Consider the following 56,723-nt stretch of genomic DNA (forward strand, 5'->3'; position numbering starts at 1 on the left):
GTTCGTCGACAGGGTCACGGCCTCCACCGGGGCGTCCAAGGTCGACATCGTCGGGCACTCGCAGGGCGGCATGATGCCGCGGTACTACATGAAGTTCCTCGGCGGCGCCGCGAAGGTGAACAAGCTGGTCGGCGTCGTGCCGTCCAACCACGGCACCAACATGTCCGGGCTGGTGGAGCTGGGCGGCCTGCTCGGCATCACGCAGGCGGTCGTGAAGGCCGCGCCGGCGGCGGGCCAGCAGATCGTGGGCTCGGACTTCCTGAAGAAGCTGAACGAGGGCGGCGACACCGTGCCCGGCCCCACCTACGTCGTGCTGTCCACCAAGTACGACGAGGTCGTCACGCCCTACACCTCGGAGTTCCTCAACGGCTCCAACGCGCAGAACGTCCTGCTCCAGGACAAGTGCCCGAACGACGCCAACGCGCACGTCGGCATCGCCTTCGACCCGGTGATGGTCGAGTTCGTGCTGAACTCGCTCGACGTCTGGGGCCCGTACTGGCCCATCGACTGCGCCAAGCCCCTCGGCTGACCCGTGGACGGCGGCGCCCGGCGGCCTCCCCTTTCACCGCCGGGCGCCGCGTCAGAGCCCGAGGCGCTTGGCGGCGATCTCGTTCATGATCTCGTTGGTGCCGCCGCCGATGCCGAGGATGCGGGCGTCGCGGTAGTGGCGCTCCACCTCCGACTCGCGCATGTAGCCCATCCCGCCGTGCAGCTGGACGGCCTCGTGCACGACGTGCTCGCAGGCGAGGACGGCGGTGTTCTTGGCGTAGGCGGTCTCGGTGAGGACGTCCTCCCCGGCGGCGTGCCGTTCGGCGACCGCGCGGGTGTAGGCGCGGGCGACGTCGGTCCGCCGCGCCATCTCGACGATCTTGTGCCGGACGAGCTGCCGGGAGGCCAGGGGCCGCCCGAACGTCTCCCGGTCCCTGACCCAGGCCAGGGTGAGGTCCAGGCAGCGCTGCGCCGTCGCGTAGGCCTGGACCGCGAGGGAGAGCCGCTCGGTCACGAAGTTCTGGACGATCTGCACGAACCCGCTGTTCTCCGCGCCGACCAGGTTCTCCGCGGGGACGCGGACGCCGTCGAACGACAGCTCGGCGGTGTCGGAGCAGAGCCAGCCCATCTTGCGCAGCGGCCGCGACACGGTGAAGCCGGGGGCGCCCTTCTCCACGACCAGCAGGGAGATGCCCTCGAAGCCGGGCCCGCCCGTCCGCACCGCCGCGGTGACGAAGTCGGCCCGCACGCCCGAGGTGATGAACATCTTGGCGCCGTCGACGACGTAGTGCCCGCCGTCGCGGACGGCGGTGGTGCGGATGCCCGCGACGTCCGACCCGGTGCCGGGCTCGGTGACGCCGAGCGCGCCGATCAGCTCGCCGGCGAGGGCCGGCCGCGCGAACCGGTCGATGAGCGCCGCGTCGCCGGAGGCGATGATGTGGGGGAGCGCGATCCCGTGCGTGAACAGGGAGGCGACCACGCCGCCCGACCCGCCGGACTGGATGATCTCCTCCGCGACGATCAGCGCGTCGAACAGCTCCCCGCCGGACCCGCCCGCCTCCTCCGGGAACCCGGCGCCGAGCAGCCCCGCCTCGGCGGCGCGGACGTGCAGGGAGCGGGGCAGCTCGCCCGCGTCCTCCCAGCCGGCGAGGAACGGCGTGATCTCCCGCGCGGTGAAGTCGCGGACCAGGGCGCGCAGCGCCGCGCGCTCCGGGGTCTGCCAGGGGTCCAACGCGCCTCCTCGTGTAGAACGAGGTTCGGAATCTAGCAGGCGGCGCGTCACTCCCCGGCGCGCAGGTCGTCCAGGTCGGGCGCCGCGGGCAGGTCGCCCGCGGGCACGCCGGTCAGCTCGCTGACGTGCCGTCGCAGCACGGCCCGCAGGTCCGCCGGGCCGGTGCTCTCGGGCCGCAGGACGGCATGCGCGGACAGGCCGTCCACCAGCGCGTGCGCCCGCGCGGCCTCCAGTTCGACGTCCAGCCCGGGGCGCAGGGCGCCGGCGTGGCGGGCCGCCCGCCCTGCACTACCTCGACCGGGCCGGGCACCGCCGGACGGGGGGCGACCGGTGACCCTGGCCGCCGACGAGGGTGACGTCCTCATCGACCTGCTGCTGGACCGGCTGATCAAGGGAGGGATCGTCCTGGCGGCCCTGATCGTGGTCGTGGTCGCCCTGGTGATCGTCTACCGCAGGACCGGCCCCAAGGACCCGCGCTGAGCCCAGGCCCTTGGCTTGTTCTTTAAGCTGCCTGGCCGAAGCGAGCGGTGAGGGTTGTCTCGCGTCTGATCGTTTTGCCGACGTCGTGGATGGTGGCGGGCTGGCGGTTGGTGGAGCCCGGCGGTCGTCCGGGGCCGGGTGTGGTGGGTTTCGGTGCGCTGGCCGGGCAGGCGAGGGTCGGGCGGATGTTCCGAAACCCGCGGCGGACACGGGCGGGGGTGAGCCGGCCGGGCTCGGCCGGTTTCTCCCAGGGTCGTCGTAGGTCGTCGGCGAGCCGTCGGGCGAGCCGGAGTCGGGTGCGGGCGGCGATGACGATCCAGGTCCAGCGGTCGGCGGCCTGGGGGGTGCGGAGCTTGGGACGGGTCCAGCCCAGCGTCTGTTCGAACAGCCGGAAGGTGTGTTCGAGGTCGAAGCGCCGCAGGAAGGCGTGCCAGAGCCGGTCGGCATGGTCGGCGGTCGCGCCGGTGGCCGAGGACCACAGCCAGACCGGTTTGGGGTCACCGGTGCCGGGGATGCGCTCGACCTCCAGCCGGATCAGGGTGCCCTCGATGATGGGCAGCCTGCCTTCGTGGTCGAGCCAGGCGGCGCGGTGGGTGAGGCGTGGACGCAGCCGGTCCCACGACATCGCCGTCGCGGTGCCGTACCGCGCCGTCCGGGTCGTGGTGGTGTGCTGCGGCTGCGGCCAGGTCGCCGGGTTGGCCAGGGCGAACTCGCCGCCGTGCCGTGGCGGCCGTCCGATGAAGTGCGGGTCGCGGGGCGGTGCGGGCAGCCGCAGCACCCGGTCGCAACGGATCCTGCCGACCAGTTCGACGGGCAGATCACGCAGGGCGAACGCCGGCCGGGTGACGTCGTGGCCGGCGTCGCAGACGATCAGGATGTCAGGGTCGCCGTCACGCCACCGCCCGGCTGCGAGCAGGCGTTCCACCACCTGGCGCAGCTGGGCGGCGGTGACCGCGGTGGCGTCGTCGGCGGGGCCGAGCCGCACCGCGTCCAGCACCGCCGTCCACGAGGTGCGGCCCGTCTCCAGCGCCGCGACGAACGAGTACGGCCAGCCCGGGATGAACTGGGACTGGCTCTTGGCTCGCCCGTAGACGTGGCAGAACAGCCGGTCGGGCGAGGTCGCCGCGTCCGGCCGCAACCACGGGCTGACGTCGACGGCCAGCACGATCCGCCCGCCCGCCGCCCGAGGCGGCGGCAACGCCGCCAGCGCCCAACGCGGCCGCGCCACGTCGATCCGGCCAGAGTTGAGCCCGTCGTGCAGGGCACCGTGCCCGCGCCGGTGCTCGGGCACCAAGGTCAGATCCACCAGCGTCTTCACCGGCCCGTCCGCGCACAGCACCGTGTCCGTCAGCTCGAACAACACGTCCGCCCGCGCGGTCAAGCACCCGAAGAAACCCGCCCGGAACCGGGACAACACGCTGCGCTCATCGACACCAGCGCGCTCATCCAGCAGACTCAACCCACGGCCTCCACGGTCGATCACATGTCTTCTTGGTCGTTGACACATGATCACGTGGAGGCCGTCCCATGTCCGCCAAACACCGCAGATCACCACCGGGCGGCCAGGCCGCTTAAAGAACAAGCTTGGGGTCTGTCCCGAAAGTCCTCGGCCACGCGCGCGAACGCGTGAACTGCCCGGTGGAGCGAAGCCGGAGGCGAGCGGAACCGGGCAGATCGCGAAGCGATGCCGCGTTCGCCCCAGGCCCGGTCACGTAGCGAGCCGCCAGGCGAGCGAAGTGGGCCGGGACTTTTGAAACACAGCCGCCAGGCGAGCGAAGTGGGCCGGGACTGTGAAAGGTCTACGCGAGGGCCTCGGCGACGGCGTCGGCCCACAGGGCGAGCCCGTCGTCGATCTGCTCCCCGGTGACGATCAGCGGCGGGATCATCCGGACGACGTTGCCGTACGCGCCGCAGGTCAGCAGCAGGAGCCCGCGCTCGGCGGCGGCCCCGTGCGCCCGCGCCGCGGCGGCGGCGTCGGGCTCGCCGTCCGGCGTGGTGAACTCGCTGGCCTGCATCAGCCCGAGCCCGCGCACGTCGCCGATCGCCGGGTGGTCGGCGGCGACCTTGCGGAGCCCGTCGTTCAGCCGGGCGCCCTGCACGGCGGAGTTGCCGACCAGGTCCTCGTCGGCGACGACCTGGAGGGTGGCGAGCGCGGCGGCGCACGCGACCGCGTTGCCCCCGTACGTGCCGCCCTGCGACCCCGGGCGGGCCTTCTCCATCAGCGCCGCGGGCGCCGCGATGGCCGACAGCGGGAACCCGCTCGCCAGGCCCTTGGCCGTGATCAGGACGTCCGGGCGCGCGGCCGAGTGCTCGTGGCCCCAGAACCGGCCGGTCCGCCCGAAGCCGGTCTGCACCTCGTCCACGATCAGCAGGATGCCGTGCCGGTCGGCGCGCTCGCGCAGCCCCTCCAGGAACGCGGGCGGCGCGGGGATGTAGCCGCCCTCGCCGAGGACGGGCTCGACCACGAACGCGGCCGTGTCCGACGCCGGGCTCGCGGTGACGAGGAGGTAGTCGAGCTCGCGCAGCGCGAACCGCGTCGCCTCCTCCTCCGACCACCCGTACCGGTAGGCCTGCGGGAACGGCGCGATCGCGGCGCCCGGCATCAGCGGGCCGATCCCGGCGCGGAACTTCGTGCCCGCCGTGGTGAGCGCGGCGGCGCCCATCGTCCGGCCGTGGAAGGAGCCGTGGAAGACGACGATGTTCTGCCGGCCGGTGGCATGCCGGGCCAGCCGGATGGAGGCCTCGACCGCCTCGCTGCCGCTGTTGAGGAAGAACAGCGAGTCCAGGCCCTCCGGCAGCACCTCGCCGAGCGCCTCGGTCAGCCGCAGCAGCGGCCGGTGCATGACGGTCGTGTACTGGCCGTGGATGAGCGTGCCCGCCTGCCGCTGCGCGGCCTCGACCACGCGCGGGTGGCAGTGGCCGGTGTTGACGACGCCGATGCCCGCGGTGAAGTCCAGGTGCCGGCGGCCCTCGGCGTCGTAGAGGTAGACGCCCTCGCCGCGCTCGGCGAGGACGGGGGTGGCCTGCTTGAGCAGGGGAGACAGCGTCGCCATGACGTCCCTCCGGTAGATTGTCGACAATCTGCAATGTAGGTGGCCCGGGACCGGTTGTCCAGGGGCCCGTGCGGTGCGGCGAGCCGGAGGCCAGGGGGCCTGTCCGGAAGTGGCTTCAGGACTCGCGGAGCCGGTGGATGGAGTCGGTCATGTGCTCCTCGATGAGGGTGAGCAGCCGCTCCTCCTCCCCGTCGCCGATCGCGTCGACGAGCCGCCGGTGCTCCTCGACGAGGTCGGCGGGCTCGGGATAGGTGTCCTGCAGCGCGTTCAGGCACATGCGCGTCTCCACCAGCAGCGTGTGCGCCATCCGCTCCAGCCGCGGGCTGCCCGACGAGCTGACCAGCACCTCGTGGAACGCCTGGTCGGCGTCGCTCATCGCGACCCGGTCGCGCTCGCGGGCGGCGGCCACCAGCGCCTCCAGCGCCTCGGTGAGCCGGACCACCGCCTCGCCCCGGTTCCGGTCCATGATCAGCCGGCAGGCCGACCGCTCGATCGCGAGCCGGGCGAGGTAGACGTCCTCGACGTCCCCCTCGTCCAGCGTGATCACGAACAGCCCGCGGTGCGGCTCGCTGACCAGCAGCCCCTCCTGGACGAGGCGCTGCATGGCCTCGCGCAGCGGCCCGCGGCTGATGCCGAGGCGCGCGGCGAGCTCGGCCTCGCCGAGCTGCGCGCCGGGCTCCAGCGACCCGTACATGATCGCCGAGCGCAGCTCGTCCGAGACGATCTCCACCGTCGACTTGCGGGGAACAGGCTCCAGCTCACCCAGTCGGCCCATGCGCGGTTCCCTTTCGTCTACTCACGGCTGCCAGGCATGTCGCCCGTGCAGGGGGACGGCGGCGGGGACGGAGAACAGCCGGCCCAGCCCGGTGCGCGGCGGGAGCCCCGCGGGGCCGGACGCGAGCCGCAGCCCCTCCCAGACGCTCACCTGGTTGGCGGTCAGCACCGGCTTGCCGACCCGCGCCTCCAGCTCGTCGAGCCAGGACACCGTGTGCAGCGCGGTGTCGGGCACCAGCACCGCCTCGGCGTCCGGATGGTCGTTGGCCGCGACGAACGCCAGCACCTCGTCGCGGCCGAGGGTGCCGACCTCGGCGGCGGTGACGATGCCCCGGCAGGACAGCGCCACCACCTCGATGCCGGCGTGGGCGAGGAACGCCGCGAACCGCTCGGCGACGTCGGCCGGATAGGTCGCGGCGACCGCGACCCGGGTCACGCCGAGGGCCCGCGCCGCGTGCACGAACGCGAACGACGTGCTGGAGGCGGGCACGCCCGCCGCCTCGCGGACGCCCGCGACCTGCTGCGCGGCGCCGTCCCAGCCGAACACGAAGCTCCCGCTGGTGCACGCCCACACCGCGGCCTCCACGCCGAGGCCGCGGAGCGCGCGGGCGCCGTCGCCGAGCACGTCGGCGCCGCCGATGTCCAGCAGCGCGTCGACGCGGTGGGCGTCCTCGCGCATCAGCGTGTGCACGACCGGGAGGCTGACCTCTCCCGTTCCTGATTTCCGCAGGGCGCGCTCGATGGCGGGGTAGTCGTCCTCGGCGCTGTAGCCGGGGTAGAGGAACCCCGCGCGCAACCCGTTCTGTCGCATGTGGTCGTCAATCCTACCTTCGGGGATCATGGCGGCTACGCGGCCGTGCTGGGAGCGAGCCCGACCAGGGACTGCCCGGGACCGGACGCCGACCGGCCCATGGCGCGCAGCGCCGAGCACATCGTCACCTGGTTGGCGGTCAGCACCGGCTTGCCGATCATCTGCTCCAGCGGCGCGATGATGTCGTAGGTCGGGACGTTCGTGCAGCTGATGAAGACGGCCTCGGCCTCGGCGTTGTCCACCGCCGACACCGCCGACACGATCTCGCCGTAGCCGACCTTCCAGATGTGGCTGAGCAGCCCCAGCCCCACGGAGGAGACCACCTCGATCCCGTGCTCGCCGAGGAACGACACGAGCCGCTCGGTGACGGCGTCGATGTAGGGCGTGACGACCGCGATGCGCCGGGCGCCGAGCAGCCGCAGCGACTCCACCAGCGCGCCCGAGGTCGTCGTCGAGACCGGCGCGCCGGCCTGGAGCATCGACTGGTGCAGTTGCAGCTCGCCCGCCTTGCCGCGGATGAAGCTGCCCGACGCGCACGCGTAGGCCACCGCGAGCGGCTCGGGGGCGAGGACGTCGCGGGTCGCCTGCCGGACGATCGACTGGTCCGACAGGGCGGAGGCCATCTCCACCGTGACGGGGACCGGCACGTACGGCAGCCGGGTCATGAACAGCGAGACGTCGTCGGGCGTCCAGCGCCACAGCTCCCGGTCGAGGGCGAAGTCGAACGGCGCGACCACCCCGATGCCGTGCTGGGCGAGCAGCTCGGGGCCGACGACCAGGGAGGGGTCGAATGTCATCTGCGTGGCCGCCACTCTAGGACTCTGCGCGCGCGTAGACGAGGCGCTCGCCGACGCCGCCGGACCGCCACACGTCGTTGCACGCCTCGGCCATGCGGTCCAGGCCGTCGACGATCGTCGCGTAGACGTTGCCGGGGACCCAGCCGACGTCCCCGTTCAGCAGCAGGTTGTTGCGGCCGTAGAAGATCGCGAGATCGATGACGCCCGGCAGCGCGTGGATGTTCTTCTCCTCCTTGAACTTCCGGTCGAGCATCCCGCCGGGGAAGGAGAAGTAGACGACGTCGCCCGGGATGGGAGTGACGGTGGGGTTCTCCAGGCCGACCTCCTCCTCGGAGAACCGTTGGACCATCGTGTAGACCTCGTTGCGGGCGTACTTGGCGTGGTACGCCTCGCCTCCGAGGGGTAGAGCGTTCCAGACCGCCTCGCAGGTTCGCGGCGCGTCCTTCTCCAGAAGCTCGGCGACGCACGACACGCCGCGGCGCTCCAGAGTGATGGTCATGAGCTTGGACATGCTGACCTCCCCGTGAACAGGGGTGGGCGAGAGCGTCGCCACCCGAAGGACTCTCCATGTTCGTGGGGGCCGTCCCCCCACACCCCCGGACGGGGGCTGTTAGAGCGCTCTGGGATCCGTCCTGGCCCTGCTGGGCAGCGGTTGCGACGGTCTTGCAGCACATATCTCAGCGCGGTGCCCGGGGCCGCGGTGCACCGCGTTGATTGTTGACAATCCTACGAACGCTTCCTAGCGTGTCAATGCCTCCCGCCGTTGCCTTCTCGTAAACCACACCCCGGAAGTGACGCCGATGGACCCTGCTCAGCACGCATCCGGTGGCCCGCCCGACGTGGTGGTCCTCGTGGGCGACGTCGATCCGCGCGGCATGGAGGAGGCGGAGCGCCTCGCGCGCGTCCGTTACGTGCGTGAAACAGAGCTGGCGAAGGCGCTTCCCGGCGCCGACGTCCTGTTCGTGTGGGACTTCCTGTCGGACGCCCTGGCCGGCGCGTGGCCGGAGTCCGGCGGCCCGGGGTGGGTCCACATCGCCAGTGCCGGCGTCGACCGGCTCATGTTCCCCGAACTCACTCACAGTGACACTATTGTCACCAATTCGCGCGGCGTCTTCGACGAGCCGATCGCCGAGTACGTCCTCGGGCTGGTGCTGGCCTTCGCCAAGGACCTGCACACCACCCTCCGCCTCCAGGGCGAGCGGCGCTGGCGGCACCGCGAGACCGAGCGGATCACCGGCGCCCGCGCGCTGGTCGTCGGCACCGGTCCGATCGGCCGCGCGATCGGCCGCCGGCTGTCGGCGGCGGGCCTGGCCGTCTCCGGCGCCGGGCGCACCGCCCGCGACGCCGACCCCGACCTCGGCGTCGTCCACCCGATGGAGCGGCTCGGCGAGGCGCTCGCGGACGCCGACTACGTCGTGCTCGCCGCGCCCCTCACCCCGCAGACCCGGGGCATGATCGACGCCGCGGCGCTGAGGCGGATGCGGCCGTCCGCGCGGCTCGTCAACGTCGGCCGCGGCGGCCTGGTGGCCGAGGACGACCTCGTCGAGGCGCTGCGCGCGGGCCGGATCGCCGGCGCCGCGCTCGACGTCTTCGAGGACGAGCCGCTGCCGCCGTCCTCGCCGCTGTGGGACCTGCCCGGCGTCATCGTCTCCCCGCACATGTCCGGCGACGTCGTCGGCTGGCGGGACGAACTGGTCCGCCTGTTCGCCGACAACCTCGGCCGCCACGTGTCCGGCCGCCCGCTGCGCAACGTCGTGGACAAGCGCCTCGGCTACGTGGGCGCGGAGCGGGCGGCATCACACCAGAGGGGGTAGCCATGGCCGATGCGGCCGATCTGACCGCGACCGAACTGCTCGCGGAGTACCGGGCCGGGACGCTGTCCCCGGAGGAGGCCGCCAGGGCCGTCCTCGCCCGGATCGAGCGGGACGACCCGGAGCTGAACGCGTTCTGCCTCCTCGACGAGGAGACCACCCTCGACATGGCGCGCGCCGCGACCGAGCGGTGGCGGCGCGGCGCGACCCTCGGGCCGCTGGACGGCGTCCCGGTCTCCGTCAAGGACGTCCTGCTCACCCGCGGCTGGCCGACGCTGCGCGGCTCCAGGACGATCGACCCCGCCGGCCGGTGGGACGAGGACGCGCCGTCCGTCGCCCGGCTGCGCGAGCAGGGCGCGGTGTTCGTCGGCAAGACGACGACGCCGGAGTTCGCGTGGAAGGGCGTGACCGACAACCCGCTGACCGGCGTCACCCGCAACCCGTGGGACCCCTCCCGCACGCCGGGCGGGTCGAGCGGCGGCGCGGCGGCGGCGGTCGCGGCGGGCATGGCGCCGCTGGCGCTCGGCACCGACGGGGGCGGCTCGGTGCGCATCCCCGCCGCGTTCACCGGCACCTTCACGATCAAGCCGACGTACGGCCGCATCCCGCACTACCCGGCGAGCCCGTTCGGGACGCTCGCGCACATCGGCCCGATGACGGGCACCGTGGCGGACGCGGCCCTGCTGCTCGACGCCGTCTGCGGCGCCGACGGCCGCGACTGGTCGTCGCTGCCGCCGCCGGACATCGCGTTCGCCGAGGCCGGGGCCCCCGGCGCCGGGCGCGACGACCTGACCGGCCTGCGCGTCGCGTTCAGTCCCGACCTCGGGTTCGCGGCGGTCGACCCGGAGGTCGCGGCCCCGGTCGCGGCCGCCGCCGAGGTCTTCGCCGGGCTCGGCGCCAAGGTCGAGCAGGTCGATCCCGGCTTCGGGGACCCGGTCGAGGCGTTCGAGGTCCTGTGGTTCGCGGGGGCCGCCAAGGTCGTCGATCACCTGTCGCCCGAGGAGCGGCGCCTGCTCGACCCGGGCCTGCGGGAGATCTGCGAGCAGGGCGCGCGGTACTCGGCGCTGGACTACCTCACGGCCACGGCCCGCCGCATGGAGCTCGGCCGGCTGATGGGCGTGTTCCACGAGCGCTACGACCTGCTGCTCACCCCGACGACGCCGATCGCCGCGTTCGAGGCCGGCCTGGAGGTCCCGCCGGGGTCGCCGTCCCCGCGCTGGACGAGCTGGACCCCGTTCACCTACCCGTTCAACATGACCCAGCAGCCCGCGGCGAGCCTGCCCTGCGGCTTCACCTCCCGCGGCCTGCCCGTCGGCCTCCAGGTCGTCGGCGCCCGGCACGCCGACGGCCTGGTGATGGCCGCCTGCGCCGCCTACGAGCGGGCGCGGCCGTGGAGGCGGTTCACGCGAAGGTGATCACCGCGCGGCCCCGGTGGGCGCCCTCGTCCATCGCGGCGAGGACGCGCGGCGCCTCGTCCAGCGTGACGGGGGTGACCTCGGGGACGATCCCGTGCGCCACCGCGAACGCCAGGGTGTCGCGCAGGTCGTGCGGGGAGCCCGACGGCACGCCCATCACCCGCAGCCGCCCGCTGACGAGGGCCATCGGCGGCAGGGTCACGTCCTCGGCGCCCATGCCGAGGTAGAGCAGGGTCCCGTCCGGGCGCAGGCCGCCGAACGCGGCGAGCCCGGTCGCGGTGTCGGGCGCGGTGTTGACCACCAGGTCGGCGCCGCCCCACGACCGCAGCGCCTCGGCCGGGTCCCGCTCGTCGGTCGCGACGAACAGGTCGGCGCCGAGGGCCAGGGCCTCCTTCTCGGCGCGGCGCGACCTCGACACCACGGCGACGCGGGCGCCCATCGCGGCGGCGAACCGCTGGGCCATCGTCCCGACGCCGCCGGTGCCGAGCACGGCCACCTTCGACCCGGCGGCGGCCCCGGCCTGCCGGAGTCCGTTGAACGCGGTGAGGCCGGCGCACATCAGCGGCGCGCCCGCGACCGGGTCCAGGCCGTCCGGCAGCGGTGTGGCGAACCCGGCGCGGCCGACGAAGTACTCGGTGTACCCGCCGTCGCGGTTGACGCCGGTGACCTGCTTCGGCGCGCCCGTGCACAGGATCTGGTCGCCGCGGGCGCACTCGTCGCAGTGCCCGCAGGACCCGTACAGCCAGGCGGCGCCGACCGGGGTGCCGGCCGCCGGCCAGTCGACGCCCTCGCCGAGCGCGGCGACGACGCCGCTGATCTCGTGCCCGGGGACGACGGGGAACGTCCCGAACGGGTAGTGCCCCCGCAGGTGGTTGACCTCGGAGAAGCACATCCCGCAGGCGGTCACCCGCACCAGGATCTCGCCGGGGCCGGGCCGGGGCTCCTCGCGCTCGACGATCTCCAGAGGCCCGCCCGGGGCGGTGAGCACGGCGCTGCGCATGGCGGCGCCCCCTCTCGTGTCGTGACGGCCGTCCGGCCGTTCGTAGCATCGGTATAGCAATGACTGTACCCGCGCTATATGACTCGGCATAGCGATGCTCGGAAAGTTTTTGTAACATCGTTGTTGTGACCGCTCAGAAGGACCCCGACACCCGCGACCGCATCCTGCGCGCGGCGGCGCGGCTGCTCGCCGAGGCCGGCGGCGAGCCGGTCTCGACACGGGCCGTGTGCACCGCCGCCGGGGTCGGGGCGCCGACGCTCTACCACCACTTCGGCGACAAGCGCGGCCTGTTCGACGCCGTCGCCGCCCACGGGTTCGAGGAGTACCTGGCGACCAAGCGGGCGCAGGGCGGCGCCGGCGACCCGGTCGAGGACCTGCGCCGCGGCTGGGACCTGCACATCGAGTACGCCGTGACCCATCCCGCGTTCTACACGCTGATGTACGGGACGCCCCGGAGGCCGGCCGCCGCGGAGGAGGCGTACGGCATCCTGCTGGGCCTGGTCGAGGCGGCGGCCCGCGCGGGACGGCTCCGCGTCCCCGTCGCCACCGCCGCCCGCATGATCCACGCCGCCGGGATCGGGGTCGCCCTCACACTGATCGCGGGACCGTCCGGCGGCGCCGCCGACCGGGAGGCGTCGGTCCGCACGCGCGAGGCCGTCCTCGCCGCCGTGACCTCCGGCGGCGGCGGTCCGGCGGGCGCCCCTCGCGGCCCGCGCGGTGGCGCTGAGGGCGGCGCTCGGGTCCGCCCCGCCGACCGGGCTGACCGCCTCGGAGGCGGCGCTGCTCGGCGAGTGGCTGGACCGCCTGGCCGACTAGTCCCGTGTCTTCTTGCTCCCGGGGCGCTTCCGCCGCTTCACGCTGACGCCGCCCCAGAACGCCAGGCCCTTCACCACGACCGTGGGGGAGCCCGGCACGCCGGGCCCGCTCGCCCGCTGGTCGAACCCGCCCATGATCCCGAGCCCGTTGACGTGCACGGTGATGTCGTCTGGCACGATGATCTCGAACCCGCCCATGACCGCGAGCGCCCGGATCACGACCTGGCCCTCAGCGAACCGGGCCTCGCGCAGATCGATCTTGCCGCCGCCCCAGAACGCGAACGCCCGGAACCGGCGGGGCACGTTCCACACGCCCGCGCGGCGGAATCCGCTCATGATCCCGATGCCGCTCCGCCAGGACGGCGCGCCCTCCACCGGCCGCCAGTCCGCCCCGGTCGCCGGGGGCGCCGCCCGGCCCGGCGACGGCAGGTCGCGGGTGATCGGCTCCAGTTCCGCGTAGGTCTTCGCCGCGTACACCGCGTCCAGCCGCTCGTCCAGCTCGGCCAGCGTGAGCCGCCCATCGCCGGCCGCGTCCCGCAGCACCTGCGCGACCTGCTCGCGGTCGGCGTCACCGGCCCGCATCTCCGGCGTTCCGGGCGTCCCGGGATGCTCGGGGAGGTTCGTCATGCCCGCAGCCTAGACCAGGACGCCGCCCCCGCCGTAGGCCCGATCCGCCGCGGGGTCAGGCCCCGGGCGGTTCCAGGCGGACGACGACGGACTTGGACGTGGGGGTGTTGCTGATCTCGGCGGTGCTGTCGAGCGGGATCAGGACGTTCGTCTCGGGGAAGTAGGCCGCCGCGCAGCCCGGCGCGGTCGGGTAGGAGACGGCGCGGAAGGCGGGGGCGCGGCGCTCGGCGCCGTCAGGCCACTCCGAGACGAGGTCGACGGTCGCGCCGTCGCCGACGCCGAGGCGGGCCAGGTCGGCGGGGTTGACGAGCACGACGCGGCGTCCCGCCTTGATGCCCCGGTAGCGGTCGTCCAGGCCGTAGATGGTGGTGTTGTACTGGTCGTGGCTGCGGAGTGTCTGCAGCAGCAGCCGCCCCTCCGGGACCCGCAGGACCTCCAGCTCGTTCACCGTGAGGTTGGCCTTGCCGGTCGCCGTCGGGAACCTGCGCTCGTCGCGGGGCGCGTGGGGGAGCGTGAAGCCGCCGGGCTCGCGGAGGCGGGCGTTGAAGTCCTCGAAGCCGGGGACGACCCGGGAGACGTGGTCGCGGATCACGTCGTAGTCGCGCTCCATCGCCTCCCAGCCGATGTCCGAGCCGGGCAGCGCGGCCCTCGCGAGCCGGCAGACGATCGACACCTCCGGCAGCAGGTGCGCCGACGCCGGGGCGAGGCGGCCGCGGGAGGCGTGCACCATGCCCATGGAGTCCTCGACGGAGACGACCTGCGGCCCCGTCTCCCGCATGTCGCGCTCGGTGCGGCCGAGCGTGGGGAGGATCAGCGCCACCTCGCCCGTGACCGCGTGCGACCGGTTGAGCTTGGTCGACACCTGCGCGGTCAGCCGGCAGCCCCGCAGGGCCGCCTCCGTCACGGCGGAGTCGGGGGTGGCGCGGACGAAGTTGCCGCCCATGCCGAGGAACACCTTCGCCCTGCCGTCGCGCATGGCGCGGATCGCCTCGACGGTGTCCAGGCCGTGCTCGCGGGGCGGCTCGAACCCGAACTCGGCGGCGAGGGCGTCCAGGAAGGCCGGCTTCGGCCGCTCCCAGATGCCCATCGTCCGGTCGCCCTGCACGTTGGAGTGGCCGCGCACCGGGCAGACGCCGGCGCCGGGCCGGCCGATGTTGCCGCGCAGCAGCAGGAAGTTGACGATCTCGCGGATCGTCGGCACGGAGTTGCGGTGCTGGGTGAGGCCCATCGCCCAGCAGACGACGATCCGCTCGGCGGCCAGGACGTCGCCCAGCGTCGCGGCGATCTCCGCGCGGGTGAGGCCGGTCGCCTCCAGCACGTCGTCCCAGTCCAGGCCGAGGGCGTGCTCGCGGAACGCCTCGAAACCGTGCGCGTGGGCGTCGAGGAACTCCCGGTCGAGGGCGCCGGGCGCGTCCGACTCCAGCAGCATCCGGTTGAGCGCCTGGAACAGCGCGAGGTCGCCGTTCAGCCGGATCTGCAGGAACCGGTCGGCGAGCGCCGTGCCCCGCCCGGCCATCCCGGAGGCGCGCTGCGGGTTCTTGAACCGCATCAGCCCCGCCTCGGGCAGCGGGTTGACGGCGATGACGCGGGCGCCCTCCCTCTTCGCCCGCTCCAGCGCCGACAGCATCCGCGGATGGTTCGTCCCCGGGTTCTGGCCGACGACGAAGACGAGGTCGGCCCGGTAGAGGTCCTCCAGGAGCACCGAGCCCTTGCCGATGCCGATCGTCTCGCTCAGCGCGGACCCGGACGACTCGTGGCACATGTTGCTGCAGTCGGGCATGTTGTTCGTGCCGAACGCCCTCGCGAACAGCTGGTAGGCGAACGCGGCCTCGTTGCTCGTCCGCCCGGAGGTGTAGAAGACGGCCTCGTCGGGCGACTCCAGGGCGTTGAGCTCGGACGCCAGCAGGCCGAACGCCTCGTCCCACGACACCGGCTCGTAGTGCCCGGACCCGGCGCGCTTCACCATCGGCTCGGTCAGCCGCCCCTGCTGCCCGAGCCAGTGGTCGGAGCGCCCGGCCAGATCCTCGACGCCGTGCGCGGCGAAGAACTCCCGGGTGACGCGCCGTACCGTGGCCTCCTCCGCGACGGCCTTGGCGCCGTTCTCGCAGAACTCGGCGGTGTGCCGGTGGTCGCCCTCCGGCCAGGCGCAGCCCGGGCAGTCGAACCCCTGCTTCTGGTTGACGCGCAGCAGCGTCAGCGCCGTCCGCCGCACGCCCATCTCCGCCTGGGAGTGGCGCAGCGCGGCCGTCACCCCGGGAACGCCCGCCGCCCAGGTCTTCGGCTCCGTGACCTCCAGGCCGGACTCGTCGAAGTCACCGGTGGGCGCCTTGCGCGTCATAGGGCACATCCTCGTGGTCGTCCGACATCCCCACTGTCGCACGTTAGCGCCGGACCGGGGCGCTACTGGGGCGGGCCCTCCGTCAGGTGGACGGTCCCCGCCACGCGGTCGCCCTGGCTCGTCGTCCACTCGATCCGGACGGCGTCGCCCGGATGGCGGGCCAGCATCAGGGCCGTGAGGGCGGACGGGGTGTCGACCGCGGCGTCGCCGAAGGCGACGATGACGCCGCCGACCGGGACCCCGGCGGCCTCGGCGGGGGAGCCGGGCACGAGCTCGGCGACCAGCGCGCCGGGGGAGCGGCCGTTCGGGCGGACCTTGACGCCGAGCATCGCGGTGCGTCCGATGTGCACGGTCGCGGACGCCTCGCCGCGCTGGATCTGCCGCGCGACCTCCAGCGCCCGGTCGGACGGGATGGCGTAGCCCCGGTGCTCCTTGCGCTCCTTGGCGCCCTTCACCGAGAACCCGGCGGACGCCGCGGTGTTGATGCCGATGACCTTGCCGGAGGTGTCCAGCAGCGGCCCGCCGGAGTCGCCCGGCCGGATCGGCGCGCTCGTCTCGATCAGCCCGGTGAGCCGCTCGGAGGTGCCGTTGCTGTCGTCGCGCGCGGTGACCGACTGCTCCAGCGCGGTGACCTTGCCGGTGACGACCGTGGGCGTGCCGCCCTTGCCGCCCGCGTTGCCGACGGCGGTGACCGTGTCGCCGACCTCGACGCTGCCCGCGGAGGCGAACGCGGCGGCCTTCAGCCGCGCCGCCCCGGACAGCCGGATCACCGCGATGTCGCCGGTCCGGTCGTAGCCGACGACCTCCGCCGTGTAGCCGCGCCGGTTGTCGACGTCCGTTCCCTTGATCGCGGTGGCGCCCTGGATGACGTGGTTGTTGGTCAGCACGAGGCCGGACGCGGTGAGCACGATGCCCGTCCCGGCGGCGCGGGTGCCGTTCAGCGTCTGCTCGGTCTCGATGTTGACCACGCCCGGCCGCCGCCCGCTGGGCTTGGCGTGCTGGTGCCGGGTCGCCGCCGCGGTCGGCGGGGCGTCCCGCGGGGTCTCGCTCTCCACCACCCGGCAGCCGGGGGCGAGGAGGGCCGGGAGCGCCAGCAGCAACGGGATCGCGGCGCGGGCGCGGCGGCGCCTGGAGTCCTCGCTCACCTGGATGCCTCCTCCCGCAGGTTCCTCCCATGATTCCCGATTCCGGGGGATTAGTCCGAAGCAAGGGAGGACATCGCGGCGCCGGCCCCGGCCGGGCCCCGCCGCGGCTCAGCGGGTGAAGTAGCGGCGGGGGTTCTCCACAAGCATCTGGTCGATCCGCGCGTCGGAGACGCCCGCGGCGCGCAGGGCGGGCAGGACGTCCTCGCTGATGTGCCGGTAGTTCCAGTTCGGCTGCATCGCGGGCACCGTCGCGGGGTCGGGCCCGAACCAGTCGATGAAGCAGGCGGCGTCGTGGCTGAGGACCATCCGGTCGGCGTAGCCCCGCTCGCACAGGGCCGCGATCGTGGCGACCCGGTCCGCGGTCGGGTTGATGATGTCGAGGCCGAAGCGGTCCATGCCGAGGATCGCGCCGGTGTCGGCCAGCTCCATCAGGTAGTCGAGGTCGTTGCTGTCGCCCGCGTGGCCCACGACGACCTTGGCGAGGTCCACGCCCTCCCGGCCGAGCAGGTCCACGACAGTCCGGCCCGCGTGGATCGAGCTCTCGGTGTGCACGGTGACCGGGGCGCCCGTCTCGCGGTGCGTCGCGGCGACGGCCCGCAGCACCCGCTCGACGCCGGGCGTGAGGCCCGGGGCGTCCACGGCGCACTTGAGGAAGGCGGCCCGCACCCCCGTCCCGGCGATGCCCTCGGTCAGGTCGCGGGTGAAGTCGGCGATCATGGGGTCGGGGCCCTGGTCCACCAGCGTGCCGGGGCCCCGGTGGTGGAACTGGAACGGCAGGTCGTTGTAGGTGTAGATGCCCGTCGCCACGATGATGTTGAGCTCCGGCACCTGCTCGTTGACCCGCTGGATCCGCGGCAGGTAGCGGCCGAGCCCCCACACCGTGGGGTCGGCGATGGTGGTGACGCCGAGCCCGGCCAGCTCCCGCAGCTTGCCGACCGCGTCGGCGACCTTCTCCTCCTCGTCCCACCAGTCGCCCGCGCCGTAGTTCTGGACGTGCTCGGCGCCGAGCACGAAGACGTGCTCGTGCATCAGCGTGCGTCCGAGGGCGGCGGCGTCGACGGGGCCGCGGACGGTCTCAACTGCGGGCATCGATACTTCCTCTGCGGGTGCGATACTGGCTCTGCGGGGCATACCGACCGGTCGGTTTCTGGCAAGCTATGGTGCGGGGCGCGCCGGAGTCAATGCCCGCGCGCGAAGGAGGTGCCGCAGGTGACGCAGGCCGATCCGGCGCCCGGCCCGGTGCCGGAGTCCGCGGCGCCCGTCCGGCAGAGCGCGGTCGAGCGGCGGATCCTGGACGCCGCACTGCGGCTGTTCGCCGAGCGCGGTTTCGACGGGACGCCCGTGCAGAGCGTCGTGGAGGCGGCCGAGGTCACCAAGGGCGCGCTGTACCACTACTTCGACTCCAAGGACGACCTGCTCTACGAGATCTACCACTCGCTGATCGCCCGCCAGCTCGCCGACCTCGGCGCGGTGCTGGCGCGGGGACTGCCGCCGCGCGAGGCCGTGCACGCGGTGCTGACCGGGCTGATCCGCAGCACCGCCGAGCACATCGACGAGGCGAAGGTGTTCGCCCGCGAGATGCACCGGCTGGACCACGCCCGGATGCGCTCGGTCCGCGCCGACCGCCGCCGCTACCACGTGACGTTCCGGGGCCTCATCGAGCAGGGCCAGCGGGACGGGGTGTTCGGCACCGGGACCCCCGCCGAGACGATCACCATCGTCGCGCTCGGCATGGTCAACCAGATGCCGGCCTGGTACCGCGCGAACGGCCCCAAGCCCGCCGCCCGCCTGGCCGACGAGGTCGCCGGGTTCATCCTCGACGCCCTGGACCGGCCCACGGCCTGACGGTACCGGACGGGACGCGGTCTCAGCGCGGCGCCACGGCCTTCGGGGCCCCGGCGACGGCCGCGGCGACGGCCGCGGCGAGCACCGCCAGCGCGGCGATGGTCACGGCCATCGGGACGGCGGTGCCCGGCCCGGCGACGCCGGCCAGCGGCGCGGCGGCGCCGCCGAGCGCGAACTGGGCCACCCCGAGCAGCGCCGACGCGGTCCCGGCCACCCGCGGCGGGCGTCCCTCCAGCGCCAGGGCCGTGGCGTTCGGCCCGACCAGCCCCTGCCCGGCCGCGACCAGGAACAGCCCTGGCAGGACCCCGTGGAGGCCCCATCCGGCGAGGACGGCGGCCAGCAGGACCGCCCCGCCCGCGGCGACGACCGCGAGCCCGGCGGCCAGCAGGCGGGTCAGCGCGACCCGCCCGGCGAGCAGCGCGCCCGCCTGCCCCGCCGCCACGATGCCGAGGGAGTTGACGCCGAAGGCGATGCTGAACCCCTGCGGCGACATCCCGTAGATGTCCTGCAGCACGAAGGGCGATCCCGAGATGTAGGTGAACATGGCCGCGAACGACAGGCCGATCGCCAGCCCGTACCCGGTGAACGCCCGGTCCCGGACGAGCGCCCGGCAGGCCGCCGCCGTCGCGCGCGGCCCGCCCGTCTCGCGCCGGCCGGGCGGCAGCGTCTCCGCCAGCCCGAGCAGCGACCCGAGGAACAGCGCGACGCCGATCGCGGTGAGGACCGCGAACACGCCCGGCCACGGCACGATCCGCAGCAGCTGCCCGCCGAGGACGGGCGCCAGGATCGGCGCCAGCCCGTTCACCAGCATCAGCACCGAGAAGAACCGGGCCGCGGCGGCGCCGTCGTACAGGTCCCGGACGATCGCCCGCGCGATCACGATCCCGGCCGCCCCGGCGGCGCCCTGCACCAGCCGCAGCGCGATGAGGGTCTCCACGGTCGGCGCCGCGACGCACAGCAGCGACGCGACGGCGTAGGCGGCGAGCCCGGCCAGCAGCGGGCGGCGGCGGCCCAGCCTGTCGCTCAGCGGCCCGGCCACCGCCTGTCCGGCGGCGAGGCCGACGACGCACGCGGTCAGCGTGAGCTGCGCCTGCACGGCGCCCGTGGACAGGTCCGCCGACATCCGGGGCAGCGCCGGCAGGTACATGTCGATCGACAGCGGCGCGAGCGCCGTCAGCGCGCCCAGCAGCAGGACCAGCACCGGCCTCCGGCCGGCCGGAGGGGGCGTGGACAGCTCGGAGCCGGCGGAGGCGGCCGCCTGGGTCATGGGGGTCTCCGGGGGGCGGGGAGGCTCAGACGGTGGTGATGACCTGGGCGGGGTCGAGGCGGGGGTTGCGGGGGCGGAAGGCGTCCGGGGCGGGCCGGCCCGCGTTGATCACGGCGATCGGGCGGACGTTGCCCTCGGGGAAGAACTCCTTCTCCACGGCGTCCGCGTCGAAGCCGGTCATCGGGCCGGCGGCGAGACCGGCGGCGCGGATCCCGAGGATCAGGTAGCCGAGCTGGAGGGAGGCGTTGAGCCGGGCCATCCCCGGCCTGCCGGGGCTGCTCCGCAGGGACTCGCGGACGCCCTCCCGGTGCGGGAACGTGACCGGCAGGTGCTCGTGGAAGTCCTCGTCGGCGGCGGCGATGAGGGTCAGCGGGGCGGTCGCGGTCTTGGCGCGGTTGCCCTCGCTCATCAGCGGGACCAGCCGCTCGCGCGCCTCCCGGCTGCGCACGTCCACGATCCGCAGCGGCTGGCTGTTCATGGCGGTCGGGGCCCACCTGACCAGGTCGTAGATCGCGCGGACCTGCTCCTCGCCGACCGGCTCGCCGGTGAAGGCGTTGGCGGTGCGCGCGTCGCGGAACAGCAGATCCTGGGCGGCGGAGTCCAGGATCAGCGGGGTCGTGGTCGTCGTCATCGGGCGCCTCTCGGACGGGGAAGCCTTCCGACGGGGTCAATGCGATGACGGTCCGTTATCTTCCACGTCAGGAAGTGGGGTGCGTCACAGCCCGGCGGCGACCGGCGGGCGGCCGGTCAGAACGGGAACCGCTCGGCCGCCGCGACGAGCGCGCCCGCGATGGCGGCCACGGTCAGGACCGACACGCCCGCCAGCACGGCCCAGCGCCCCGCCTGGTACCCGGCGGGGACGCGGCCGGCGTCGCGGCCCCGCACCGGCCACGGGGCCCGCAGCGGCGCCGTCCCCGGCGGCTCCGGCGGGACGTCGGCGGGCGCGCGGTCGCCGTCCGGCGCGGCCGCGGCGGGGAGCCCGGTCACCCAGCCGAGCAGGTCGGCGACGGCGGCGGGCTCGGTGCCGAGGCCGGAGGCGAAGTACCGCACCTGGGCGGCGAGCTGGTCGAGCGTGCGCACGGTGTTGCCGAGCCCGACGCCGTCGAGCCATTCGCGCGGGTCGGCGCCCGGGTCCAGGCCGCGGCCGATCTCCGTGCGCAGCAGCAGGTCGGTCTTGGTGACGACGACGGCGACGCGCTTCTGCCGCCCCTGGTCGGGACGCGAGCGCAGCTCGTTCAGCACCCGCTGGAGGGTGTCGGCCGGGTCCTCCTCCGACGACGCGGCGGCCTCGTCGACGAGCTCCCTCTCGTCCCCGGTCAGCGACCGGCGGAGCTGGGGGAGCGCGAACGGGTCCACGACGAACAGCAGCGCCTCGCTGTGCTCCAGGTAGCGCAGCGACTCGACCTCCGTCGCGCCCGTGTAGTGCTCGCCCGCGGGGTCGAACAGGTAGAGGATGCGCCGCGCGCGGCCCGGCAGCTCCACGTCCACCATGGTGGCCAGGGGCAGCTCCGGGCCGGTCTTGGCGAGGCGCCCGCCGCGCTGGAACTCGCGTATCGCGCCCGCGTACGCCTGCGCGTGCCGCTGCTCGACGAACGACAGCCGCCCGTGGACGGCGCGGGTCCGCGCGTGCAGGGCCCGGATGCCGAGGACCATGAACGTGGTCTTGCCGGCGGCCGGCCCGCCCACGAACGGCAGGGGCTCCACGCGGACGCGCCCGATCCGCTCGGGCAGCCGGCCGTCGCAGTGCGGGCAGTACGCGGCCAGCCGGAAGCGCCCGAGCGGGACGGTCGTGGGAAGCCGCGCCCCGCAGCGGCACACGTGCCGGAACGCGCCGCCCGCCCCCGGCGAGAGGCGCCGGTGCCGCGCGCCGCAGTTCGGGCACGCGTACTCCGGAAGCCCGATCCGCTCGTAGCAGAAGGGGTGCGGGCATGTCTGGAGGATGCGGGCGTACCCCATGAAGACGCGTTCGACCGCCGCCAGGACCAGCACGCACGCCAGCCACGACGCCAGCCCCACCGCGGCGACCAGCCCGTACAGGACCGTCAGCGCGAGGACGAACACCGACGCGGGCACGGCGGCGGCGACGATGCCCGCGCACAGCGCCAGCCAGACCGGGAAGACGAAGAACCCCCACGGGCCGCCGAGCAGCGTCCGCGTCAGGCTCAGCACGACGCCGCGGGCCGTCCGGTACACCTGCGGGGCGACCGTGCGGCTGATCGTCCACCAGTCGCGCCACACCTGGCCGAGCAGGTAGTGCCGGTAGGCGACGGCGGGCGCGGCGACCGGCGAGGGCCCCTCCAGCGTGGACGGCGCGAGCGTCCGGCACGCGTGCAGGCAGTACACGCCGAGCGCGGCGGCGCCGGCGACGACCAGCGTCGCCGCGAACAGCACCGGGAACACGTACATGAACCCGAGCCACATGGCGCCCAGCCACACGGCGATCAGCAGCAGCACGATGGCGGGGTTCACGGCGCGCCCTCCGCGAGAAGGGCCCGCAGTTCGTCCCGCAGACCGGGGCGGCGCGCCAGATGGGAGTCGAGCTGCCTGGCCGCCAGCCACCGCCGGGCCGCCGCCCGCGCCCACGCCTCCAGGGACGGCTCGGCCGCGCCGCTCCTGCGCAGCCGCAGCACCACCTCGACCAGCTCGTTGCGCCGCTCGGCCTCGCCGCCGCGCAGCGGTGCGCGCCCGGCGCGGACGCGGCCGGGCAGCCCGCCCGTCCACTCCCGCGCGAGCCGCGCCCTGACGGGTGCGGGCAGGGCCGCCAGCAGCTCCGCCCGGAACCCGGGCGGCCGCGGGGACAGCCGCCGCGCAGCGTCGGCGAACGCCTCGCGGGCGAGGCGCTCGGTGGCGCCGTCCGCGGCGGCGATGAGCTCCAGCGCCCGCGCGGCGCGCGGCGGGCCCGCGGTGATGGCCGTCCCGTACGCCTGGACGAGGGCGGCGTCGCGCCCGGCGCGCGCGTCCGGCATGAGCGCGCGGACCCGCTCGGCGAGCCGCAGTGCCGCCGGGTCCGCGAGGCCGCCGCCGCCCGGCGCCGCGAGCCGGGTGAAGGTCCGGGACGGCAGCTCCGCGAGCGCCGGGGGCGGCGGCGCCGTCCCGCAGGCGTCCAGCAGGTCCAGGCACGCCGAGGCGGACGGGGGCGTCGCCCAGATCTCCCGGAGCGCTCCGCCGACGTCGGCGGTGTCGCCGCCGCCGTCCAGACGCAGCAGTTCGCGCGTCACCGCGATCCGGCGGCCGGGATGCCTCCGCCCGACCGACGCCAGCACGGCGGTCGCCACCCCGGGCGCGGCGCGCAGCCGTCCGGCGTGCTCGTAGAGAAGGTCGCAGGTCCCGGGGTCGAGAGCGGACGCCCGGTCCCCGGATCCGGCGAGGCCGGCGACGAACCCGTCCAGCAGCGCGTCCCGCAGCCCGGCCGGGCAGGCGGCGAGCGCGCCCTCCAGCCCGCCGGGGCCGCGCCGGACGCAGCGCGCCGCCGACGCCGTCACCTCGCCGGGGCCGGCGCCGACACCGGCCCGCTCCGCCACTGCGGCTGCCTCCGCGACCTCCGCCAGGCGGGTCGCCCCGGCGAGCCGCTCGGAGACCAGAGCGCCGATGCGGAGCGCGCACCGGGGGCGAGATCCGCCGCTCCCGCCGCCCGCGCCCGCTCGTGCACGGCGAGCACGAGACGGAGCCCCATGGACGGGACGCCCGGCGCGAGGTCGCGCCACACCCAGGCGGGGACGGCGGTCCCGCGCCGCGCCAGCAGCTCCGCCGCCGCGTCCTGCTCGTCCGGCGCGACGTCCGCGTCGCCCCGGCACAGCGCCAGCAGCGCGGCGGCGCCCTCCCGCGCGGGGTCGTCCGGCGGCGCCAGCTCGGCGAGGGCGTCCAGGCCGCCGAAGTCGCGGGCGCGCCAGCAGCGGGCGACGGTCCTGGCGAAGCGGCCCGCCGGGCCTGCCGGGACGCCGTCGCGGAGGTCGAACGCGGACGCGTGGGAGGCGTGGTTCTGGGCGGTGGCCCAGACGTCGGGCGTCGTGCCGACCAGGCGCTGCGCGGCGCCGTCCGGGTCGGCGGTGTAGGTGACGAACGACAGCCGCGCCGCCGCCGGGACCGGCAGCGAGTACGACACGACCGCGATCCAGCGGGCGATCGCCTCCACGTCGTCGGAGACGAGGACGACCCGCCCGTGGCCCCGCCCCAGCACGTCCGTGACGGCGTCGACCAGGCGGGCGAGCAGCGCGTACGGGTCGCCGGGCCCGGCCGCGGCGAGCCACCCGGCGAGGGCCTCCGGGTCGAGCGCGGAGCCCGGCGTCAGCTCCTCCAGCGGGTCGAGGACGGCCCCGGGTGCGGGCAGCGCCGTCCAGTGCGCGGCCTGCCACAGCTCGGCGGGCCGCAGCCCCTCCAGCTCCTCGGGCTCGGCCACCACCGCGTGCGCGAAGAAGTTGCCGTAGCGGCCGGAGTAGTCGCGGCCCAGGTAGCGGCACCGCAGCAGCAGGGGCCGGCCGTCCACCTCGTCGTACAGCAGCGAGACGGGGAACAGGTCCAGCTCGGCGTCGCCCGGCGACAGCGGCGCGTCCGGCGGCGGGCGGTACGCCAGGTACGGCGTGACCGCGGCCCGCGTCCCGTCGGGCAGGCCGGGCGTCTCGGCGACGAACTGGAACCCCGCCCGGCCGGTGGGCCCGCTCCGGGCGGAGGTGTAGTGCAGCTGCCAGGCCACCTCTACGCCCCTCCCGGACGGACGCCGTCGAGCATCCCGAACCGGTACAGCAGCCACAGCAGCGGGTCCTCCGCCCGGTAGGGCCGGACGCCGCCGGCGCCGACGCGCCCCTCCTCCGGGACGCCGCCGAGCGCCGACAGGCCGAACAGGGCGTGGTCGGCGTACTGCTGCCCGAGGTAGGTGTCGAGCTGCCCGGCCTGCCAGTCGTGCAGAAGCGCGCGGACCTGCTCGTTCACCGCGTCCCTGTCGTCGAGGTCGAGGACGCCCTGCCCGGACCGCGAGCGGTGCAGCGCCGACTGGCGCAGCAGCCCCGGCCGCAGCACGTCGATCTTGGTGAGCGCGACCGCGGCCGGGACGGGCAGCGGCTCGCCCGGCCGGGTGCCGTGCCGCGCCCGCAGCGCCTCGGTGACGCGCGCGATGACGTCCAGCGGCTCCCCTCCCGGATCGGCGCCGCCCGGACCGTCGCCGGCCGCGCGCGGGCCCGGCACCGCGTCCAGGACGCCCGGCCGCGCGCCCGGCAGCTCCAGCGGGTCGACCAGGAAGATGATCGCGTCGGCGGCCTCCAGGTACCGCAGGTGCAGGCCGGTGGCCTCGCGGCTGCGCAGGTCCTCGCCCGCCGTGTCGAACAGCACCAGCGCCAGCGAGTCGTTGCGGGGCCGGGAGAAGCGGCCCCTGCGCGCCCGCGTGCGGGTGAGCAGGTAGACCAGCGGCTCGCGCGGGCCGGTCGCGGCGCTCGGCGTCGCCGGCAGCAGCCGCCGCTCCTCCAGCAGCGGCCGGGCGAAGTCGCGCTTGTACCGCTCGATCGTCCTGTCGTCGCACGCGACGAGCGACGCGTCCAGCTCCGTCCCGACCCGGTTCATCAGCTCGTGCAGCAGGACGGCGATGTAGGTGCTCTTCCCGGCGTTCTTCGCCCCGACGAGCGCGACGATCCGGCCGGGGGAGTCGCAGTACGCCGACGGCAGCGGGTTGTGGCACTCGGGGCAGGCGCGGTTGCCGGTCGGCAGCCCGCACCCGGGGCAGTCGGCCCGGCCCTTGCGTCCGGGCGCGGCGAAGGCCGGGGGCAGCGACGCCCCCGCCGTCGACCCGGTGTACTCGGCGAGCCGCTCGTCCAGGACGGGGACGCAGCCCTGCCGCCGCCCGGACTGCCCCCGGCACCGGAACAGGATCCGCTGCGGCGCGACGGAGGCGAAGCAGTAGGGGCAGGTGATGCCCTGCCTGGACGGCGCGCCGGGGATGCCCACCCGGGCCAGGGGTCTCGTCATCAGGGGACCTGGAGTCGGCGGACGGGGGGATCGCTCAGCTCGACGGCGTCGTCGTCGGCGAAGCAGCGCAGCCAGTACGGCCCGGACGACGGCGGCGCGCCGAGCGACAGCTCGCCCGGCACGGGCACCTGGTCCCACGCGCCGAGGGCCTCGCCGTCGGCGGCGCGCTGCGGCATGACCCGCCCGGCGCGCAGCACCAGCGACAGCCGCGCCACCCGCAGCGGGCGGGACGAGGTGAGCCGGACCGTCAGCGTGCGCCGCCACGGCGGGCCCGACCGCAGCACGTCGTAGTGGACGATCGTGCGCGCCGCGACCTCGGCGGTCACCGGCGGGCCGGTCATCCGCGCGCCGCCCACCGTCCCGGCCGCGGCGACCGACAGCGCGACGGGGGCGTCCTCGGGGACGGGCAGCCGGATCCCGCCCTGGGTGTCGTAGGCGGCCCGGGTGACGCTCTGCGCGGCCTGGACGGGGACGCGGGCGGGGTCGCCGGACGCCGCGGCCTCCGCGGCGGGGTCCCGCCCGATCCGGTAGGCGACCTCGACCTCCGCGACGTCGGGCGGCCAGTCGAACCCGACGTGCACGAACGCCCCGCGCCGCTCGGCGACCAGCCGGCGCGGCGGCGGCAGGTTCACGTGCCGGTGGTAGGCGCCGATCGCGGCCGCGCCCTCCGCGACCGTCACCGCGAGCAGCCACCCCCGGCGCCCGGCCGCACCGCGAGACCGCCGTCCTCCTGCGCGCACGCCAGCCGCCGGGTCTCCCGCCGCACCTCCTCCAGCGGGACGAGCGCGCTGCGCGGCCACGGCGGCGGGCCCTGGCAGAGCACCAGCTCCACCGTCCCGTGCGCGGGCGGCGCGAACCGGGCCCGCACCAGCCCGGGGTCGGCCGCGTCGGTCTCGGCGGCCAGCTCGAACACCGGCTCGGGCGGCGCGCTCGGCGTGGCCGACGCCCGCACCCCGTCCGTCTCGATCTCGCGCCCGGACGCGTCGAGGTAGACGGCGGCGATCCGGTAGTGGTGCGTCCGCCCGTTCGGGACGCGCTCGCGGAACCCGTCCCGGCCCGCCGCGACGGCCCGGCCGTCCCGTGCCACGACGACCCGCACCGCCTCCGCCGGGCACCGCCAGCGCCCCGTGACCTGCCCGTCCCCGGCGGTCAGCTCGACCTCGCCCGGCTCGGGCCGCACGACCACCGGCCCGGCCACCGCCGGCGCCGCGGCGGCCTCGCCCCGCACCGCGACCACCCCGTAGTACAGCGGCACGTTGACGGGGGGACGGGTGTCCAGCGCCCCGCCGACGGCCGTGCCGTCCCGCGCGTCGCGCGGCGCCCTGCCCTCACGCCGCACGACGTGGTGCACCACCTCGCCTCCGGTGGACGGCGAATCCCGCCAGGACAGCCGGACCGACGCGCCGTCCACGTCGAGGTGCACCGCCGGCACCGGGCGCGGCGGCAGGCGCCGCTGGTGGGCGGCGGCGCCCGGCAGGTCCCGGACGAGGCGCAGCGCGTCGGCGAGCAGGCGGTGGGCGCGGTCCGGGTCGGGCTCCGCGGCCGCGGCCTCGCGCAGGCGCAGCGCGGTGCCGAGGCGGTGCCGGGCCTCGGCGGCGAGCACCTCCTCCTCGGGCGGGTCGGCGCCGGGGAGGGGTGCGGGACCCGCGCGGCGTCGGCCAGCCCGGCCGCCGCGTGCACGTCGCCGGCGTCCAGCAGCGCCCGGAGCCGCCCCGCGAGGCCCCCGCCCGGTTCGGTCTCGCGGACGACGGCGAACACCAGGCGGCGGGCGTCGCCCTGCTCGACGCCCAGCTCCTCGGCGGCGTACCGGAGCAGGCCGCGTTCGGACGCCCGCTGCCGCAGGCGCTCGCGGAGCCGGTCGGCGATGTCGAACAGCAGCAGCCCGGGCAGGTCGGCGCCCGAGCGCAGCGCGGCCAGCACCGTGTCGGCGTGCGTGGTGGTGGTGTCGCGGCCGCGGCGCGCCCACTCGGCTCCGGCCGCCGCGACCGCCTCCCCGTCCGGGCGCGGGCCGCCGCCGGGACCGCCGAAGCCGTCCAGGACGCGGATCGGCCCGGTGAGGCGGGCGCCGAACAGGAAGTCGGCGAGGTGGCGCCTGCCGAGGACCTCCAGCGACTCGCGCACCTTCCGGTAGGCGGGGTAGGGCGCGGCGGCCGGCAGCGGGTCGGGCTCGCGGATCTCGACGCCGTCGGCGGCGGTGAGCTCCGCCAGTTCGGCGCCCCGGACCCCGGTGGTGCGGGCGATGGCCTCGACCTCGCCGGGCGTGGCCATCCGCAGCGTCCCGGCCGCGTCGGCGAGGCGGGCGCGGGCCTCGCCGAGGCGGCGCTCGGCGCGCTCGCGGCCGCCGCGCAGCCGCGCCTCCAGCGGGCGCAGGTCGCCGCGCTCGGCGGCGGCGAACAGCGGCGCCAGCTCGCGGTGCTCGGCCTCCAGCCGGTCGATGAGCTTGCGGTACTTCAGCTGCCCGCGCGCCCGCCGCCAGCACTGCCGGACCTGCTTGACCCGCGCCGTGACGGCGGCCGCCTCCAAGCCGTCCAGCGCGTACCGGACGCGCAGGTCCTCGGGGGGCTGGTCGCCCGCGGCCCGCGCCGGTTCCAGCACCTCCTGCCGGTAGGCCTCGTCGAACGCCACGGGCGCCTCCAGGGGATCCGCCGCCCGCTCAGCTGACCTGGACCCGGGAGAGGGCCTTGCGGGAGCGCTCGACCTCCTCCTCCGACATGCCGCCGACGTCCACCTTCAGCTCCAGCCGCTCGCCGGTCTCCTTCTCCACCGCCGTGACGTTCAGCAGACCGGAGGAGTCGAGCGCGAACGTCACCCCGATCGGCCAGCCCGCCTTCTTGCCCGGCGGGACGCGGATCTCCCCGGTCGCGATCTCGGTGTTGTCGATCAGGTCGGCGGACTCCACCACGCCGGCCTGCTCCATCACCCGGATGTCGGCCGAGGCCTGGTCGTCGTAGACGGTGAAGAAGTCCTCGGTCCGGGCGGCGGGCAGCTCGTCGTTGGCGTGCACGAGGTGCGCCACGCTCTCGGCGCCGGTCTCCCGGTCGACGACCACGATCCCGAACGCGTGCGAGGCGACCGTCCTGATCCGCCGCCCGGCGATCTGCTTCTGCTGCTCGGCGGTCAGGCCCGCCCTGGTCGCCATCTCCTCGGCGCGTTCGGCGGCGCCCTCCCGGACGAGCCGCCGGTAGGTCTCCTCGAAGGCGTACAGGGCGGCGCCCTTGGCGACCGCGAGGTCGGGGTCCTGGAGGCGGGGGGACAGGCCGAGCTCGGTCTGCAGCCGCGCCGCGACGACCGGCATCTTCGTGGAGCCGCCGACGAGGACGAGGTCGTCGTAGTCCTCCACGCCCTTCTCGGCGGCGGTCGCCAGCGTCCGGCCGGTGATCTCGACGGTGCGGTCGAGGAGGTCCCGGGTCAGCTCCTCCAGCTTCTCCCGCGTCACCTCGACCGAGGCGACCCGCCCGCCGTGCATCACCCGGACGGTGTGCGACGTGCGGGTGGTGAGGGCCTTCTTGGCGTCCTCGGCGTCGCGGCGCAGCTGCTGCTCGGTCTGCCGGTCGTCGAGCGGGTCGCCGGCGTCCGGGTGCTCGGCGCGGAACCGCTCGGCGAGGTGCTCCACGAGCCGGGCGTCCCAGTCGGCGCCGCCGAGCTCGTGGTCGCCGTCGGTGCACACCACCTCGATGTGGCCGCCGCGCAGCGCGATGACCGTGGTGTCGAACGTCCCGCCGCCGAGGTCGTACACCAGGATCGTGCGGTCGCTCTCGGGGTTGAGGACGCCGTAGGTGATCGCGGCGGCGATCGGCTCGGACACGATGTCGATGACGTTCAGCCCCGCGATGCGTCCCGCCTTGCGGGTCGCGTCGCGCTCGGCGACGCCGAAGTAGGCCGGGACGGTGATGACCACGTCGCGGGTCTCCTCGCCCGTGGTGGTCCGCGCGTCCGTCGCCAGCTTCAGCAGGATGAAGGCCGACACCTCCTCGGGCGTGAAGTCGATCCCGTGGATGGGGCGGGTGACGTCCCGGCCCATGTCCCGCTTGATCAGGCTGACGACGTTGTCGGGCTCCAGGACCGCGGTGTCCTTCGCGGTCTGGCCGACGACGACGTTCTCGCCGCTCTCGAAGAACACGACGGACGGGGTGGTGTCGGTCCCCTCCAGGTTCCGCTGGACCGCGGGCCGGCCGACGTCGTCGATGGAGGCAATGCAGGAGTACGTCGTTCCCAGGTCGATCCCGTAGACGGCCATGTCCCTCACCCGCTGTTCGTCGTCTGTCCGTTGTGCGCCGCCTCGCCGGCGGCCGCCGGCTCGGCGAGCCTGCCGACGCTGACCGCCGCCTTGCGCAGCACCTTCCCGCTCTGCTCGAACCCGTCCGACTGCACGGCCGTGACGGTGCCGTCCGCCACGGGGTCCTCGACCGAGGTGACCGCGACCGGACGGTGCCGGGACGCGTCGTAGGGGGCGCCCGGCTCGACGGTGAACCGCTCGACGCCGAGCCGCGCGAGCGCGTCGGCGACGTCGTCGGCCACCGCGCCCAGCAGCACCGCCGTCCGCCGCGGGTCGGGGGCCTCGGCGAGGTCGGGCGCGCGGAGCCGGTCGGACTCGCGGCGCGCCTGGTCGTGCAGCCGGTACAGCGCCGCGCGGACGGGCTCCAGCATCGCCTGCAGCTCCCCGCGCCGCAGCCGCTGGTTCTCCTCGTGCAGCCGGTCGATGACGGCCTCTCGGTGCTCCGCGCGTGCCCGCTCGCTGTCGAGGCGGGCGGTGAGCCCGGCGAGGGCGTCCCGCACCTCGGCGTGCAGCACCGCACCGGCATCGTCCCCGACGTCGCCGGAGCGCGCCGGCGCGGGCCCGGCACCGGAGGCCTCGCTGACTGGGGGTTCCCCGTCCCTCGACACGTAGAGTCACCTTAATGCTGGACGGCAGGAGACGTCAGGCCAACCGATGACCTCCACCGGACTCTAGTTTGACCCGTGCCCGCCGTTCCAGCACCGACTTCCCGTGCCGCTTTCTTGGGACGACACGTCTGGGTAACACGGGGGAAACGGGTGTCGCCGAAGCTGGGGACCTCGCACGGAGACGGGAGGTGGCGATGTTGCTGCGGATAAGGGTGCGCCTGCCGGACCGTCCCGGTTCGCTGGGGCAGGTCGCGCGCACCCTGGGAGCGGCGGGCGCGGACGTCGTCCAGATGGCGGTGCTGGAACGCGACAACGGACGGGCGATGGACGACTTCACCGTCGTGTGGCCCGCCGGGGCCGACTCCGAGCGGCTGGCCGGGGGGCTCGGCACGGTGCCGGGGGTGGAGGTCGTCGGGGTCTGGCCGACCGCCGAGCCGCAGGGCGCCTTCCCCGACGCGGCCGTGATCGGCCAGGTCGCCGCCGTCCCGGAGCGCGGCCTGGAGATCCTCGCCGACGCCGTTCCGGCGATCCTGAGCGCCGACTGGGCGGGCCTCGCCGAGCTGAAGGGGGAGGACGAGGCGGTCCTGGTGCACGCCAGTTCCGGCGGTGAGCCGGGCGCCGGGCTGCCGGATCTGCGGCCGCTGCGGCCGCGCGCGTTCACGGGGCCGGACGGCGCGCGGTTCGCGGTCTGCCCGCTCGCCGCGGGCGGGGTGGCGCTGGTGGTCGCCCGGACGGACGCGCCGCCGTTCCACCGGACGGAGGTGTTCCGGTTGGAGCAGCTCGCCGGGGCCGCGAACGCCGTCCTGTACCGCGGCGCGGCCCCGCTCTGAGCGTCCGCGCCGGTTCGGCCGCGCGTCAGTCGAGCAGGGCGAGGACCGCGTCCAGGCCGGTGAGGCAGGCGTCGGAGCCGAGCCCCTGGGCGACGGTGGCCGCCGCGGCGGTGCCCCAGCGCGCGGCCTCCAGGACGTCCCCGCCGTGCGCGAGGCCGGTGATGAACCCGGCGCAGTAGGCGTCGCCGCAGCCGGTCGTGTCGACCACCTCGACCGGCAGCGCCGGCAGCCGGTGCACGCCCTCGGCGGTGGCGACCAGGCTGCCGTCCCCGCCGAGCGTGACGACGACGGTGCGCGGGCCCCGCGCGAGCAGCGCGGCGGCGGCCTCGGCCGGGTCGTCCTCGCCGGTCATGAGGGCGGCCTGCTCCCCGTTCGGCAGGAAGTGGTCGACGTGCGGGAGGAACGCGGCGGCGCCGTCCAGCAGGTCGGGCATGGTGGACAGCAGGTCCATCGTCACCACGGTGCCGGCCTCGCGGGCTGCGTCGAGCATGGTGAAGAAGGCCGGGTCGTTGAGGCCGAACGTGACGTCGGGGCCGCCGAGGTGCACCGCGCTCGCCGCGCCCAGCAGGCCCGGCCCGACCGCGCCCGGGGTGAGGGTCAGGTTCGCGCCGGGGACGTGGAAGCTCGGCCGCCCGCCGTCCGGCCGGATCGGCAGGATCGACGCGCTGGTCCGGTCGGCCGTCCGCCGGACGAGCCCGCGCACGTCCACGCCCTCGCGCCTCATGATCGTGACCAGCAGGTCGCCGAGGTCGTCGTCGCCGATCGCGCCGACCGAGACGACCTCGTTGCCGAGCCGGGCCAGGGCGACGGCGGTCCCCGCGGCGGCGCCCGCCGCGGTCACCCGGATCTCCTCGACGACCACGGTGTCCTGGCCGTCCGGGATGCCCTCCACCGGGCGGGCGAGCACGTCCAGGATGTGCGCGCCGAGAGTGACGACGGTCATGTCCGGCCCCTTAGTGATCGTCAGGGGCCGTAGCGTACGCGGTGCAGGCCACGAAATGTGAGAGGTATTCGCATGTTGCTGAGGGACGAGCGGGACGCGTTGTGCGCGATCGGCCGGCGGCTGGCCGGGACCGGGCTGGTGACGGGCGCGTCCGGCAACGTCAGCGTCCGGTCGGGCGATCTGGTCGCGGTCACGCCGGGCGGGATGATGCTCGACCGGATGGAGCCCGCCGACTGCCCGGTCGTGGACGTCGCGGGCAAGTGGGTCGACGGCGACAGGGCGCCCTCGTCGGAGACGCCCATGCACCTCGCGCTCTACGAGGCGACCCCGGCCGCCGCCATCGTGCACACGCACTCCACCTACGGCGCCGTGGTGGCGTCGACCATGCCCGAGCTGCCGCCGATCCACTACAACACGCTCCTGCTCGGCGGCGTGGTGAAGGTCGCCGAGTACGCCACGTACGGGACGCCCGAGCTGGCCGAGAACGTCCGGGCGGCCATCGCGGGCGGCAAGAGCGCCGCATTGATGGCCAACCACGGGGGCGTCGCGATCGGCCGCGACCTGGAGGAGGCGTACGAGAACGCGCGCCTCCTGGAGTGGCTCTGCGGCGTCTACGTGCGCGCGAAGGCGATCGGGGAGCCGCGCGTCCTGACGGAGGAGGAGCTGGCGAAGGTGGTCGAGCGGGGCCTCGCGCCGCCCGAGTTCCCCCCGCGTGTAACCTAACGCTTGTTAGGTCACTCTGGGAGGCCCGCCTTGCCCTTCGTCCTGGTCGACAAGCCGCGCCCGAACGTCACCCTCATCACGCTCAACCGGCCCGAGCGCATGAACGCGATGGCGTTCGACGTGATGGTCCCCTTCCGGGAGGCACTGGAGGAGGTGAGCCGCGACAACGGCACCCGCGTCGTCGTCGTCACCGGCGCCGGGCGGGGATTCTGCTCCGGCGCCGACCTGGAGAACCCCGGGAGCATCCCGGGCATCGACGGGCTGACGCTGCCGACGATCGCGCTGCGCTCGATGGAGCTGCTGGACGACGTGGTGCGGGCGATGCGGCGCGTCCACCAGCCGGTCATCGCGGCGGTCAACGGCCCGGCGATCGGCGGCGGGCTGTGCCTGTCGCTCGCCGCCGACATCAGGCTCGGCGCGGAGACGGCCCTGTTCCGCGCGGCCGGGATCAACAACGGGCTGACCGCGAGCGAGCTCGGCCTCAGCTACCTGCTGCCGCGCGCGATCGGCGCGTCCCGCGCGTTCGAGCTGATGCTGTCCGGGCGCGACGTGGAGGCGGCCGAGGCGGAGCGGATCGGCCTGCTGTCCCGCGTCGTCCCCGGCGACAAGCTCCTCGACGCCTGCTACGAGCTGGCCGAGCGGATCGCCGGGTTCAGCCGTCCCGGCACCGAGCTGACGAAGCGGATGCTGTGGTCCGGCCTGGACGCCGCGAGCCTGGACGCCCACATGGGGCAGGAGGGCCTCGCCCAGCTGTACGTGCGCCTCACCACCCACAACTTCGAAGAGGCGATCAAGGCGCGCAGGGAGCACCGGCCGCCGGACTTCCAGGACTGACGCACAGCGGCCGGGTCCGCCGCTGGTACGACCAGGCCGCGGCGCCCAGCGCCACGCCGTAGGCGGCGAACGCGCCGATCCCGCACGCCGCGACCGTCCAGCCGGACCATCCGCTGATGAGCCCGTCATGGGGGAGGCCGCCCAGCCCGAGGACGGGCGGCAGCAGGTACGCGACGGTCCCGACGACCCCGTACGGGCCGAGCGTCAGGGCGCCGAGCCAGGCCGGGGCGAGCGGCAGCCAGCGCGGCACCCTGCGCCCGGTCAGCGGCGGCGCCCACCGGGGGAAGACCTGCCCCCATCCGTGCGTGAGCCCCATCAGCAGGAAGACGCCGGCGAGCGCCGACAGGGTGGTGAAGTCCAGCCCGTACCGCTCCAGCGTGAGGACCAGCCCGGACGCGCCGTTGCGCTCGAACTCGGCGACGACCTGCCCGCCCTCGATCCCCGCGAAGGAGCCCCCGAACGCCCACGTCGTCTTCATGGCGACGTAGGGCGCGAACCCGAGCGCCCCGCCATAGGCGGCCCACCGCACCGCGCGCGGCGCGGGGGAGACCGGCGCCGGGGCCTTGACCGTCCCCGTCGCGGCGTGCGCCCGTCCGCACCGCGCGCACCTTCCCGCCGTGCCGCGCTGGTAGGCGAGGGCCGTCCCCGCGAAGAGGGCCGCGCCCACCGCGCACACGGACTCGACCCCGAACCTCGGCCAGTCGTCGACCGTCCCGTCGAAGGCGAGTTGCAGCGCGTTCATCACGAAGCCGAACGTCCCGGCGCCCGCCAGCGCGCACGCCGTCCAGAGCCCGGTGAGCGGCCACCACCGCGGCATCTGCCGCCCGACGCCGCGCACGCTCGACACCGCCATGATCCCGCCGACGCCGAGAACTGCGGCGATCACCCACGCCGCCGCCCTCGCGCCGCCCAGCGGAGACCCGGCGTCCCCGCCGCCCGCCCAGTACAGGACGATCCCCACCGCGCATACCGACCACGCCCCGGCCGCGTACCCCGCCCAGCGCGGCCACAGCCTCCCGACCGATTCCATGGGACGAGCCTCGCCTCGGCCCCGCCGCAGCGCCTCCCGCTCCGGGGCGAGCGCTCTACCCCGCGCGGGGGAGCGGCATGGCAGGCTGAGGGGGTGCCCAAGCTTGCGCCGGACGAGGCGCGCCGCCTGCTGACCACCGTGCCGGTCGCGCGCCTCGCGACCGTGGGAGAGGACGACCGCCCGCACCTCGTCCCCGTGACGTTCGCCGTCCACCGGGGCGCCGTCTACACGGCCGTCGACCACAAGCCCAAGAGCACCAGGGATCTGCGCCGCCTCGCCAACATCCGGGCCAACCCGCGCGTCGCGCTCCTGGCCGACCACTACGAGGACGACTGGGACCGCCTCTGGTGGGTCCGCGTGGACGGCCACGCCACCATCGTCGAAGACCCGGCCCGCATGACCGGCCCCGCCCGCCTCCTGGCGGACCGCTACCCCCAGTACCGCGGGCGTCTCCCCGAGGGCCCGGTCATCGCCATCACCATCGAGGCCTGGACCGGCTGGTCCGCGTCCTAGAGGGAGCGCTGGAAGGATGTGACGGCCTCGGCGATCTTCTCGGGGAACTCCACGTGCGGGTGGTGGCCGGCGCCGTCCAGCAGGACGACCTCGCCGTTCAGCCTCCGGCCGACCCACTCGGCCTCGGCGGCCGGGTCGGGCCAGTCGATGTCGCCCGTGCCCATGATGACGAGCGTGGGCGCCTGCACCCGGTCGAGCCGCGCCTCGGCCTCGGCGTGGGACATGCTCAGGTACTCGGCGATGACCCTGCCGCGGCCCGGCTCCCTGAAGTTCGCCTTCAGCTTCGCCTTGTGCTCGGCGAAGTCGGCCGGGGGCTTCGGCTCCCACTTGGGGTAGTAGGAGAGGTAGAGCGGCAGGGCCAGGCCGGGGACCCGCATGAGGGCGATCGTCAGCTTCTGCGCGAGACCGGCCTTGCCGTCCCGGACGAACGGCGCCGCCAGCACGAGCCCTCCGACCAGCTCGGCCGCCTCGGCCGCGACCCACACCGCGGCCGCCGCTCCGTTGGAGCAGCCGTACACCAGGGCCGGGCCCGCGTCCAGGTGCCTGAGCAGGGCCAGCAGGTCATGGGCCAGAGGGGTGCTCCCGTACTCGGGCCACCGCGCGCTGGTCTCGCCCATCCCGCGCTGGTCGACGGTCACGACCCGGTATCCGGCGTCCAGGAGCAGCGGCCGGAGGAACCGGTACTGCGACCGCAGGTCGAGCATCGAGGGCAGGCACACGACGAGCGGGCCGTCGCCGCTGTCGTCGTAGGCCAGCCGTCCGCCGGGAAGGTCGAGGTGACGGGTCTCGCTCATCGCGCGCTCCTAAAAACTCTGTAGCCCTATAGCTAAGAAGATTAGCTTTGGGGTGGGCGGGAGTCAAGAGCGGTGCTCTCGCGGGATCAGTCCCAGGCCTCGCCGAGCCTCGCGAGGTCGGCGGCGTACTCGATGCGGGCCGACCACTCGGCCGGCCAGGCGCCCATGCCGAGGTGCGCGCCCGCGAACGCCCCGGCCAGGCATGCGATCGAGTCGGAGTCGCCCGAGCTGGCGGCGCCGCGCCGGATCGCCTCGACCGGCTCGTCCGGGAACAGCAGGAAGCACAGCAGGCCGGTGGCGAGCGCCTCCTCGGCGACCCAGCCCTCGCCCGTGACCGCGCACGGGTCGGACGTCCGGTCGCCGCTCCCGACCGCCTCGTCCAGGCGGTCGAGGACCGCCAGGCACTCGTCCCAGCCCCGGGCGATGAACGTTTCGGGCGCGTCCATGCCGGGCTGCCGCCACAGGGTGCCCAGCCAGCGCTCGTGGTAGACGGCGCGCTGGTCGTGGCAGCGGTCCCGGAGCGCGGCGCGCAGGTCGGATGGGGCCATGCCGTCGGCCAGCCACCGGACGGCGAACGCCGTCAGATCGCTCGCCGCGAGCCCGGTGGGATGCCCGTGCGTGAGCGCGGCCTGGAGTTGCGACGCCCCGGCGCGCGTCTCGTCCGACAAGCCGGGGGCAAGGCCGACCGGCGCGACGCGCATGTTGGCGCCGCACCCCTTGGAGCCGGCCACGGTGGCCTCCACCCAGGGCTTGCCGGCCGCCAGGTTCCGGCACGCCTTCAGGCAGGTGTTCCCTGGCGCTCGGTTGTTGTCGGGGCTGTCGAGCCAGTCGACGAAGCGCCGCCGCCACATCGGCGTGATCAGGTCGGGGGTGAACGGAGGGTTCGCCAAGGCGTCCAGCAGTGCGAGTCCGACCGCGATCGCCATCTGGGTGTCGTCGGTGACGGGGGCGGGGTCGCCCTCGATCCGCGCAGGGCCGTGCTCGCCGAACCGCCGGCGGATCTGCGCCATGGTGAGGAACTCGGTGGGAGCGCCCAGCGCGTCCCCGTACGCCAGCCCGAACATCGCCCCGCTCGCCCGTTTCATGGGCGGCATTCTTCCTTAGTCCGTACAAGCGTCGCGGTAACCGCCCGGGGTCATGCCGTAGCAGCGGACGAACCAGCGCGTCAGATGGCTCTGGTCGGCGAAACCGGTGCGGGCCGCCACGTCCCCGATCGCGTCGCCCCGGGCGAGCATCCCGCGCGCCGCGCGGAGGCGGACCTGCCGCTGGTAGTCGCTCGGCGCCATCCCGTACTCCCGCCGGAACCCCCGGTACAGCGCGAACCTGCTGCACCCCGCCGCCTCCGCCAGCGCGTCGGCGCCGATGTCGTCGGTCCAGCACTCCTCAAGGCGCCGCCGGGCCCGCTCGACGAAGCCGCGGGCGGGCGCCGGGCGCACCCGCCGCGTGGCCGCCCGGTCGACCAGCGTCCCGACGGCCGCGGTCAGCAGCTCGTCGCGGCGCAGGGCCGGCGCGCCCCCGAGCAGCGCCGCGTGCAGCCCGCGCAGGGCCCCGGCCAGAGCGGGGTCCGGCACGACGGGCGAGTCGAACAGCGGCAGCCCGACCGGGCGCGCCGCGATGTCGGCGAGCACGTCCGAGATCAGCCCGGCCCCGACGTGGACGATGCGGTAGGTGAAGCCGAGCTCGTCGGCGGCGCGGCCGTCGTGCGGGTCGTCGGGGTTGAACGCGATGACCATCCCGGCCGCGCTCGTGTGGGCCCCGCCCCGGCACCGGAACGCCTGGTAGCCGTCCTCGGTGACGCCGAACGAGTACGTCTCGTGGCTGTGCCGGTGGTAGACGTGCCGCTCGAAGTGGGCGTGCATCGCCTCCAAGGGGCGGTCGGGCGACCGCCAGTACCTGCTCCAGTCCACGCCTCCCAGTCTGGCGCACGAGCGTTCAAGACGGCGCGCCCGTGCCGGGGCAGGCTGGACCCCATGCGTTTCGACACCAAGATCGGGATCGTGGTCCGCGACGACCTGGCCGCCTGGCAGCGGCTCAACGTGACCGCGTTCCTGGCCGGCGCCGTCGCGGGCGTCCCCGGCGTCATCGGCGAGCCGTACGAGGACGCGTCCGGCAACGCCTACCTGGCGATGTTCCGGCAGCCCGTCCTGGTCTACGAGGCCGATCCCGAGGCGATCGCCAAGGCCCACGCCCGCGCCCTCGCCCGTGAGCTGGACATCGCCGTCTACACCGAGGACATGTTCAAGACGGGCCACGACGAGGCCAACCGCGCGACCGTCAGGGCGGTCACCGCCGAGGAGATGCCCCTGGTCGGGTTCGCCGTCCACGGCCCGAGGAACGGCGTGGACAGGGTCCTCAAGGGGCTGCGGCTGCACCCGTGAGCCCGGCGAGGGCGGCCAGCCGCTCGCGGTGCCGGTCCGGCGAGCCGAACAGCTCGCGGGACGACTGCGCCCGCTTGAAGTACAGGTGGGCGTCGTGCTCCCAGGTGAACCCGATGCCGCCGTGCAGCTGGATCGCCTCGCCCGCCGTGTGGAAGAAGGCCTCCGAGCAGTACGCCTGGGCGAGCGCGGCGGCGGCCGGCAGCTCGTCGGGGCTCTCGTCGGCGGCGGCCGCCGCGTTCAGCACGGCCGACCGCGCCGACTCCACCAGCACGAACATGTCCGCGCACCGGTGCTTGACCGCCTGGAACGACCCGATCGGCCGCCCGAACTGGTACCGCACCTTCGCGTACTCGACCGTCATGTCCAGGGTCCGCTGCGCCCCGCCGAGCTGCTCGGCCGCCAGCGCCACGGCCGCGACGTCCAGGGCCCGCGCCAGCGCCTCCGGACCGCCGACCCTGCGCGCCGGAACCCCGTCCAGCTCGATCCGCGCCAGCCTCCGCGTCTGGTCGAGCGTCGGGAGGGACCGCGGGACGAGCCCCGCCGCGTCCTCGACGGCGTAGACCCCGAGCCCGTCCTCGCCCCGGGCGGCCACGAGGACCAGGCCGGCGATGTGCCCGTCCAGGACGAAGTTCTTCGCCCCCCGCAGCACGCCGCCGTCGAACACCGCCCGCACCGAGCCGGGGTCCCAGGACCCGCCGTCCTCGGCCACCGCGAGCGTCCCGATCACCGACCCGTCCGCGAGGCCGGGCAGCAGGTCGTGCCCGCCCTCCCCGGCCTCCAGCGCCGCCGCGGCGACGATCGTCGCGAGGAAGGGGGAGCACACGACGGCCCGCCCCATCTCCTCGAACACCACGGCCAGCTCCCGCACCCCGAACCCGGCGCCGCCGTGGTCCTCGGCGATCGCGAGGCCCTGCAGCCCGAGCTGCCCGGCCATCTGCCGCCACACCTCGGGGTCGTGGCCCTCGGCCGTCTCCATCAGCCGCCGCACCTCGGCGCCCGGGGACCGGTCGGCGAAGAAGCGGCGCAGCGCGTCCCGCAGCTCCCGCTGTTCCTCGGTGACGACGAGCTTCATCGGGCGTCCTCCCACACGTGTCCCAGGCCCTACCGGGTCATCGTGCCGCGCGCCCGCCGCCCGCTCCCGGCCCTTCCCATCCACCGGGACGGTCAGGGCGCCCAGTCGTGCGGCCCGAGGACGTACCCCTTGCTCGTCGAGTGCAGGTGGTTGATCGACACGAGGTGGCCGAGCGCGGCCCACAGATCCTCCTCGGGCGCGTCCACGAGCGCCCCGATCGTCTCGAAGTCCGCCGCCCCGCGCTCCTTGTCGATCTCCGCCACCGTCTCGTACACGACCAGTTCGAAGTCCGACAGCTCCTGCACGTCCCCACGCGGAACATCTCGCTCATCCATAGACAGACCGTGCCCACTCGCGCTCGTTCTAAGTCCCGCGCGGGTTGCGGCGCCGTGGGCGCCGCGCCGTCCGCGCCGGAGGCGGCGGGGCCTCGCGGTGGAAGCGGTGGGCTTCGCGGGGAAAGCGGGGCCTTTCGTGCGATCCGGAACTAGAGTGATCGGCGATCGGGCGGCACGAGCGAAGGCGGGTACGGAGATGCCGGACGTTTCGCAGGGCGGGCCCTCCGAGGCGGACCTGCAGACCGACAGGCCGCACTCGGCGCGCGTCTACGACTACATCATCGGCGGCAAGGACAACTACGCCGTCGACCGGGAGACCGCGGCCACGGTGCTGGCGAACTGGCCGGGGCTGCGCACCTCGATGATCGCCAACCGGGCCTGCATGCAGCGGATGGGCCGCCACCTCGCCGAACTGGGCGTGCGGCAGTTCGTCGACGTCGGCACCGGCATCCCGTCCTCGCCGAACCTGCACGAGGTGGTGCAGGAGGTGGCGCCGGACGCGCGGATCGTCTACGTCGACAACGACCCGATCGTCCTGGCCCACGCGCGTGCGCTGCTGACCAGCACCCGGGAGGGCCGCACCGCCTACATCGAGGCCGACATGCGGTCCCCTGAGGCGCTCCACACCGATCCCGCGCTGCGCGACGTCCTCGACCTCTCCCGGCCGGTCGGGCTGACCGTGATCGCCATGCTCCAGTTCGTGGAGGACGCCCAGGGCCTGGTGGAGGCGCTCGTCGCTCCGCTGGTCTCCGGCAGCTACCTGGCCGTCACCATCCCCACCGCCGACCTCGCGCCCGAGTCGCAGCGGCTCGCCGACGACTACACCAGCAGCGGCATCCCCATGTACCTGCGGAACCACGCCGAGGTGGAGCACCTCTTCGCCGGGCTGGAGCTCCTCGACCCGGGCGTCGTCCCGATGCCGCGCTGGCGCCCCGCGCCCGGCTCCCCGCCGCTGCCCGACACCGCCACGAACATGTACGCCGCCGTCGCGAGGAAGCCCTGACAGGCCCACCGGGCGTCTTCCCGGAGACGGCCGCCCGGCCGGCAGATCAAGCCGGCTGGACACCGTCCTGCAGTTGCAGCACGGCATGGACCAGGGGCGCGAGCGCGGGCTCGGCGGCCGCCTGGTCGAGTGCCTCGCGCAGGGCCGTGTTGTGGGTGGGGCGGGCCTCCTCCAGCAGGCGCAGGCCCGCGTCGGTGACGTCGGTGTAGATGCCGCGGCGGTCGGTGGGGCACAGGTAGCGGGAGAGCAGCCCGCGGTCCTCCAGCCGGGTGACCAGCCGCGTGGTGGCGCTCTGGCTGAGGACGACCGAGTCGGCGACCTGCCGCATCTGCAGGTGCCCGCCCTCGCCGTCGTGCTGGCGGCTCAGCACGTCCAGCAGCGAGTACTCGCGCGCACTCAACCGGTGTCCGGCCTGGAGTGCACGTTCGACCCTGCTCTCGATGCGCCCGTGCAGGAGGGAGAGCGCGGACCAGCCGTGCGCCAGAGCGGTCATCGCCGGGTCGGTGGCGGTCATGAGCGGCTCCCTCGATCGGGTCGTGCGAGCGGACGCGCCGGCAGGGGGCCCGCCGCCGTGTCACGGACCTCACTATACCCGCGCTTGCCATTAGCCCGCGTGTGCAATTATTGTCTACGCCCGTAGAACGCTTGCGCAACGTCGACCGGAACGTCGAGAGGACCGCCCACCATGCCGCTCGCACTGCTGGCCCTGGCCATCGGGGCCTTCGGAATCGGCACCACGGAGTTCGTGATCATGGGGCTGCTGCCCCAGGTCGGCACGGACCTCGGCGTGTCCGTGCCGACGGCCGGATTCCTGGTCACCGGCTACGCTCTCGGCGTCGTGATCGGCGCACCGGTCATGACCGCCCTCGGCACCAGGATCTCTCGCAGGACCATGCTCATGCTGCTCATGGGCCTGTTCGTCCTCGGCAACCTCATCTCCGCCGTCGCCCCGGTCTTCGCCGTCATGCTGATCGGCCGGGTGGTGGCGTCGCTGGCCCACGGCGCCTTCTTCGGCATCGGCTCCGTCGTCGCCGCCGAACTCGTCGCGCCGGAGAAGAAGGCCGGCGCCATCTCCCTGATGTTCACCGGCCTGACCGTGGCCAACGTCGTCGGCGTGCCCCTGGGCACGTTCGTGGGCCAGACCGCCGGCTGGCGCGTGACCTTCCTGATCGTCGCGGCCCTCGGCGTCCTCGGCCTGGCCGGCGTCGCCAGGCTGGTGCCGGACGTGCCCAAGCCGGAAGGAGTACGGCTGCGGCACGAGGCGGCCGCCTTCAGGAACCCCCAGGTCGTTCTGGCCATGGCCATGACGGTCCTCGGCTTCGGGGGGGGGTGTTCGCCGCGATCACCTACATCGCGCCGATGATGACCGAGGTCAGTGGCTTCGCGGAGTCCTCCGTCACCTGGCTGCTGGTGGTCTTCGGACTGGGCATGGTGGCCGGAAACCTCATCGGCGGCCGTTTCGCGGACCGCAGGCTCATGCCGATGCTCTCCACCGCCCTGGGCGGCCTGGCGCTGGTCCTGCTGCTGTTCACGTTCCTGGCCTCCGGCAAGGCCGCGTCCGTCGTGGCCGTCTTCCTCATCGGCCTTCTCGGCTTCGCCACCGTCCCGCCGCTGCAGAAGCGCGTCCTGGACCACGCCCACGGCGCGCCGACGCTGGCCTCCGCGGTCAACATCGGCGCCTTCAACCTGGGCAACGCCCTGTCCGCCTGGCTCGGCGGCCTGGTGATCTCCGCCGGCCTCGGCTACACGGCGCCCAACGCCGTCGGAGCCGTCCTGGCCGCCGCCGCTCTGGTGCTGGCCGTCATCTCGCACCGGCTCGAACCGCGCCAGGCCCGCACCACCGAGGCGGCGACCCTCGGGTCCGCCGCGGCCACCGACCACGCCGCCGCTCCCGCCGCGGATCTCCGCCCGGGCGCTCGCGGACCGGCTCACCGCCCGGCATGACCGGCATGACCGGCGCCATGGTCCAGAGCATGCTCGACATGATGGCGGCCAAGGAGGACGGCCTGGACGACGCGGTCGTCCGCACGCCCCGGCACGCGATCGACACCCCGACCACCTTCCGGCAGTGGCGCGAGGAAGTCCTCAAGCCCGCGGTGCGCGGTCAGCCGTAGCGCTTCATCTCGTGGAAGAAGCCGGGAACGGTGTTCAGCGCGCCCGACGCCGCGACCTCGTCGTAGACGTACTTCGCCACGGCCAGGTCCAGGACGCCCAGGCCGAACGGCGAGAAGACCACCGGCCTGTCGGCGGGCGGGGTCGTCGTGCCCTCCAGGACGTCGTACAGGGTCCCGGCGACGAAGCCGCGGTGTCCGACCCGCCGCTCGGCGAGGTGCGGGGACGTGTTCGCCTTCATGCAGTGCTCGACGTCGTCCACGACGTTGTACGACGACAGGATGATCTCGGGGGAGAGGTCGCGCAGCGAGACGTGCAGGACGAGGGGGTTGTGCGCGAACCAGACCGGGTCGGTGACGTGCGGTTCGCCCGCGACGGTCGCGAAGACCACCAGGTCGGACGAGCGGATCAGCGACTCCGCCGAGTCGTGGATCGTGATCTCGCCCTTCTCGGCGCGCTCCAGGTAGCTCCGGAAGCCCTCGGCGTGCTCGCGCGACAGGTCGTGGACGCCGAGCTCGTCGAAGGCGAAGCCGTTGCCCGCCAGGTAGGCGTGGATGTAGCGGGCGATGAGCCCGGCGCCGACGAAGCCGACCCGGCGGGGGCGCGGGCCGCGGCGGTCGGCGAGGGCGGCGGCGGCCAGCGCGGCGGACGCGGCGGTGCGGGCGGCGGAGATGATGGAGCTCTCCAGGCACGCGAACGGGTAGCCCGTCTCGGCGTCGTTGAGGATCAGCACGGCCGAGGCGCGCGGGATGCCGCCCGCGACGTTGCCGGGGAAGCTGGAGATCCACTTGATGCCGTGCACGCCGACGCCGCCCTTGACCGAGGCGGGCAGGGCGATGATCCGGTCGGACGGGCGGTCGGGGAAGCGCAGGAAGTAGGAGTCGGGGTTGACGGTCAGGCCCTCGCCGTGCAGCCGGTAGGCCGCCTCGACCGTCCGGATGACCTCCGCCTCGCGTCCGGCGACCGCCTCGTGGACCTGGGCGCCGGAGACCACGGCGAACGTTGGGGCCTGCGTCATGTGCGGAACTCCGTATTCCTGTAGATGATCAATGGCCGAGGACTGCGGCCGGGTCGCCGAAGTGTTCGCGCAGCCAGTTCTCCTCGTAGAGGGAATCGAGGTAGCGTTCGCCGAGGTCGGGGGCGATGGCGACGGCCACGGGGTCCTCGCCGGGGTACTTGGCCTCCAGCCAGCGGGAGGCCCCCGACACGACGGTGCCGGTGGAGCCGCCGAACAGGAACCCGCGCGACGCCAGCGCGTGGACGGTCCGGATCGTGTCGGGCTCGGGGACGTGCACGACGTCGTCGATGAACGACTCGTCCACCAGCGCCGGCCTGGTGCTGGTGCCGAGGCCCGGCACCATCCGGCGCTCGGGGATGCCGCCGAAGGTGACCGAGCCGACCGCGTCCACCGCCACGATCGTGACCGGGCGGCGGTGCTCGCGGAAGTAGCGGGCGCAGCCCATCAGGGTCCCCGTCGTCCCGGCTCCGACGAACAGGACCTCCAGGTCGGGGAACTCGCGGTCGATCGCCGGGGCGGTCCCGTGGTAGTGCGCCAGCCAGTTGTTGCGGTTGGCGTACTGGTTCAGCCACACGTACCCGTCCCCGGACGCGCACAGGTTCCGGACGTAGTCGATGCGCCCGCCCAGGTAGCCGCCGTTGGCGTCCCGGTCGGACACCACGCGCACCTCCGCGCCGAGGGCGCGCATGACCCGCATCGACGCCGGGTTGCAGCGCGGGTCGGTGACGCACACGAACCGCAGCCCGCGGCTGGCGGCGATCAGGCTGAGGGCGATCCCGAGGTTGCCCGAGGACGACTCCACGATGATCGATTCAGGGGTGAGCGCGCCGTCCCGCTCGGCCGCCTCCACCATCGCCGCGGCCGCCTTCAATTTCACCGAACCGGCGAAGTTGAAGCCCTCGCATTTGAGGTAGAGCGGTCGTTCTATGACATGCCGAAGATCAATGTAAAGGTCGTCGACATTGAATTCCTGCGGCGAGGTTATGATCGGCACGCTGCCACCCTGAAATGAAGAAGCAATTCCCTCGTCTTCCCCCGAAGTTCGCCGCGGGCTTCACGCCAGAGCCATGGCAAGGCATCACGGTACCTTCGGGCATCTTGCTGCCGCAACCCCCTGATTACCCACCGGTAGTGCAGAATGCGTGGTGCTTCTGCCGGGCCGGACTTAGGCTATGGCGGCGCTTGTTTTGCTGTTACAGCGGAGAAGTTCGACAACACGGAGAGTAAAGATGAGTGCTCGCGGACCCGCCGTGGACCGGCTGCTCCCCCTGGCCGGGCTGCCAGCCCTGGACGTGCCCGCGGCGCAGGCGGAGCGCGCCCGCGAGCTGACCGCGCGGCTCGGGATGCTCCGCGAGCGGGACGTCGACCTCGCCGCCCCCGTCGTCGCGCGGGTGGAGCGGATCGCCGCCGAGCGCGACCGCCCCGCCGTCGCCGACGGGCGCCGCACGCTCTCCTACGCCGGGCTGGCCGCCGAGGCGCGCCGGCTCGCCGCGCTGCTGGAGGACGAGGGCGTCCGCCCCGGCACGGTCGTCGGCGTCGGCGGCGGCCGCTGTGCGGGCGTCGTCGCCGCGTTCCTCGCGATCGAGCTGGTCGGCGCCCTGTACGTCCCGGCCGACGAGACCTGGCCCGCCGCCCGCGTCCGCGACGTCCTCGACCAGGCGGGCGCGTCGGTGCTGGTCGCGGTCGACGCGGACGGCGCCGCGCCGGCGCTGCTGGAGGGGGCGGCGCGGGCGGGGTGCCGCGTCGTCGGCGCCGCGCGGGCGGACGGCCTCGCCCCGTGGGCGGGGGAACCGCGCCTGGACGCGCTCGACCAGCCCCGCTACGTGCTGTTCACCTCGGGGTCGACGGGCCGCCCGAAGGGCGCGGTCGTCGAGCACCAGGGCATGCTCAACCACCTCTGGGCGAAGATCGTCGACCTGGAGCTGACCGGCGACGACGTGCTCGCGTTCACCGCCCCGCTGGGGTTCGACATCTCGATCTGGCAGATGCTCTGCCCGCTGCTGGTCGGCGGCCGGGTGGACGTGGTCGGCGACGAGGTGGCGCACGACCCGGTCGCGTTCGCCCGCGCGGTGGACGCGCAGGGCGTCACGGTGGTCGAGCTCGTCCCGACCATGGTCAGGCACCTGCTGGACGACCTGGCGGCCGGCGCCCGCCCGGCCGGGGACGGCGGGGCCCGCCCGCTGGCGGGCCTGCGCTGGATGATCGCCACCGGCGAGGAGCTGCCGGCCGAGCTGTCCCGCCGCTGGCTGGAGGCGGTGCCGCACGCCCGGCTGCTGAACGCCTACGGCCCGACCGAGTGCTCCGACGACGTCACCCACCACACCGTGACGGCCGGCGACCTGGACCTTCTGCGCCTGCCGATCGGCACGCCGATCGTGAACGCGCGCCTGTACGTGCTGCGGCCGGACGGGGACGGCGGCGCCTGGTCGGCGTGCGGCGTCGGCGAGACGGGGGAGCTGTTCGTCGGCGGCGTGGTGGTCGGCCGCGGCTACCTCGGCGACGCCGAGCGGACCCGCGAGGCCTTCTACCGGGACCCCTTCGGCGCGTCCCCGACCGGGCGCCTCTACCGGACGGGCGACGCGGTGCGGCTGCTGCCGCCCGGCGCGGGCGGGGAGGACCGCCCCACCCTGCAGTACCTGGGGCGCGTCGACCGCCAGGTCAAGATCGCCGGGGTGCGGATGGAGCTCGGCGAGATCGAGGCGGTGCTGCAGCGCCACCCGGCGGTGCGGGCCGCCGCGGTGGTGGTGCACGAGTACCCGGGCAGGTAGCGGGCCCGCCGTTCACCGAGCGTGACCGGATCGGCCCTTTTCGGTTGTCAACCTTTGTCACCCGGCGAGCGTCCGACCGGTCCGGAAGGGACCCGGCCGCCGATGGTTTTGTCACTTCCGTTAGCAATGGGGCGGGCCAAGTTCTGCTTTTGAGGGGATTGCGAGGCATGGGGGCGGCTGGTTGACTGTGACCCCGCTACTCCTGAGTAGATCGTGGGACGCGGTCGGAAGACGGGCGAGGACGGAAAGCGGCGGCGCTCCGTATTGGCCGGAACACAGGGCGTTGGCTCCGGGATCGTGCGGGCGATGCGCGCCCCCGGAGGGAACTCGGGGTGAAAGGGGACGGGGAAACCCGGTCAGTTCTGTGGTCATTCTCTTTGAATTTCTGCCCGCCGGTGTCGTGCCGGACCAGAATCCGGGCGTGAAGCAAACCCCCTGCGACCGGGAAAGCACCGCTTGATGTCCACCGAGTACGTTCCCCTTTCGGCCGCTCAGCAGAGCGTCTGGTACGCGCAGCAGCTGGCTCCGCGGACGCCGATCCAGATCGCGCAGTACATCGAGATCGAAGGCCCGGTCGACCACGGGCTGTTCGACCGGGTGGCGCGCATCGCGGCCCACGAGTCGCCGGCGATGAACGCCCGGCTGGCCGAACGGGACGGCCTTCCGCACCAGATCCTCGACCCGGACGCGACCGCCGCGATCCCGCTCGTGGACCTGTCCGGCGAGCCCGACCCCGACGCCGCCGCGCGGGCGTGGATGCGGGCGGCGATGGCGGAGCCGCTGCCGCTGGACGGCGAGCGCCTGTACTCCACGGCCCTGCTGCGGCTGGCCCCCGGCCTGCACCGCTGGTTCATCCGGTCGCACCACGCGATCCAGGACGCCTACAGCGGATCGATCGTCAGCCGCCGCGCCGCCGAGATCTACACGGAGCTGGCGGGCGGCGGCGAGTACGTCCCGGCGGAGGCCGGCGACTACCGCCGGGTCCTCGCCGAGGAGGAGGCCTACCGGACGTCGGAGCGGTTCGAGCGGGACCGCGCCTACTGGACCGAGCGGTTCGCCGACCGGCCCGTCGCGGTGTCGCTGTCGGAGGAGATGGCCGAGCCGACCGCCGACTACCTGAGCCTCATCTCGGTCGTCCCGCCGGACCGGACCGCCGAGCTGGCGGCCGGGGCGCGCCGGCTGCGCACCGCGACGCAGGGCCTGGCGATCGCGGCGACGGCCGCGTACGTGGCGCGGATGACGGGCACCGAGGACGTGATCCTCGGCCTCGCCGTCGCCGGCCGCGCGACGCAGGTCGCGCTGGAGACCCCGGCGATGCTGGCGACGGTCCTGCCGCTGCGCGTGCGCGTCCGGCCGGACATGACGGTGGACGAGCTGGTCCGCGCGGCGACGCGGGCGAGCGCCCGGGCGCTGCGCCACCAGCGGTACCGGCGCGAGGACCTGCTGCGGGACCTGCGGCTGCTCGGCGAGCGCCGCCGCCTCCACGGGCCGGTCATCAACATCATGGCGTTCGACTACCGGCTGGACTTCGCGGGCCTGCCGGCGCGGATGCACGCGATCACCACCGGGCCGATCGACGACCTGTCGATCAACATCTACGACAACCTCGACGGCGCGGGCATGCGCGTCGACTTCGAGGCCCACCCGGACCTGTACACCGAGGACCAGGTCGGCGCGCACCTGGACCGCTACATCCGGTTCCTCGGCGCCCTCGCCGACGTCGACCCGGCCACGCCGCTCCGCGAGGTCGAGCTGCTCGACGGCGCGGAGCGCTCCCGCGTCCTGGAGGAGTGGAACGACACGGCGGCGCCCGTCGAGCCCGCCGTCGTCCCCGGCCTGTTCGAGGCGCAGGCCGCCCGCACGCCGGACGCCCCCGCCGTCGCCCACGGCGGCACGACCCTCACCTACCGGGAGCTGGACGAGCGCGCCAACCGCCTGGCCCGCCACCTGATCGGGCGGGGCGTCGGCGCGGAGGACTTCGTCGCGCTGGCTCTGCCGCGTGACGAGAACCTGGTCGTGGCGGCGCTGGCGGTGTTGAAGGCGGGTGCGGCCTACCAGCCGATCGACCTGGCCTATCCGGCCGACCGGGTCGCCTACATGCTGGACGACGCCGCCCCGGCCTGCGTCATCACCACGTCCGGGGCCGACCTGCCCGGCACCACCCCGCGCGTCGAACTCGACGCCCTCGACCTGGCCGGGCACCCGGCGGTGAGCCCCTCAGACGCCGAACGCGTCCGGCCCCTCCGTCCGGGCAACGCCGCCTATGTCATCTACACGTCGGGGTCGACGGGACGTCCCAAGGGCGTCGTCGTCTCCCACGCCAACGCCGTCGACCTGTGCGCCTGGGCGGAGAAGGACTTCGGCCCGGACCGGCTCGCCCGCGTGCTGTTCTCCACGTCCCTCAACTTCGACGTGTCGGTGTTCGAGTGGCTGACGCCGCTCACGGTGGGCGGACGCGTCGAGGTCGTCCGCGACCTGCTGGAGGTCGCCGAGCGCGGCGGCTGGTCCGGGACGCTGGTCAGCGGCGTCCCGTCGGCGATGTCGGCGCTGCTCGCCGCCGGGCCGCTCTCCCTGGACGCGGGGGACGTGGTGCTGGCGGGGGAGGCGCTCCCGGCGCGGCTCGTCCAGGACCTGCGCGCACTCCTGCCGGGCGCGCGGATCTCCAACATCTACGGCCCGACCGAGGCGACCGTCTACGCGGCGGCCTGGTACGACGACGGCAACGCCGCCGGCCGCGCCCCGATCGGCGGCCCGATCGCCAACACCCGCGCCTACGTGCTGGACGCGTCGCTGAGGCCCGTCCCGGCGGGCGTGCCAGGCGAGCTGTACCTCGCGGGCGACGGGCTCGCGCGCGGCTACCTGCGCCGCCCCGGGCTGAGCGCCGACCGGTTCGTCGCGTGCCCCTTCGGCGAGCCGGGCGGCCGGATGTACCGGACGGGCGACCTCGTCCGCTGGGACGAGCGGGGCCGGATCGAGTACCTCGGCCGCCTCGACCACCAGGTGAAGGTGCGCGGCTTCCGGATCGAGCCGGGCGAGATCGAGGCGGCGCTGTCGGCCCACCCGGCGGTGGCGCAGAGCGTGGTCGTCGCGCGGCGGGACGGCGCGGGCGACACCGTCCTCGTCGCCTACGTCGTGGCGGACGGCGCGGAGGCCGCAGACCTGAGGCGTTCCGTGGCCGCCGTGCTGCCCGAGTACATGGTCCCGTCGGCGGTCGTCGCCCTGGACGCGATGCCGCTGAACCCGAACGGCAAGCTCGACCGTGCCGCGCTCCCGGCGCCCGGCCTGGCCGGCCCCGCGGGCGGGCGCGAGCCGCGCGACGCCCGCGAGGAGGCGCTGTGCGCCGCGTTCGCCGAGGTCCTCGGCGTGGAGCGGGTGGGGATCGACGACAACTTCTTCGACCTCGGCGGCGACTCGCTCAAGGCGACCCGCGTGGTGTCGCGGGCCCGCGCCGCGCTGGGCGCCGACCTGGGCGTCCGCGCGCTGTTCGAGGCGCCGACCGTCGCCGCGCTCGTCGCCGTGCTCGGGGAGGCCGCCGGGGACGCCCGGCCGAGGCTCGTCCCCGGCGAGCGCCCGGAGCTCGTGCCCGTGTCGTACGCGCAGCGGCGGCTGTGGTTCATCCACGACCTCGAAGGCCCGAACGCGACCTACCACATCCCGATCCCGCTGCGGCTGACCGGCGAGCTGGACGTCGCCGCCGTCCGCGCCGCGATGCGCGACATGACGGCGCGCCACGAGGCGCTGCGCACGGTGTTCGTGCAGGTCGAAGGCGAGCCTTACCAGCGGATCCTCCCCCCGGCCGAGGCGGCGCCGGAGCCGGAGTTCACCGATCTCTCCCTTCTCGGGGAGGCGCCGGAGGGCCTGCGCGCGGCGGTGCTGGAGGCCGCGACGCGCGGGTTCGACCTGGCCGCCGAGCCGCCCGTCCGCGCGCACGTGTTCCGCCTCGCCGAGGACGACCACCTGCTCCTGCTGGTGATGCACCACATCGCCGGGGACGGCTGGTCGATGGAGCCGCTCGCGACCGACCTCATCACCGCCTACGCCGCCCGCGCCGCCGGGGACGCGCCGCGCTGGGAGCCGCTGCCCGTCCAGTACGCCGACTACGCCCTCTGGCAGCGGGAGGTCCTCGGCGACGAGGACGACCCGGACAGCGTCATCGCCGCGCAGCTGGCCCACTGGCGCGAGGCCCTCGCGGGCCTGCCCGAGGAGCTGGCCCTCCCCGCCGACCGGCCGCGCCCGCCGCAGGCCACCTACCGGGGCGCCCAGCATCCCTTCACGCTCCCGCCCGCCCTGCACGAGGCGCTGTCCGCGCTCGGCCGCGACCACCGCGCCAGCCTGTTCATGGTGCTCCAGGCCGCGCTCGCCGGCCTGTTCACCCGGCTCGGCGCGGGGACGGACGTGCCGATCGGCTCGCCGGTGGCGGGCCGCTCCGACGAGGCCCTGAACGACCTGGTCGGCGTGTTCGTCAACACGCTCGTCCTGCGCACCGACACCGCGGGGGACCCGGCGTTCGCCGAGCTGCTCGCCCGCGTCCGCGAGGCCGACCTCGCCGCGTTCGCCCACCAGGACGTCCCGTTCGAGCGCCTGGTCGAGGTGCTGAACCCGCGGCGGTCGATGGCGCGGCACCCGCTGTTCCAGGCGATGATCTCGATCCAGAACGATCCGTCCGCCCGGGTCGCGCTGCCCGGCCTGACGGTCGCGCTGGAGCCGGTCGACCCGGGCGTGTCCCGCTTCGACCTCGCGCTCCTGGTGGACGAGAGGCGCGACGGCTCCGGCGCCCCGGCCGGGATCGCCTGCCGGCTGGAGTACGCGCTCGACCTGTTCGACCCCGAGACGGCCGCGTCGATGGCGGTCCGGCTGGAGCGGCTGCTGGCGCAGGTCGCCGCCGACCCGTCCCTGCCGCTCAGCGCCGTCGACCTGCTGGACGACGGCGAGCGCGACACGCTGCTGCGCGGCTGGAACGCCACGGACCTGCCCGTCGCCCCGGCCGTCGTCCCCGAACTGGTCGAGGCGCAGGCCGCCCGGACGCCGGACGCCTCCGCCGTGGTCGCGGGCCGGGCGCGGCTCGCCTACGCCGAACTGAACGCCCGCGCCAACCGCCTGGCCCGCCACCTGATCGGGCGGGGCGTCGGCGCGGAGGACTTCGTCGCGCTGGCTCTGCCGCGTGACGAGAACCTGGTCGTGGCGGCGCTGGCGGTGTTGAAGGCGGGTGCGGCCTACCAGCCGATCGACCTGGCCTATCCGGCCGACCGGGTCGCCTACATGCTGGACGACGCGGCCCCGGCCTGCGTCATCACCACGTCCGGGGCCGACCTGCCCGGCACCACCCCGCGCGTCGAACTCGACGCGCTCCCCTTGGAGGGGCTGCGCGGCGACGACGTCACCGACGCCGAACGCGTCCGGCCGCTGCGTCCCGCGAACCCCGCCTACGTCATCTACACGTCGGGGTCGACGGGACGCCCCAAGGGCGTCGTCGTCTCCCACGCCAGCGTCGTGGACTTCTGCGCTGAGTCGGCGGCGAGCTACGGGCCCGACCGGATGGCGCGGGTGCTGTTCTCCACGTCGCTGAACTTCGACGTGTCGGTGTTCGAGTGGCTGACGCCGCTCACCGTCGGCGGCGAGATCGAGGTCGTCCGCGACCTGCTGGAGGTCGCCGAGCGCGGCGGCTGGTCCGGGACGCTGGTCAGCGGCGTGCCGTCCGCGGTGTCGGCGCTGCTGGCGCGCGGCGGCCTGCGGCTGGAGGCGGGCGACGTGGTGCTGGCGGGGGAGGCGCTGCCGCCGCAGCTCGTCCGGGACGTCCGGGCGCTGCTGCCGGACGCCCGCGTCTCCAACATCTACGGCCCCACCGAGGCGACGATCTTCGTCACCGGGTGGTACGACGACGGCAACACCGAGGGCCTGGCGCCGATCGGCCGTCCGATGGCCAACACCCGCGCCTACGTGCTGGACGACCGGCTCGGCCCCGTCCCGGTCGGAGTGCCCGGCGAGCTGTACCTCGCGGGCGACGGCCTCGCGCGCGGCTACCTGCGCCGCCCCGGCCTGACCGCCGACAGGTTCGTCGCCTGCCCCTTCGGCGAGCCGGGGGAGCGGATGTACCGGACGGGCGACCTCGTCCGCTGGAACCGCGCCGGCCACATCGAGTACCTCGGCCGCCTCGACCACCAGGTGAAGGTCCGCGGCTTCCGGATCGAGCCCGGCGAGATCGAGACCGCGCTGTCGGCCCACCCGGCCGTGACGCAGAGCGTCGTGCTCGCGCGGCGGGACGCGGTCGGCGACACCGTCCTCGCCGGCTACGTCGTCGGCTCCGCGAGCCCGGCCGAGCTGCGCGCGTTCGTCGCCGGGACGCTGCCCGACCACATGGTCCCCTCCGCGATCGTCGTGCTGGAGGCGATGCCGCTCACCCCGAACGGCAAGCTGGACCGCGCCGCGCTCCCCGAGCCGGACTTCGCCGCGTCCCTCACCGCCCGCGGTCCCCGCGACGCCCGCGAGGAGATCCTCTGCGGGATCTTCGCCGGCGTCCTCGGCCTGGAGCGGGTCGGCGTCGACGACGGGTTCTTCGACCTCGGCGGCGACTCCCTCAAGGCGACCCGCGTCGTCGCCCGCGCCCGCGCCGCGCTGGACGTGGAACTGCCCGTCCGGGCGCTGTTCGAGGCCCCGACCGTCGCGGGCCTCGCCGAGTACGTCGCCTCCGCGGAGGGCGCCGGGCGCCCCGCGCTGCGGGCGGTGGAGCGTCCCGTCCCGCTGCCGGTGTCGTACGCGCAGGAGCGGCTCTGGTTCCTGAACCGGCTCGAAGGGCTCAGCGCCACCTACAACATGCCGATCCCGCTGCGGCTGACCGGCGCGGTCGACCCCGAGGCGATGCGGGACGCGCTGCGCGACGTCGTCGCCCGGCACGAGCCGCTGCGGACGCTGTTCGCCGACGCCGACGGCGAACCGCACCAGGTGGTCCTCGCACCGGACGCGGCCGGCCCGCGCCTGACGGTCGGCGAGCCCGACGACCTCGGCGCCGCCCTCTTCGCGGACGCCACCCGCGGCTTCGACCTGTCCGCCGAGCCGCCCGTGCGCGCCCACCTCTACCGGGTCGGCGAGGACGAGCACCTGCTCCTCATCGTCCTGCACCACATCGCCGGCGACGGCTGGTCGATGGCGCCGCTCGCCCGCGACGTCATCGCCGCCTACCTGGCCCGCCGCGACGGCGGCGCCCCCGGCTGGGCTCCGCTGCCCGTCCAGTACGCCGACTACGCGCTCTGGCAGCGCGGCCTGCTCGGCGACGAGCGCGACCCGGAGAGCCTCGCCGCGCGCCAGATCGCCTACTGGAAGGACGCCCTCGCCGGGCTGCCCGACCAGATCAGGCTGCCGCACGACCGCCCGCGCCCGGACCGCGCGTCCTACCGGGGCGGCCAGGTCGCCTTCGAGGTCCCGGCGGAGCTGGCGGACGGGCTGCGCGTCCTCGCCCGCGACCACCAGGTCAGCGTGTTCATGGTGCTCCAGGCCGCGCTCGCCGCGCTGCTCACGCGCCTCGGCGCCGGGACGGACGTGCCGATCGGCTCGCCCGTCGCGGGCCGCACGGACGAGGCCCTGGACGACCTCGTCGGCGTCTTCGTCAACACGCTGGTGCTGCGCACCGACACCTCCGGCGACCCGTCGCTGGCCGCGCTGCTCGCCCGCGTCCGCGAGACCGACCTCGCGGCCCACGCCCACCAGGACGTCCCCTTCGAGCGGCTCGTCGAGGTGCTGAACCCGGCGCGGTCGCTGGCGCGGCACCCGCTGTTCCAGGTCATGCTGACCCTGCAGAACAACCCCGAGGCGTCGGTCGAGCTGCCGGGCCTGAACGTCGCCGTTGAGCCGGTGGACGCCGGGGTCGCCAAGTTCGACCTGGAGTTCCTCCTGGAGGACGCCCGCGACGGCGGGGGCGGCTACGCGGGGACCCTCGAATACGCCCTCGACCTGTTCGACCGCGGGACCGCCGAGCGGCTCGCCGGCTGGTACCGGCGGACCCTGGAGGCGGCCGTCGCCTCCGGCGGCGCCGTCACCGTCGGCGCCCTCGACCTGCCCGGCGCCCCGCTGGACCTCCCGGAGGAACCGCGGGCCGCGGAGGGGCCGGGGGAGAAGCGCCTCGTCGCCTACGTCGTCGCCGCGCCGGGCCAGACCCTCGACCCCGAGGAGCTGCGCGCCCACATCCGCGCGAGCCTGCCGGAGTCGATGGTGCCCGCCGCCGTCGTCGTCCTGGACGAGATGCCGCTCACCCCGAACGGCAAGGTCGACGCCAGGGCGCTGCCGAAACCGGAGCCGGCGACCGCCCCGGCGACCGCGTACCGCGCCCCGGCGGGGGAGGCGCAGGAGGCCGTCGCCGCCGTCTTCGCCGACCTGCTCGGCGTGGACCGGGTCGGCGCCGACGACGACTTCTTCGCGCTCGGCGGCAACTCCCTCATCGCGATGCGGGTCGTCAGCCGGGTCCGCCGCGCCCTCGACGTCGAACTGCCCGTCCGGGCGCTGTTCGAGGCCCCGACGGTCGCGGGCCTCGCCGCCCTTCTCGGCCGCGGCGCCGTGCCCGTGCGCCCCGCGCTGGAGCCGCGCGAGCGCCCGGACGTGATCCCGCCGTCCTACGCCCAGCAGCGGCACTGGTTCCTCAGCCGGTTCGAGGGACCGTCCGCCACCTACAACATGCCGACCGCGCTGCGCATCCGCGGCCCGCTGGACGTGGACGCGCTCCGCGCCGCCGTCGGCGACCTCGTCGAACGGCACGAGTCGCTCCGCACTGTTCTGCCCGACGGCGGGGGAGTGCCGCGCCAGCTCATCCTGGACGCGGCCGCGGCGCGCCCCGAACTGGAGATCGCCGGCACCACCGAGGCGGAGCTGCCCGCGCGGCTCGCCATGGCCGCCGGGTACGCCTTCGACATCTCCGCCGAGCCGCCGCTGCGCACCCACCTGTTCCGGGTCGGGCCCCAGGAGCACGTCGCGCTGCTGCTCCTGCACCACGTCGGCGGCGACGGCTGGTCGATGGCGCCGCTGGCCCGCGACTTCGTCACCGCCTACGCGGCCCGCACCGGCGGCACGGCCCCGGAATGGGCGCCGCTGCCCGTCCAGTACGCCGACTACACGCTCTGGCAGCGGGACCTGTTCGGTTCCGAGGACGATCCCGGCAGTTTGATCTCTCGGCAGATCGCGTACTGGCGGGAGGCGCTGGCGGGGTCGCCGGAGGAGCTGCCGCTTCCGACGGACCGGCCGCGTCCCGCCCAGGCGTCCTACCGGGGCGGGACGGAGCGGTTCCGGCTCGGCGCCGGGGTCCGCGCGGGCATTCAGAAGATCGCGCAGGAGACCGGCGCCAGCCCGTTCATGGTCGTGCAGGCCGCGTTCGCGGCGCTGCTCACGCGGCTGGGCGCGGGGACGGACGTGCCGATCGGCTCACCGATCGCGGGCCGGACCGACGAGGCGCTGGACGATCTGGTCGGCATGTTCGTCAACATGCTCGTCTTCCGCACCGACACCTCCGGCGACCCGTCGTTCCGGGAGCTCGTCGAGCGGGTGCGGGAGACCGACCTCGCCGCCTACGCGCACCAGGACGTCCCCTTCGAGCGGCTCGTCGAGGTGCTCAACCCGCCCCGCCACCTGGCCCGCCACCCGCTGTTCCAGGTAGGG

At 74.7% G+C, this 56,723-nt stretch carries 48 protein-coding genes and 2 pseudogenes (2 of these 50 only partly in view); 16 read left to right on the forward strand and 34 right to left on the reverse strand.

What is annotated here, in order from left to right; genetic code table 11:
* On the forward strand, positions 1–529 hold the 3' portion of the coding sequence (locus ACQEU6_RS44510; protein WP_499339834.1) for an esterase/lipase family protein. 329 nt of this gene lie to the left of the window's left edge; only the last 529 of its 858 coding nucleotides appear in the window; its start codon lies off the left edge, out of view; it ends in the stop codon at positions 527–529.
* Between the two features lie 51 nt (positions 530–580).
* On the opposite strand, the gene ACQEU6_RS44515 is transcribed toward ACQEU6_RS44510, so the two are convergent.
* Positions 581–1,720 carry an acyl-CoA dehydrogenase family protein gene (locus ACQEU6_RS44515; RefSeq protein ID WP_499339835.1) on the reverse strand — a complete coding sequence of 380 codons (1,140 nt, stop codon included), beginning with the start codon at positions 1,718–1,720 and terminating at the stop codon, positions 581–583.
* 47 nt (positions 1,721–1,767) lie between these two features.
* Positions 1,768–2,085, reverse strand: coding sequence for a TetR family transcriptional regulator C-terminal domain-containing protein (locus ACQEU6_RS44520; protein WP_499339836.1), 318 nt, complete (start codon positions 2,083–2,085; stop codon positions 1,768–1,770).
* On the opposite strand from ACQEU6_RS44520, the gene ACQEU6_RS44525 reads away from it, so the two are divergent.
* On the forward strand, positions 2,051–2,200 hold the full coding sequence (locus ACQEU6_RS44525; protein ID WP_499339837.1) for a hypothetical protein: 150 nt from the start codon (positions 2,051–2,053) through the stop codon (positions 2,198–2,200). The two genes, ACQEU6_RS44520 and ACQEU6_RS44525, sit on opposite strands and share 35 nt — an antisense overlap.
* A gap of 22 nt (positions 2,201–2,222) precedes the next feature.
* Here the strand turns inward: ACQEU6_RS44525 and ACQEU6_RS44530 are convergent, their stop codons facing one another.
* The 6 genes from ACQEU6_RS44530 to ACQEU6_RS44555 form a co-directional block, all read right to left on the reverse strand.
* Positions 2,223–3,707, reverse strand: a complete 1,485-nt coding sequence (locus ACQEU6_RS44530) for an NF041680 family putative transposase (RefSeq protein WP_499339838.1) — start codon at positions 3,705–3,707, stop codon at positions 2,223–2,225.
* A 292-nt stretch (positions 3,708–3,999) separates the two neighbouring features.
* On the reverse strand, positions 4,000–5,253 hold the full coding sequence (locus ACQEU6_RS44535; protein ID WP_499339839.1) for an aspartate aminotransferase family protein: 1,254 nt from the start codon (positions 5,251–5,253) through the stop codon (positions 4,000–4,002).
* Between the two features lie 115 nt (positions 5,254–5,368).
* A complete protein-coding gene (locus tag ACQEU6_RS44540) occupies positions 5,369–6,028 on the reverse strand; it encodes a GntR family transcriptional regulator (protein WP_499339840.1) in 660 nt (219 codons plus the stop codon).
* Between the two features lie 21 nt (positions 6,029–6,049).
* A complete protein-coding gene (locus ACQEU6_RS44545) occupies positions 6,050–6,838 on the reverse strand; it encodes a maleate cis-trans isomerase family protein (protein ID WP_499339841.1) in 789 nt (262 codons plus the stop codon).
* 35 nt (positions 6,839–6,873) lie between these two features.
* A complete protein-coding gene (locus ACQEU6_RS44550) occupies positions 6,874–7,635 on the reverse strand; it encodes a maleate cis-trans isomerase family protein (protein ID WP_499339842.1) in 762 nt (253 codons plus the stop codon).
* 16 nt (positions 7,636–7,651) lie between these two features.
* Positions 7,652–8,134, reverse strand: a complete 483-nt coding sequence (locus ACQEU6_RS44555; RefSeq protein ID WP_218907397.1) for a DUF3830 family protein — start codon at positions 8,132–8,134, stop codon at positions 7,652–7,654.
* A gap of 301 nt (positions 8,135–8,435) precedes the next feature.
* On the opposite strand from ACQEU6_RS44555, the gene ACQEU6_RS44560 reads away from it, so the two are divergent.
* On the forward strand, positions 8,436–9,449 hold the full coding sequence (locus ACQEU6_RS44560; RefSeq protein WP_499339843.1) for a D-2-hydroxyacid dehydrogenase: 1,014 nt from the start codon (positions 8,436–8,438) through the stop codon (positions 9,447–9,449).
* 2 nt (positions 9,450–9,451) lie between these two features.
* Positions 9,452–10,861 (forward strand): amidase, encoded by a 1,410-nt coding sequence (locus ACQEU6_RS44565; protein WP_499339844.1) that lies wholly within the window; start codon positions 9,452–9,454, stop codon positions 10,859–10,861.
* Here ACQEU6_RS44565 and ACQEU6_RS44570 read toward each other — a convergent pair.
* The gene (locus tag ACQEU6_RS44570; RefSeq protein WP_499339845.1) at positions 10,848–11,861 is read right to left on the reverse strand and encodes an alcohol dehydrogenase catalytic domain-containing protein; all 1,014 of its coding nucleotides are present in this window, start codon (positions 11,859–11,861) and stop codon (positions 10,848–10,850) included. The genes ACQEU6_RS44565 and ACQEU6_RS44570 overlap by 14 nt on opposite strands.
* A 125-nt stretch (positions 11,862–11,986) precedes the next feature.
* Between ACQEU6_RS44570 and ACQEU6_RS44575 the strand changes: the two are divergent.
* Positions 11,987–12,445: pseudogene (locus tag ACQEU6_RS44575) on the forward strand (TetR/AcrR family transcriptional regulator); the annotation flags it as partial.
* A 228-nt stretch (positions 12,446–12,673) separates the two neighbouring features.
* Here ACQEU6_RS44575 and ACQEU6_RS44580 read toward each other — a convergent pair.
* The 4 genes from ACQEU6_RS44580 to ACQEU6_RS44595 all read right to left on the reverse strand — a co-directional run bounded on the left by ACQEU6_RS44580 (position 12,674) and on the right by ACQEU6_RS44595 (position 17,875).
* On the reverse strand, positions 12,674–13,303 hold the full coding sequence (locus ACQEU6_RS44580; RefSeq protein ID WP_499339846.1) for a DUF1707 SHOCT-like domain-containing protein: 630 nt from the start codon (positions 13,301–13,303) through the stop codon (positions 12,674–12,676).
* Between the two features lie 55 nt (positions 13,304–13,358).
* Positions 13,359–15,641 (reverse strand): FdhF/YdeP family oxidoreductase, encoded by a 2,283-nt coding sequence (locus tag ACQEU6_RS44585; protein ID WP_499339847.1) that lies wholly within the window; start codon positions 15,639–15,641, stop codon positions 13,359–13,361.
* Positions 15,642–15,703: 62 nt separating this feature from the next.
* On the reverse strand, positions 15,704–16,786 hold the full coding sequence (locus ACQEU6_RS44590) for a S1C family serine protease (RefSeq protein ID WP_499339848.1): 1,083 nt from the start codon (positions 16,784–16,786) through the stop codon (positions 15,704–15,706).
* 108 nt (positions 16,787–16,894) lie between these two features.
* The gene (locus ACQEU6_RS44595; protein ID WP_499339849.1) at positions 16,895–17,875 is read right to left on the reverse strand and encodes a phosphotriesterase family protein; all 981 of its coding nucleotides are present in this window, start codon (positions 17,873–17,875) and stop codon (positions 16,895–16,897) included.
* A 120-nt stretch (positions 17,876–17,995) separates the two neighbouring features.
* On the opposite strand from ACQEU6_RS44595, the gene ACQEU6_RS44600 reads away from it, so the two are divergent.
* A complete protein-coding gene (locus tag ACQEU6_RS44600; protein ID WP_499339850.1) occupies positions 17,996–18,631 on the forward strand; it encodes a TetR/AcrR family transcriptional regulator in 636 nt (211 codons plus the stop codon).
* Between the two features lie 22 nt (positions 18,632–18,653).
* Here the strand turns inward: ACQEU6_RS44600 and ACQEU6_RS44605 are convergent, their stop codons facing one another.
* The 11 genes from ACQEU6_RS44605 to ACQEU6_RS44655 form a co-directional block, all read right to left on the reverse strand.
* Positions 18,654–19,898, reverse strand: a complete 1,245-nt coding sequence (locus ACQEU6_RS44605) for a multidrug effflux MFS transporter (RefSeq protein ID WP_499339851.1) — start codon at positions 19,896–19,898, stop codon at positions 18,654–18,656.
* A gap of 25 nt (positions 19,899–19,923) precedes the next feature.
* Positions 19,924–20,529 carry a malonic semialdehyde reductase gene (locus tag ACQEU6_RS44610; RefSeq protein WP_499339852.1) on the reverse strand — a complete coding sequence of 202 codons (606 nt, stop codon included), beginning with the start codon at positions 20,527–20,529 and terminating at the stop codon, positions 19,924–19,926.
* 116 nt (positions 20,530–20,645) lie between these two features.
* Positions 20,646–22,367: a TRAFAC clade GTPase domain-containing protein gene (locus tag ACQEU6_RS44615; RefSeq protein ID WP_499339853.1), complete on the reverse strand. Its 1,722-nt coding sequence runs from the start codon at positions 22,365–22,367 to the stop codon at positions 20,646–20,648.
* Positions 22,364–23,419, reverse strand: a complete 1,056-nt coding sequence (locus ACQEU6_RS44620) for a hypothetical protein (RefSeq protein WP_499339854.1) — start codon at positions 23,417–23,419, stop codon at positions 22,364–22,366. The genes ACQEU6_RS44615 and ACQEU6_RS44620 overlap by 4 nt, the downstream gene beginning before the upstream one ends.
* Complete coding sequence (locus tag ACQEU6_RS44625) at positions 23,377–24,588, reverse strand: GAP1-N2 domain-containing protein (protein ID WP_499339855.1); 1,212 nt, start codon at positions 24,586–24,588, stop codon at positions 23,377–23,379. Before ACQEU6_RS44625 ends, ACQEU6_RS44620 begins: the two co-directional genes overlap by 43 nt.
* 2 nt (positions 24,589–24,590) lie before the next feature.
* Positions 24,591–25,850: a TRAFAC clade GTPase domain-containing protein gene (locus ACQEU6_RS44630; protein ID WP_499339856.1), complete on the reverse strand. Its 1,260-nt coding sequence runs from the start codon at positions 25,848–25,850 to the stop codon at positions 24,591–24,593.
* Complete coding sequence (locus ACQEU6_RS44635; protein ID WP_499339857.1) at positions 25,850–26,530, reverse strand: SaeA-related protein; 681 nt, start codon at positions 26,528–26,530, stop codon at positions 25,850–25,852. The genes ACQEU6_RS44630 and ACQEU6_RS44635 overlap by 1 nt, the downstream gene beginning before the upstream one ends.
* Positions 26,527–27,078 carry a hypothetical protein gene (locus ACQEU6_RS44640; protein ID WP_499339858.1) on the reverse strand — a complete coding sequence of 184 codons (552 nt, stop codon included), beginning with the start codon at positions 27,076–27,078 and terminating at the stop codon, positions 26,527–26,529. The genes ACQEU6_RS44635 and ACQEU6_RS44640 overlap by 4 nt, the downstream gene beginning before the upstream one ends.
* Positions 27,000–28,475 carry a hypothetical protein gene (locus tag ACQEU6_RS44645; protein ID WP_499339859.1) on the reverse strand — a complete coding sequence of 492 codons (1,476 nt, stop codon included), beginning with the start codon at positions 28,473–28,475 and terminating at the stop codon, positions 27,000–27,002. The genes ACQEU6_RS44640 and ACQEU6_RS44645 overlap by 79 nt, the downstream gene beginning before the upstream one ends.
* A gap of 28 nt (positions 28,476–28,503) precedes the next feature.
* Complete coding sequence (locus ACQEU6_RS44650; RefSeq protein WP_499339860.1) at positions 28,504–30,087, reverse strand: Hsp70 family protein; 1,584 nt, start codon at positions 30,085–30,087, stop codon at positions 28,504–28,506.
* 5 nt (positions 30,088–30,092) lie between these two features.
* Positions 30,093–30,734 (reverse strand): nucleotide exchange factor GrpE, encoded by a 642-nt coding sequence (locus ACQEU6_RS44655; RefSeq protein ID WP_499339861.1) that lies wholly within the window; start codon positions 30,732–30,734, stop codon positions 30,093–30,095.
* A 194-nt stretch (positions 30,735–30,928) separates the two neighbouring features.
* Here ACQEU6_RS44655 and ACQEU6_RS44660 point away from each other — a divergent pair, with 194 nt between their 5' ends.
* Positions 30,929–31,564, forward strand: coding sequence for an ACT domain-containing protein (locus tag ACQEU6_RS44660; RefSeq protein WP_499339862.1), 636 nt, complete (start codon positions 30,929–30,931; stop codon positions 31,562–31,564).
* Positions 31,565–31,589: 25 nt separating this feature from the next.
* Here ACQEU6_RS44660 and ACQEU6_RS44665 read toward each other — a convergent pair whose 3' ends face one another.
* Entirely contained in the window at positions 31,590–32,507 is a 918-nt protein-coding gene (locus ACQEU6_RS44665) for a carbohydrate kinase family protein (protein WP_499339863.1), read from the reverse strand.
* Positions 32,508–32,579: 72 nt separating this feature from the next.
* On the opposite strand from ACQEU6_RS44665, the gene ACQEU6_RS44670 reads away from it, so the two are divergent.
* A complete protein-coding gene (locus ACQEU6_RS44670; protein WP_499339864.1) occupies positions 32,580–33,230 on the forward strand; it encodes a class II aldolase/adducin family protein in 651 nt (216 codons plus the stop codon).
* A gap of 30 nt (positions 33,231–33,260) precedes the next feature.
* The gene (locus ACQEU6_RS44675) at positions 33,261–34,064 is read left to right on the forward strand and encodes an enoyl-CoA hydratase (RefSeq protein ID WP_499339865.1); all 804 of its coding nucleotides are present in this window, start codon (positions 33,261–33,263) and stop codon (positions 34,062–34,064) included.
* On the opposite strand, the gene ACQEU6_RS44680 is transcribed toward ACQEU6_RS44675, so the two are convergent.
* Positions 34,021–35,094, reverse strand: coding sequence for a hypothetical protein (locus ACQEU6_RS44680; protein ID WP_499339866.1), 1,074 nt, complete (start codon positions 35,092–35,094; stop codon positions 34,021–34,023). The two genes, ACQEU6_RS44675 and ACQEU6_RS44680, sit on opposite strands and share 44 nt — an antisense overlap.
* A gap of 93 nt (positions 35,095–35,187) precedes the next feature.
* Between ACQEU6_RS44680 and ACQEU6_RS44685 the strand changes: the two genes are divergently transcribed.
* Positions 35,188–35,607 (forward strand): TIGR03668 family PPOX class F420-dependent oxidoreductase, encoded by a 420-nt coding sequence (locus tag ACQEU6_RS44685; protein WP_499339867.1) that lies wholly within the window; start codon positions 35,188–35,190, stop codon positions 35,605–35,607.
* On the opposite strand, the gene ACQEU6_RS44690 is transcribed toward ACQEU6_RS44685, so the two are convergent.
* The 3 genes from ACQEU6_RS44690 to ACQEU6_RS44700 all read right to left on the reverse strand — a co-directional run bounded on the left by ACQEU6_RS44690 (position 35,604) and on the right by ACQEU6_RS44700 (position 38,308).
* On the reverse strand, positions 35,604–36,401 hold the full coding sequence (locus tag ACQEU6_RS44690) for an alpha/beta fold hydrolase (protein WP_499339868.1): 798 nt from the start codon (positions 36,399–36,401) through the stop codon (positions 35,604–35,606). The two genes, ACQEU6_RS44685 and ACQEU6_RS44690, sit on opposite strands and share 4 nt — an antisense overlap.
* Positions 36,402–36,487: 86 nt before the next feature.
* Positions 36,488–37,486: an ADP-ribosylglycohydrolase family protein gene (locus ACQEU6_RS44695; protein ID WP_499339869.1), complete on the reverse strand. Its 999-nt coding sequence runs from the start codon at positions 37,484–37,486 to the stop codon at positions 36,488–36,490.
* A 15-nt stretch (positions 37,487–37,501) separates the two neighbouring features.
* A complete protein-coding gene (locus tag ACQEU6_RS44700) occupies positions 37,502–38,308 on the reverse strand; it encodes a helix-turn-helix transcriptional regulator (RefSeq protein ID WP_499339870.1) in 807 nt (268 codons plus the stop codon).
* A 63-nt stretch (positions 38,309–38,371) separates the two neighbouring features.
* On the opposite strand from ACQEU6_RS44700, the gene ACQEU6_RS44705 reads away from it, so the two are divergent.
* A complete protein-coding gene (locus tag ACQEU6_RS44705; RefSeq protein WP_499339871.1) occupies positions 38,372–38,779 on the forward strand; it encodes a DUF2000 family protein in 408 nt (135 codons plus the stop codon).
* Here the strand turns inward: ACQEU6_RS44705 and ACQEU6_RS44710 are convergent.
* Together ACQEU6_RS44710 and ACQEU6_RS44715 are read right to left on the reverse strand one after the other, a co-directional pair.
* Positions 38,754–39,851, reverse strand: a complete 1,098-nt coding sequence (locus ACQEU6_RS44710) for an acyl-CoA dehydrogenase family protein (RefSeq protein WP_499339872.1) — start codon at positions 39,849–39,851, stop codon at positions 38,754–38,756. The two genes, ACQEU6_RS44705 and ACQEU6_RS44710, sit on opposite strands and share 26 nt — an antisense overlap.
* 92 nt (positions 39,852–39,943) lie before the next feature.
* Positions 39,944–40,186 (reverse strand): Rossmann-fold NAD(P)-binding domain-containing protein, encoded by a 243-nt coding sequence (locus ACQEU6_RS44715; protein WP_179836019.1) that lies wholly within the window; start codon positions 40,184–40,186, stop codon positions 39,944–39,946.
* A 196-nt stretch (positions 40,187–40,382) separates the two neighbouring features.
* On the opposite strand from ACQEU6_RS44715, the gene ACQEU6_RS44720 reads away from it, so the two are divergent.
* Complete coding sequence (locus tag ACQEU6_RS44720; protein ID WP_499339873.1) at positions 40,383–41,189, forward strand: SAM-dependent methyltransferase; 807 nt, start codon at positions 40,383–40,385, stop codon at positions 41,187–41,189.
* Between the two features lie 46 nt (positions 41,190–41,235).
* On the opposite strand, the gene ACQEU6_RS44725 is transcribed toward ACQEU6_RS44720, so the two are convergent.
* On the reverse strand, positions 41,236–41,703 hold the full coding sequence (locus ACQEU6_RS44725; RefSeq protein WP_499339874.1) for a MarR family winged helix-turn-helix transcriptional regulator: 468 nt from the start codon (positions 41,701–41,703) through the stop codon (positions 41,236–41,238).
* A gap of 171 nt (positions 41,704–41,874) precedes the next feature.
* Between ACQEU6_RS44725 and ACQEU6_RS44730 the strand changes: the two are divergent.
* Positions 41,875–43,133: pseudogene (locus tag ACQEU6_RS44730) on the forward strand (MFS transporter).
* Positions 43,134–43,138: 5 nt separating this feature from the next.
* Positions 43,139–43,303: a hypothetical protein gene (locus tag ACQEU6_RS44735; RefSeq protein WP_499339875.1), complete on the forward strand. Its 165-nt coding sequence runs from the start codon at positions 43,139–43,141 to the stop codon at positions 43,301–43,303.
* Here ACQEU6_RS44735 and sbnB read toward each other — a convergent pair.
* Together sbnB and sbnA are read right to left on the reverse strand one after the other, a co-directional pair.
* The gene (gene sbnB, locus ACQEU6_RS44740) at positions 43,294–44,319 is read right to left on the reverse strand and encodes a 2,3-diaminopropionate biosynthesis protein SbnB (RefSeq protein WP_499339876.1); all 1,026 of its coding nucleotides are present in this window, start codon (positions 44,317–44,319) and stop codon (positions 43,294–43,296) included. The two genes, ACQEU6_RS44735 and sbnB, sit on opposite strands and share 10 nt — an antisense overlap.
* A 28-nt stretch (positions 44,320–44,347) precedes the next feature.
* Positions 44,348–45,313: a 2,3-diaminopropionate biosynthesis protein SbnA gene (gene sbnA, locus ACQEU6_RS44745; protein WP_499339877.1), complete on the reverse strand. Its 966-nt coding sequence runs from the start codon at positions 45,311–45,313 to the stop codon at positions 44,348–44,350.
* 235 nt (positions 45,314–45,548) lie between these two features.
* Here sbnA and ACQEU6_RS44750 point away from each other — a divergent pair, with 235 nt between their 5' ends.
* Together ACQEU6_RS44750 and ACQEU6_RS44755 are read left to right on the forward strand one after the other, a co-directional pair.
* The gene (locus tag ACQEU6_RS44750) at positions 45,549–47,087 is read left to right on the forward strand and encodes an amino acid adenylation domain-containing protein (RefSeq protein WP_499339878.1); all 1,539 of its coding nucleotides are present in this window, start codon (positions 45,549–45,551) and stop codon (positions 47,085–47,087) included.
* A gap of 459 nt (positions 47,088–47,546) precedes the next feature.
* Positions 47,547–56,723: the 5' portion of an amino acid adenylation domain-containing protein gene (locus ACQEU6_RS44755; protein ID WP_499339879.1), read on the forward strand. Its footprint extends 3,474 nt past the window's final position; the window shows 9,177 of its 12,651 coding nt (coding positions 1–9,177); its start codon is at positions 47,547–47,549; its stop codon lies off the right edge, out of view.

Source organism: Spirillospora sp. CA-108201 (genome assembly GCF_050936235.1).
In the GTDB taxonomy this organism is placed as follows: domain Bacteria; phylum Actinomycetota; class Actinomycetes; order Streptosporangiales; family Streptosporangiaceae; genus Spirillospora.

Coding starts and splice junctions, on each gene's coding strand:
- ACQEU6_RS44520 (WP_499339836.1), bottom strand. CDS start 2,085: ATGAGGACGTCACCCTCGTCGGCGGCCAGGGTCACCGGTCGCCCCCCG.
- ACQEU6_RS44530 (WP_499339838.1), bottom strand. CDS start 3,707: ATGTGTCAACGACCAAGAAGACATGTGATCGACCGTGGAGGCCGTGGG.
- ACQEU6_RS44535 (WP_499339839.1), bottom strand. CDS start 5,253: ATGGCGACGCTGTCTCCCCTGCTCAAGCAGGCCACCCCCGTCCTCGCC.
- ACQEU6_RS44540 (WP_499339840.1), bottom strand. CDS start 6,028: ATGGGCCGACTGGGTGAGCTGGAGCCTGTTCCCCGCAAGTCGACGGTG.
- ACQEU6_RS44545 (WP_499339841.1), bottom strand. CDS start 6,838: ATGCGACAGAACGGGTTGCGCGCGGGGTTCCTCTACCCCGGCTACAGC.
- ACQEU6_RS44550 (WP_499339842.1), bottom strand. CDS start 7,635: ATGACATTCGACCCCTCCCTGGTCGTCGGCCCCGAGCTGCTCGCCCAG.
- ACQEU6_RS44555 (WP_218907397.1), bottom strand. CDS start 8,134: ATGACCATCACTCTGGAGCGCCGCGGCGTGTCGTGCGTCGCCGAGCTT.
- ACQEU6_RS44560 (WP_499339843.1), top strand. CDS start 8,436: ATGGACCCTGCTCAGCACGCATCCGGTGGCCCGCCCGACGTGGTGGTC.
- ACQEU6_RS44565 (WP_499339844.1), top strand. CDS start 9,452: ATGGCCGATGCGGCCGATCTGACCGCGACCGAACTGCTCGCGGAGTAC.
- ACQEU6_RS44570 (WP_499339845.1), bottom strand. CDS start 11,861: ATGCGCAGCGCCGTGCTCACCGCCCCGGGCGGGCCTCTGGAGATCGTC.
- ACQEU6_RS44580 (WP_499339846.1), bottom strand. CDS start 13,303: ATGACGAACCTCCCCGAGCATCCCGGGACGCCCGGAACGCCGGAGATG.
- ACQEU6_RS44585 (WP_499339847.1), bottom strand. CDS start 15,641: ATGACGCGCAAGGCGCCCACCGGTGACTTCGACGAGTCCGGCCTGGAG.
- ACQEU6_RS44595 (WP_499339849.1), bottom strand. CDS start 17,875: ATGCCCGCAGTTGAGACCGTCCGCGGCCCCGTCGACGCCGCCGCCCTC.
- ACQEU6_RS44605 (WP_499339851.1), bottom strand. CDS start 19,898: ATGACCCAGGCGGCCGCCTCCGCCGGCTCCGAGCTGTCCACGCCCCCT.
- ACQEU6_RS44610 (WP_499339852.1), bottom strand. CDS start 20,529: ATGACGACGACCACGACCCCGCTGATCCTGGACTCCGCCGCCCAGGAT.
- ACQEU6_RS44630 (WP_499339856.1), bottom strand. CDS start 25,850: ATGACGAGACCCCTGGCCCGGGTGGGCATCCCCGGCGCGCCGTCCAGG.
- ACQEU6_RS44650 (WP_499339860.1), bottom strand. CDS start 30,087: ATGGCCGTCTACGGGATCGACCTGGGAACGACGTACTCCTGCATTGCC.
- ACQEU6_RS44660 (WP_499339862.1), top strand. CDS start 30,929: ATGTTGCTGCGGATAAGGGTGCGCCTGCCGGACCGTCCCGGTTCGCTG.
- ACQEU6_RS44665 (WP_499339863.1), bottom strand. CDS start 32,507: ATGACCGTCGTCACTCTCGGCGCGCACATCCTGGACGTGCTCGCCCGC.
- ACQEU6_RS44670 (WP_499339864.1), top strand. CDS start 32,580: ATGTTGCTGAGGGACGAGCGGGACGCGTTGTGCGCGATCGGCCGGCGG.
- ACQEU6_RS44680 (WP_499339866.1), bottom strand. CDS start 35,094: ATGGAATCGGTCGGGAGGCTGTGGCCGCGCTGGGCGGGGTACGCGGCC.
- ACQEU6_RS44690 (WP_499339868.1), bottom strand. CDS start 36,401: ATGAGCGAGACCCGTCACCTCGACCTTCCCGGCGGACGGCTGGCCTAC.
- ACQEU6_RS44695 (WP_499339869.1), bottom strand. CDS start 37,486: ATGAAACGGGCGAGCGGGGCGATGTTCGGGCTGGCGTACGGGGACGCG.
- ACQEU6_RS44705 (WP_499339871.1), top strand. CDS start 38,372: ATGCGTTTCGACACCAAGATCGGGATCGTGGTCCGCGACGACCTGGCC.
- ACQEU6_RS44710 (WP_499339872.1), bottom strand. CDS start 39,851: ATGAAGCTCGTCGTCACCGAGGAACAGCGGGAGCTGCGGGACGCGCTG.
- ACQEU6_RS44715 (WP_179836019.1), bottom strand. CDS start 40,186: ATGGATGAGCGAGATGTTCCGCGTGGGGACGTGCAGGAGCTGTCGGAC.
- ACQEU6_RS44720 (WP_499339873.1), top strand. CDS start 40,383: ATGCCGGACGTTTCGCAGGGCGGGCCCTCCGAGGCGGACCTGCAGACC.
- ACQEU6_RS44725 (WP_499339874.1), bottom strand. CDS start 41,703: ATGACCGCCACCGACCCGGCGATGACCGCTCTGGCGCACGGCTGGTCC.
- ACQEU6_RS44735 (WP_499339875.1), top strand. CDS start 43,139: ATGACCGGCGCCATGGTCCAGAGCATGCTCGACATGATGGCGGCCAAG.
- sbnB (WP_499339876.1), bottom strand. CDS start 44,319: ATGACGCAGGCCCCAACGTTCGCCGTGGTCTCCGGCGCCCAGGTCCAC.
- ACQEU6_RS44750 (WP_499339878.1), top strand. CDS start 45,549: ATGAGTGCTCGCGGACCCGCCGTGGACCGGCTGCTCCCCCTGGCCGGG.